Below are 45921 nucleotides of genomic sequence, written 5' to 3'. Positions count from 1 at the left end.
GAACCCGGAAGCTAAGCCTGACAGCGCCGATGGTACTGCAACCGAAGGGTTGTGGGAGAGTAGGACACCGCCGAACTCAACATGTGAAAGGCCCCGGTCGAGAACCCGAAAATGGTTCTCCCGGGGCCTTTCCGCATGTCCGCATCCACTCCCGCCACCGTGTCGACTCCCTAATCACACGTGTTGACCCTCTAATCACGCGTGCTGACCCTCCAGACACGAGCCGGCCCTATCGAAGGCGGACCACGCGTGATTGGAGGGACATCACGCGTGATTGAAAGGTCGACTCGCGTGATTGGAGGGTCAACACGGGGTTAGTCGGCTGGGCGGCGGAGGAGGTAGGTGTCCATGATCCAGCCGTGGCGTTCGCGGGCTTCGGCGCGGGTCGAGCGGATCCGGGCCGCGAGCGCGGGGGTGAGCGGGCCGGCGATCAGGATCTCGTCGGGCGTGCCCACGTAGGCGCCCCAAAAGATCTCGAGCCCCGAGGACGTGAAGCGGTCGAACGTCGTGTGGGCGTCGAGAAGCACGAAGACGTCGTCGACCCCCTCCGGCCAGCCCGAGGCGAGCCGGCGGCCCGTGGTCAGCTGGACCGCGCGGCCGATCTGGTTCATCGTCGTCCGGTGGCGGGCCACCAGTGCCGAGATACTGCTGATCCCCGGCACCACTTCGTACTCGAACTCGACGTTCCCCCGCGCCAGCACCGCCTCGATCAGCGCGATCGTGCTGTCGTACAGCGACGGGTCGCCCCACACCAGGAAGGCGCCCGTGTGGTCCGGGGAAAGCGACGAGAGGATCAGCGACTCGTACACCGACGCCCGGGCCGCATGCCAGTCGGCCACCGCCGCCCGGTAGTCCGCCGGCGTGCGGTCGCGCGGCGGGTCCTCCGCCAGGACCACCCGGTACTCCCGCGTCACGAACCGGTCGAGGATCTCCTGCCGCAGCCGCACCAGGTCGGCCTTCTCCGCGCCCTTGTCGAGCACGAAGAAGACGTCGACGCGGTTGAGACGGTCGATCGCCTGCACCGTGAGGTGCTCCGGGTCGCCCGCCCCGATCCCGATGGCGTAGATCTTCCGCATCCCGCGAGTCTGACGGGACCCGATGGAGAACCCCTACCCCCGATGGGTATAAAGAGACGGAGCGAAAGGAGCGGGAGATGGCCGAAACGACCTACACCGTCGAGGGCATGACCTGCGGACACTGCGCCACCTCGGTCCGCGAGGAGGTCTCCGAACTCGACGGCGTCCGGCAGGTCGACGTCGACGTCGAGAGCGGCCGCGTGACCGTGACCAGCGACACCCCGCTGACCACCGACGCGGTCGCCGCCGCCGTCACCGAGGCCGGCTACCGCCTGGTCGCATGAGCCCGGCCGAGGTGACCACCGCCGCCCGCGTCGAGCTCGCCATCGGCGGGATGACGTGCGCCTCCTGCGCCGCCCGCGTCGAGCGCAAGCTCAACAAGGTCGGCGGCGTCACCGCGACGGTCAACTACGCCACCGAAAAAGCGCAGGTCAGCTACCCCGGCACGCTCTCGGTCGACGACCTCAGGGCCGTCGTCGAGGCGGCCGGCTACTCCGCGCGGCTCCCCGAGCCCGAAGCGCGTGACGAGGCACGCCCGCTGCGCCACCGGTTGCTCGTCTCCGCGGTGCTCACCGTCCCGCTCATCGTCGTCGCGATGGTCCCGGCCTGGCAGTTCACGGCGTGGCCGTGGGTGGCGCTCGTGCTCGCGGCGCCGGTCGTCACCTGGGGCGCGTGGCCGTTCCACCGCGCCGCCGCGGCCAACCTCCGCCACGGCGCCGCCACGATGGACACGCTGATCTCGCTCGGCGTCGTCGCTTCCGTGACTTGGTCGCTCTACCAGCTCCTCGTCGGGATGGCCGGCCACGGCCTCTACTTCGAGGTGGCCGCGGCGGTCACCACCTTCATCCTGGCCGGCCGTCACTTCGAGACACGGTCGAAGCGGCGCGCCGGCGCCGCCCTCCGCGCGCTCATGGACCTCGGCGCGAAAGACGTCACCGTCCTCCGCGACGGCGAAGAACACCTCGTCCCGATCGCGAACCTCCAGGTCGGCGACGTCTTCGTCGCCCGGCCCGGCGAGAAGATCGCCACCGACGGTGTGGTCGCCGAAGGTGGCTCCGCGGTCGACACCAGCATGCTCACCGGCGAGTCCGTGCCGGTCGAGGTCGGCCCGGGCGACGCTGTCACCGGCGCTACCGTCAACGTCGGCGGCCGGCTGCTCGTGCGCGCCACCCGCGTCGGCGCGGACACCCGGCTCGCGCAGATGGCGCGGCTCGTCGAAGCCGCGCAGAACGGCAAGGCCGAGGTCCAGCGGCTGGCCGACCGGGTCTCGGCGGTGTTCGTCCCGGCGGTCGTCTTCGCGGCGCTGGCCACGCTGGTCGGCTGGCTGGCGACCGGCGGCACGACGGACGCCGCGTTCACCGCGGCCGTCGCCGTGCTGATCATCGCCTGCCCCTGCGCGCTCGGCCTCGCGACGCCGACGGGGCTGCTGGTCGGCACCGGCCGCGGCGCGCAGCTGGGCATCCTCATCAAGGGCCCCGAGGTGCTCGAGTCCACCCGCCGCGTCGACACCGTGGTCCTGGACAAGACCGGCACGGTCACCACCGGCCGGATGGCGCTCGTCGAGGGTGACGGCGAGGTGCTCCGGCTCGCGGGCGCCGTCGAGGCCGCTTCCGAACACCCGATCGCCCACGCCATCACCGACGCCGCCCGGGAGCGCTTCGGCGCGTTGCCCGCCGTCACGGCGTTCCGCAGCACCGCGGGCCTCGGCGTGACCGGCGTGGTGGAGGGGCGCGAGGTCACGGTCGGGCGCGCGGCGTTCGTCGGCGGCGAACTCGCCGAGGCCGAAGGCGCCACGGCGGTCGGTGTGGCCTGGGACGGCGAGGTCCGCGGGCGGCTGGTCGTCGCCGACACGATCAAGCCGACGTCCGCGCGAGCCGTCGCCGAACTGCGGGCGCTCGGCCTGACGCCGGTGCTGCTGACCGGCGACAACGCCGGCGCGGCGCGGGCGATCGCCGCCGAAGCGGGGATCGGCGAGGTCGTCGCCGAGGTGCTGCCCGAAGAGAAGGTCGCCGTCGTCAAGCGGCTGCAGGCCGAGGGACGCGTGGTGGCCATGGTCGGCGACGGCGTCAACGACGCGGCCGCGCTCGCCCAGGCCGACCTGGGCCTGGCGATGGGCACCGGCACCGACGCGGCGATCGAAGCGAGCGACCTGACGCTGGTCCGCGGCGACCTGCGCGTGGCCGCCGACGCGATCCGGCTGGCCCGTCGCACCCTCGCCACGATCAAGGGGAACTTGTTCTGGGCGTTCGCGTACAACGTGGCCGCGCTGCCGCTAGCGGCGCTCGGCCTGCTGAACCCGATGATCGCGGGAGCGGCGATGGCGTGCTCGTCGGCCTTCGTGGTCAGCAACAGCCTCCGGCTGCGGCGCTTCCGCTGACACCCCGGGAGGGTATAGTTGCCGGGAGGGAAGCCGACGACGGGGACAGGTGGGCGATGACGGGATACGGCGGCGAGCGGGAAGCCTATCTGAAGCGCCTGCGCCGGATCGAAGGACAGATCCGCGGGCTGCAGCGCATGGTCGAGCAGGACAAGTACTGCATCGACATCCTGACCCAGGTTTCCGCGGCGACGAAGGCACTGCAGTCGTTCTCCCTCGAGCTGCTCGACGAGCACCTGGCGACCTGCGTCGTCCAGGCGGCCGCGGCAGGCGGCGAGGAGGCCGATTTGAAGGTCCGGGAAGCGTCGGACGCGATCGCGCGGCTGGTGCGGTCCTAGCGGAGCAGCACGGCCAGGGTGAGGCCGCCGGCGTTCGTCACGAAGTGCACGATCACCGATGCCGGCACGCCCCGGCCGACGTGGCGCCACCAGTGCAGGAAGATCCCGGCGAGGCCCGCCGCGGCCATGGCCAGCACCTGCAGCACCAGCACCGGCGTCGAGCCGAACACCGCGTGCACGGCGGCGTTGCGGCCGATGGCCAGCGCCGGCAACGCGTGCCAGAGCCCGAACAGGGCCGCCGAGCACAGGATCGGCGGCCAGCGCCAGCGCTCGTCGGTCGCGCCGAACAGGCCCGGCAGCACGCCGCGGAACGCGATCTCCTCGATGAGCACCGTCCCGAACAGGATCCGGCCGCAGGTCAGCCACAGCAGCTGCGCCAAGTCCGGGTCGCCGACCCGGCCGTCCTGGTAGACCGTCCGCAGCGACGGCACGGCCAGCGCGATCCCGAACACGACCGCCATCAGCGCGGCGCCGGCCAGCCCGGCCAGCGCCGGGCGGCGGACGGCGTGCAGGCCCAGGTCGCGCCACGAGCATCCGGCCGCCCGGCCGAGCACCACCAAGACCACGGCCGCGACCAGGCCGCAGACCGGGTACGCCCAGCCGGGCAGCACCCGGTTGGCGAGCGTGGTCGACGCGGCGAGCGTCACGACCGCCGCGACCAGCGCGGACACCCGCCGGGGCGGGAAGGACGCGGCTTCGCTCGGGCGCTCGGTCAGGTCTTCCGAGGTCATGAACGAGTCGTCCGGAACGGCGTGGGGGCCGGCGTCAGCCGACCGCGTCGGTGAGGTCCACCGCGGGTGGGCGGCGCTGGATCGGGACTCTCTTCGCCATCGGCAGGGTGGCTTCGGGATCGAACGACGCCGGACGGTCGTCGAGGGCCACGGCCGCATCGGCCAGCAGGCCGCGGCAGCCGGACAGCGCGGCTTTGAGCTGGTCACGGACCTCGCCCAGGGCCGCGACCTCCCGCTCGGCGGCGCCGACCATGCTCTCGGCGCGTTCGGTGGCTTCGGTGACCAGCTTTTCGGACTTGGCTTCGGCGGTGGTGACGAGTGTTTCGGCGCGTTGTGTGGCTTCGGTGACCAGCTTCGCGGCCTTGGCTTCGGCGGTGGTGACCAGCGTTTCGCTGTGTCGCGTGGCTTCGGTGACCAGCTTTTCGGCCTTGGCCTCGGCCGCCGCGAGTGTGCGTTCGCCCGTCGTGACCAGCGCTTCGCTGCGCTGGGTCGCGTCGGCGACCAGCTGGTCGGCCTTCGCGCGGGCCGCCGCTTTCTGCTCGGCCAGTTCGCGCATCGCGTCGGCGCGGCGGGCCGTCATGGCCCGGCTGTGGTCCTCCTCCAGCTGGGCCCGGCGGTGGGCCGCGGCCTCGTCGAGCTCCCGGCGGCGCTGCTCGGCCGCCCGCAGGAGCTCCTCGTGCTCGGCGCGCTGCCGCTCGCGCTCGGCCTCGGCCTCGGCGACCAGGCTGCGCTCCTTCTCGGTGAGCCGGACGGCTTCCGCCTCGGCCTCCCGGCGGATCCGCTCCGCGGCTTCCGTCGCGCCCGCGGTGATTTCGGCTGCTTCTTCGCGGGTCAGCTCGATCATCCGGCGCGAACGCTCCTGCAGCGCGTCCGGCGCGATCGGGGTCCGGCAGATCCGGTCGATCTTCAGGCGGAGCTCACGGTTCTCCTCGGCGAGCGCGTCGCCACGCCGGCGCGCGGAGTCGCTCTCGGCGGCGAGTCTGCGTAGCTCGGCCTCGGCCCACGCGACGTACTCCTCGACCTGCGCGCGGTGAAAACCACGCCACGCCAGATCGAATCCGGGCTGTGTGTGCGCCACGTCCTCGCCGCCGCCGGGGGCCATGCCTCACCTCCGAATTGGATGGTTTCTCCTCGGCTGCGCGTTTTCCTTGCGCCGCCGGGGAATTTCCGTGTGCCCTCCAGTGTGCCGCAAACCGGCCTCCGCCCGCTGCCCGGGCGGGCGATCATTCGTCGAGCGGTTCCCCGGGCCCGGTGGACGTGCTCCGGACGCCGGGCGGTTCGGTGAGTCCGGCGGCCGAGCCGGCGAGGTCGCCACGCCCGTCGAGGCGCAGCGCGACGACCGAGATCCGTTGTCCCTCTTCGGAAAACCGGTTCGTGATCGGCCTCGACGCAGCTCAGCCGGACCAGCGGCGGTTCCCGGCGGTGCCGGGCGAGGCGGCACGCGGAGAGAACCGCGAGGGCCGCCACCAGGGCATACTGGGCCGAGCGAGCCGATCGTGCGTGAGTGCCAGGTGAGGGAGAGCGCGTGACAACGACCCAGCCGGCACCGGCGCCGGACTTCGTGGGTTACCCGGAGGTGCGGCGCGGGGTGCGCGCCCTGATCGGGACCCGGCCCGGCACCCACCGCCGCGCGGTCCCGGCCTGTCCGATGTGGACAGTCACCGATCTGGTCGACCACCTCCTCGAGAAGGCCGAGGTCGTGCTCGCGCGCCTCGGCGGCCCCACACCCGCCCCGGCCGGGCCGCTCGAGGTCCCCGCCCTGCTGGACCGCTGGGACGAAGCGGGCGACGAGCTCGACCGGCGGCTCGCGGCCGCGGGCGGGCGCAGCGGCGACGTCCTGGTGATGGACGCCTACACCCACGAGCTGGACCTGCGCGCCGCTCTCGGCGTCCCGCCGCCGGTGGAGCACCTCGCCTGGGCGCCGAGCTTCGAGGTGCTGGTCCGCGGCTTCTCCGGCTCGGTCGCCGGCCGCGGCCTGCCGGCCCTGCGGATCCGCACGACGGGCGGCTCGGTGTGGACGGCGGGCAAGGGCCGCCCGGCGGCGTCGGTGACCGCCCCGGCCCACGACCTCTACCGCGCGCTCGCCGGGCGCCGCTCGCTCGGGCAGCTGGCGGCGCTGGACTGGAGCGAGGCACCCGGGCCGTGGCTGCCCGCGTTCACCTGGGGTCCGTTCGCTCCGCCGCCGCACCCGGGGGTGTGAGCTCAGCCGCCCGGCGGGGTCACCGTCAGCAGGGCGGCCAAGGCCAGCACCACGGCGCTGAGCACCACCTCGGCGGCCACCGCCTGCCGCAGCCGGCGCAAGTCCGCCGTGACCGTCCGGGTGGTGCCCTCCGGTGACGTGGTCAAGCCCCGGCGCACCGCGGCCCGGGAGCGGCTCGCCACCGCCAGCAGCACGGCGAACCCGGCGATCTTGAGCAGCACCAGCAGGCCGAACCGGGTGGTCCACAGCGTCGACACCGACGGCATGATGCGCAGGGCCAGCACCGCGCCGCTGATCGCGATCGCCGTCACCGCCTTGGCGGCGATGCCGGAGAAGCGGGCCGCGGCCGGCGCCGGGTCCTCGCCCTCGGCCGGGCGGTACAGGCAAAGTGCCAGCTGGGCCAGCCCGCCCGCCCACACCGCGATGGCGCCGAAGTGCACGAGGTCGGCGGTGACGGAGACGAACAGGACCGGATCGGTGACCGGGTGCCCGGTGGCCGAGAACGTCAGCAGCACGACGAAGCCGGTCACCATGGTCAGGTTCTCGGATCGGGCCCGCAGCCGGTCGGGCAGGCCGGGTCGCAGCAGCCGGGGCAGCACCACCACCAGCACCGCGACGGCGGCCAGCCGGAGCAGCAGCAGCTTCCCGTACGCGACGCGCAGGGTGTCCGCCAGCAGCGCGGTGTCGAACACCGCGCCGAGGCCGCGGCCGGCCGCGTAGGGCCCTTGCAGCACGAAGGCCGCCGCAGTGGTCACCGCGACCAGCCCGGCGCCGGCGTGCAGCAGCCGCCGGGCCCGCCGGTCGGTGCGGCCCGCGGGGCGGCACAGGACGACGAATGCCGTCCCGCCGAGCAGCACGACGCCGAGGTAGGCCAGCCAGCGCACCGCCGTCGACACAGCGTCGACGGCGGTGTCGGTGCCGGTGGCCGCGGACACCGCGCCGGCCGAGGTGACCAGCGGCCCGGTGCCGACGACGAAGGCGAAGGTGCCGCGCACGGGGTGGGAATCGGCCGAGACGAACGCGTATTCGACCAGGTAGCTGCCGTCCGGGACGCCGGGCCGCAGGCGCACGGCGAGCTGCTGGGCGTCCTCGCCGGGCTGGAACACCGGCCCGGTGTCGACCTGGCGGCCGCCGAGGTCGACGACCTTGATCGAGCCGGGCTGGATCCCGATGTTCTCCGACAGGGTGACCGACACCAGGGACGGCGCCGCGCCGAGGCGGGCGCCGTCCCCGGGGGTCGACGAGACGACTTCGACGTGCGCCGAAGCCGGGGTGGCGCCGAGCAGCAGCCAGCCGGCGAGGAACGCCAGGACGGCCAGCGCCCGCTTCACGACGCGGCGAGCTCTGGCTGCCTCGGCACGCCGCAGGAGCAGCCGGTCGCTTCCCGCTCGGCGGCCGAGGCCCGCCGGTGCAGGACGACGGCGACGATCATCGGGATGGTGACGATCGTGTTGTAGAACAGGTGCAGCTCCACGCGCGGCACGAGCAGCTGGATGATGCTCGTGGGCACCTTCTGCCCGGCCAGCCGCCACCCGCTCTGCGCCTGGATGAACAGCAGCAGGTGCTCGATGTGGTGCCAGAACTGGATGCCCAGCGCGAGGTTCCACCACTGCCGCGACCGGCCGGCGAACCCGTGGCGCAGGACCCACAGGAAGACCAGCATCACCAGCGCGTAGCCGTAGTGCAGCCATTCCTGCGAAATCAGCCACGGGAACGGCATGCCGAGGACGCCGCGGGCCCGGGAGGTGGGCCAGCCGAGTGCGTAGATCTGGATGGCCTGGACGATGTGCTCGGTCCAGTGGGCGAGCACGACGACCATGAACACCGCGAGCGCGCGGTGGTGGTGACGGCTGTTGAGACCGCCCAGGAACCCGGCCGGCCGGGCGACTTCGGACGTGGACATGCGGACCCCAGTTCTCCCGGAAACGACGTGTGCGTCGACGATAACGGTTCCCGCGCGGTGTTCCGTTACTCCGGATTGCTGATGCGGTAAGGGAAATGGCGGAGTGCGTGCCGGCCGGGCGAGGCGGTCAGCGCGCGACGAGCCCGGTCGGGCGCTCCGGGGCGGGCGGGATGCGGAACAGCCGGGTGAACAGGTCGAGGTGCGCCGGGTCGCCCTGGACCCGGACCTTGCCGCTGGAGATGGCGTCCTGGGCGGTCAGGCTGCCGTTGAGCAGGTCGAGGACGGCCGGCCCCTGCGGCTCGATCACCAGGTCCGCCGCGGGCAGTGCGCCGGCGGAGGCCTTGAGCGCGCCGTCGTCGACCATGGCGTGCACGATCATGTCGCCGGGGTGGTGCAGCTCGTAGTTGACGTGCACGCCGGCGGCGGCCTCCTCCTGGAAGGTCGTGTAGAGCGAGATGATGGCGGTGTCGAGGGTGAAGACCTCGTCCGGCCTCGGGTAGGTCAGCGAGCGCGAGCCCCACAGGCCGAGGTCGAGCACGATGTGGTCGAGCTCGGTGCCGTACTCGGTGAGCTCGTAGACGACGCCGGCGTCCAGCTGCGACAGCACGCGGCGCCGGACCACGCCCGCCTCCTCGAGTTCGTTGAGGCGCGAGGTCAAGATGCTCACCGGGATGCGCGGCAGGGTGTGCTGCAGGTCGTCGAACCGCTTCGGGCCGAGCATGAGGTCACGGACGACGAGCAGCGACCACCGCTCACCGACGATCTCGAGCGCCCGGGCCAGGCCGCAGAACTGTCCGTAGGTGCGAGCAGAGGTAGGCATACTCGGGTCCTCACTTGTCTCGGGTGCCAGGCCGGGCGCCCCGGTTCGCGCACAGTCGCGAGTTCGGTTACGGTGCCCTGACGCGCCATGGCCGCAAACGGGCGTCGATGTCTACGGTGACGGTTCCCCACCGCGCGCGGCCAGTGAGCCGTACACCTCCGCCCGGTGCGTTTCCCACATCGGCCCATGCGTTTCGCATGACTTCCCCGTGCTCGCCGCACTGGCCCCGCCGACCCGCCGTGGAGCAGGATTCTGATTCCCTCGTCTCACTCGGCGACCGGCAGGAGAGCCATGCCCACGACAGCGGTGGACGCACGGGTACCGGACGACGGCGGCGGTGCCGCGACCCCTCAGGTGCCGGCGTTCCGGCGGCACCTGCGGGCGGAGGTCAGGGCGGGCAAGGGGGCCTACCTGTTCTCGGAACAGGGCGTGATCGCGATGCGCGGCGCGAAGATCGAGTCGCTCGCGGCGCTGCTCGACGGCACGCACGACCTCGACCGGCTGCTGCGCGGCCGTCCCGGCGGGATGCCGCCGGAGGAGGTCGCCGCGCTGCTGGCCCAGCTCGTCGACGCCGGCCTGGTGACGTTGCGCAGCCACGGCGGGGACACCCGGCCCGGCGACGAGCGCGCGCTGGCCTACTGGGACGCCTGCGGCATCGACGCGGACCTCGTCACGGCCCGGCCGGGCACCGTGCGGCTGGTGGCGGTGGGCGACAGCGCCGACGGGGTCGACGCCGGCCCGGTCGAACGGGCACTGGCCGGCGCCGGCCTCGACGTGGTGGGCGCGGACGGCGGCGCCGCCGACCTGTCGGTCGTGCTCTGCGCGGACTACCTCGACCCGCGGCTGGCCGCGATCGACCACGCGCACCGGCGGGCCGGGCGGCCGTGGCTGCTGGCGCGCCCGTCCGGGGCCCAGGTGTGGATCGGCCCGGTGCTGCGGCCGGACGGCGCGTGCTGGCACTGCCTGACCCACCGGCTGTGGGGACACCGGCACGCCGAAGCGTGCGTGCAGCAGGAGCTCGGCCACGCCGGGCCCGCGCGCCGCCCGGTGCCGGCGCTGCCGCCGCTGACCGCCGCCGCCGCGCACCTCGTCGCACTGGAGGCGGCCAAGTGGGTGGCCGGCTACCGCCACCACGGCCAGCAGTGCGTGTGGACGCTCGACACGCTCGACCTGCAGGGCAGGCTGCACGAGCTGCGCCGCCGCCCGCAGTGCCCCAGCTGCGGCGACCCGTGGCTGGTGGCGTGGCGCTCGGTGCGCCCGGTCGAGCTGAAGCCGGCGAAGAAGGCGACCACCGGGGGCGGCGGGCACCGGACCGCGACGCCGGCGCAGATGCTCGACCGGTACCGGCACCTGGTCAGCCCGGTCACCGGGATCGTCAAGGAGATCCGGCCCGACCCGGCCGCGCCGGCGTTCGCCAACGCCTACCGCTCCGGGCCCAACATCGCCCGCGGCGTCACCGGGATGGCCGCCCTGCGCGCGGGGCTGCGTTGCGAGAACGGCGGCAAGGGCGTCACCCCGCTCGACGCCGAGGTCGGCGCGCTCTGCGAAGCCGCGGAACGGTTCTCCGGCAACTTCCAGGGCGACGAGCTGCGCATCCGCGGCTCCTACCACGAACTGGGCGAGGAAGCCGTGCACCCCAACACGTGCATGCTCTTCGCCGACCGGCAGTACGCCGGCCGTGCGACCTGGAACCCCGAGCACGCGGACTTCCAGCGCGTCGGCGAGCCGTTCGACCCGGCCGCCCGCGTCGACTGGACGCCGCTGTGGTCGCTGTCCGGACGGCGGCGGCTGCTGCCGACGTCGTACCTGTACTACGGGAGCCCGTGCGACGGCGCGGCGCGTGGCGTGCGGGCCGACTCGAACGGCTCCGCGGCGGGCAGCAGCGTGGAGGACGCGATCCTGCAGGGGGCGCTCGAGCTGGTCGAACGCGACGCCGTGGCGATTTGGTGGTACAACCGCACGCCGGTGCCGGGCGTCGACCTCGCCTCCTTCGCCGACCCGTGGCTGGACGAGGTGGTCGCGGGCTACGCGGGGCTCGGGCGCGAGCTGTGGGTCCTCGACGTGACGTCGGACCTCGGCATCCCGGTGACCGTCGCGCTGTCCCGGCGGATCGACGGCCCGCACGAGGACGTCATCTTCGGCTTCGGTGCGCACCTCGACCCGCGGATCGCGGTGCGCCGCGCGGTGACCGAGCTCAACCAGATGCTGCCGGTGGTCCAGTCCGCCGGCCATGACCTCGACGACCCGGACGCCCGCCGCTGGCTGAGCTACGCCACCGTCGCGAACCAGCCGTACCTGCGGCCCGCGGCGGGTGTGCGGATGCGGACCGCCGCGGAGTTCCGGTTCGTCAACCGGCCCGACGTCCGCGACGACGTCGAGGCGCTGGACCGGCTGTTCACCCGGGCCGGCCTGGAGCTGCTGGTGCTCGACCAGACCCGGCCGGACGTCGGGATCCCGGTGGTGAAGGTCGTGGTGCCGGGGCTGCGCCCGTTCTGGGCCCGGTTCGCGCCGGGCCGGCTCTTCGACGTCCCGGTCCGCCTCGGCAGGCTGGCCGCGCCGACCCCGTACGAACGGCTCAACCCGTTCCCGATGTTCCTCTGAGCGCCTGCGGGCGCTCGGTGTTCGTAGTTCGCTTGAGGAGTTGGCCTTGTCTGCTGACCGCCCGGAAGGGGCCCCGGAGACCGTCCGGCTCTGGTCCCTCACCGAAGACACCCTGCTGGAGGCGGGGGACGACGACACGATCGTCGCGGTCACCTGGTGGGGCGAGTACGAGCTGGCCGGCATCCCCGAGCCGGTCCGCGAGTCGCTGAGCCGGATGGTGCTCGGCCCGGTTTCGATGGGCAACCTCGCCTCGTCGGCGAGCGGCGCCGCCGAAGCGTGGGCGGGCGCGCTGCGGAAGGTCCTGACCCGGCTGTCCGGCTCGGTCGTGCATTCGCTGGCGCTCAACGACGGCCAGGGACCGGTGCTCTCGGCGATCCCGGTGACGCAGTCCCCGGTCTTCCCGGCCGGCCCGGTGCCACCCGGACGGCTGATCAAGCTTTCGCGGTTCTCGGCGATGCGGCCGGACGGCTCCGGGATGCTGCTGGAGTCCCCGCGCGCCCGGTACCGGGTCGCGCTGCTGCGCCCGCCCGCGGCGCTCGTGGCGACGTCGCTGGCCGGGCCGGTCACCGTCGCGCAGGTCGCCGAGACCACCGGGGTGGCCGAGCAGATCGTGGCCGACGTCGTGGCGTTCCTGGTCGGCGCGGGTGTCGCGCTGGTGGCCGACGACTGGGCGCAGTTCGCCGAGGACACCGACACCGATCTCGCCGTCTGGACGCCGCACGACATGCTGTTCCACGCGCGCAGCCGGACGTGGCAGAAGGCCGGCTCGACGGAGCCGCGCCGGGCGGGGGCCGAGCCACCGGTGGTCAAGCCGATCACCGCCGGCCCGACGTTCCCGCTGCACCGCCCGGACCCGGCGGTGCTCAAGGCGACCGATCCGACGCTGAGCACGCTGCTCGAACAGGACCACGGGTGCCCCGAGGTCACCGAGCGCGCGCTGTCGGCCGAGCAGATCGGGGAGTTCCTCTACCGCGCCGCGCGGGTGCGCTCGATCGGGCCGGCCTACCTGCCCGGCGGGCCCGGCCACGAGGCGTCCCAGCGGCCGTACTTCAGCATCGCCTGCCTGTACGAGCTCGAGATCTACGTCGGGATCAACCGCTGCGTCGGCCTGGGGCGCGGGATCTACCACTACGACCCGCTGTGGCACACGCTGACGCTCGTCAACGACGATTCGGTCGTCCTGGACGGCCTGCTCGACCTGGCCATGGTCGGTGCGGGCAGCCACCGCAGGCCGTCGGTGCTGCTGACGATGACCGCGCGGATGTCGCGGATCGCCTGGGTGCTCGGCAGCGCCGCGTACGCGACGACCCTGCTGCACGTCGGCGCCCTGCAGCAGGTCCTCTACCTGGCGGCCAAGGCGATGGGGCTCGCGGCGCACGCCGTCCCGGTCGACGCCGGGGACCGCGTGGACCACTCGCTGAAGCTCGAGTGGCCCGCCGAAGTGAGCGTCGGCGAGTGCGTCCTGGACTTCCCGGGCGGTGCGCCGTCACCCTGACAGCCGGGCCCGCCCTGTTACCTTGGTGTTCTTGGAGTGCGGGGTGACGCGGGAGGGGCCGTGAGTTATCCGGTGCGGATTCGCGGTGTGCAGACCGGCGGCCACGCTCCGCCCTCCGGGGAGGAGCGGCGAGACTTCCGCACGCTCGTGTTCGGGGCGCAGGCGGTGGCCGCCGCCGCGGTGGCGCTGCTGGCCGCCCTGCCCGTGCTGACCGGCGTGGCGTCCTGGCCGGTGCGGCTGGCCGCGCTGGTGCTCGCCGCCGTGCTCGCGGGCGGGCACCTGGCCTGGTTCGGCACGGGCCGGTTCCGGCGTCCGGTCCTCGCTTTGGCTGTGTCAGCCGCATTCGGGCTCGTGCCGTTGCTGCCGCTGGGCGCGCCGTGGAGCCCCGCCGCCGGGTTCTTCGCCGGCGGGGTGCTGCTCGTGACCCGGTCGGTCCGTGCGGTGCCGGCGGCGCTGCTCGCGTGCGTCGCGGCGGGGCTCGGTGCGGCGTTGACCACCGGTTCGGGGGATGCCGGGGTGGGGGGTGCGGTGTCGGCCGCGGTGGCGGCGCTGACGCTGTTCGGGCTGGGCACGGCCGCGCGGCTGGTCGCCGAGCGCGAGGACGAAGTGCGCGAGCTGAAGCGCCAAGTCATCGCCGAAGAGCGCAAGCGGTTCTCCCGCGACCTGCACGACCTGCTCGGGCTGAGCCTTTCGGCGATCACCCTCAAGGGTGAACTCGTCGACCGGTTGGTGCCCGGCCGGCCCGAGCAGGCGAAGGCGGAACTGGCGGAGCTGCTGGTGATGTCCCGCCGCGCGCTGGCCGACGTCCGCAGGATCGCCGCGGGCTACCGGGAGCTGTCGCTCGACGACGAGTGCCGGGCGGCCGCGGACGTGCTGAACGCCGCCGGCACCCGCGTGACGGTGGACCGCTCCTGCCTCGGCGACCTGCCGCCGCGGGTGGCCACCGCACTGGCCACCGTGCTGCGCGAAGGGGTGACGAACGTCGTGCGCCACAGCACGGCGAGCTGGTGCGCGTTCTCGGTGAGCACGGTGGACGGCACGGCCTGGCTGGAGATCCTCAACGACGGCGCGGGCGGCGTGGACGGCAGCGGCGCGGATTCCGGTGCGGGGCTGCGCAACCTGGCCGACCGCGTCGAGGACCTGAACGGCACGTTGACGACCGAAACCGGCCCGGACGGCACCCACCGGCTCCTGGTGGCGATCCCGCTGGGCTCACTGGAGGGCCGCCGGCGGCGGGCCGGCTGACGCGGGAAACGCTTTCCGGCCCGGGCGCGGACCGGCTCGGCCGGCCGGGATTCGGTTGCGGGGTGCGGTTCGGTCGCCGCGGGGCCGTGCGCGGCGGCGGGACCGGAGCCGCTCGGCTGCGGTGATGGCGTGGCGTCCGGTCGCCGCGGCGGCAAGGTCGTGCCGTTTGCGTGATGGAAACGCCGGCTCGCGTGCCTGGAGGGTCGGCCGGCTGCGGGGGTGCCGAGGGGTCAGAGCCACTCGGCTTCGGTGGCGATGCGGATGGCGTGGACGCGGTTGCGGGCGTTCAGCTTCGTCACCACGGCGGCCAGGTAGTTGCGGACCGTGCCGGCCGAGAGGAACAGCTCGGAGGCGATGTCCGAGACCGTGCGGCCGCGCGCGGCCAGCGAAAGGATTTCGATCTCGCGCGGGGTGAGCGGGCAGTCGTCGGTCTCCCAGGCGGCCAGTGCCAGCTCGCTGTCGATGACGCGGCGGCCGATCGCGACCGAGCGGACCGCGTTCGCCAGCTTGTCCGAGGGGGCGTCCTTCAACAGGAACCCGTTCACCTTCGCGTCCAGCGCCCGGCGCACCGTGCCCGGCCGGCCGAGGCTGGTCAGGATCAGGGTGTGGACGTCCGGGAGGCTCTCGTGGATTTCGATCGCCGCCGACAGCCCGTCCTTGCCCGGTAGATCGATGTCGATGATCGCGACGTCCGGATGGGCCGCTTTGGCGGCGGGCAGGATCTGGTCGCCGGTGGAAACCTCGGCGACCACTTCGATGTCGGATTCCAGGTTCAGCAGGGCGACCAGGGCGCCGCGGACCATGTGCATGTCCTCGGCCAGCAATACCTTGATCACGACGGTACCTCGCACCCCAGTCCGGCGGCTCCCAATGGCGATTGTACGCCATTGCCGGACCGTGCCGGTCTTCGCGGAAGCGGACCCGCGATCGCCGGTCCGCGAAATACGCCGAAATCCACTTGCTTTTACCGGTACGGCCCGGTAGCGGCAATCCGGCCGCCGATGTCGGCACCTTGGGCCGAATGGCTGCGGTCGAACCGCATCGGGATTCACCCGATGTGCGTGTGTTCAGCTGGCGATCGAACGCGTAAGGGCGGCCTGCCGCAAGCTCGGGAGTGCCAGCAGGACCGGCGGATCGAAGCCGTGCCGCGGACGCAGGCGGACGTCGGCCAGGCTCGCGGTGACGCCGCGGTGCACCGTCACCGGACCGGTGAGGCCGGTGAACGGCCGCAGGCCCTGCGTGCCGTCGTGCGGGCAGGTCCCGAAGGCGTGCGTCAGCACGTACCAGGAGCCCAGCGGGACGTCGGTCAGCGCATACGGCCCGGGACCGGGCAGGATCGCGTGCCGGGCCGGCGCGCCTTCGGTGATCCGGGCGGCGAAGAGCCCGACGAAGACCGGCCCCACCTCGGCGGGAACGGACACGCGCAGCTGCCCGCGCACGGTCGCCCCCGAGCCCGGCTGGGCCTGCCGGTCGGCGATCCGCGGGGCCATGCCGTGCAGCTGGCGGTAACCTGACGGCGAGACGCCCACGCTGCCGCTGAATCGCGCGCTGAACGTCCCGACACTGTTGTAGCCGACCTGGTGGCTGATGTCGGCCACCGAGATGGCGGTGGTCGCGAGCAGGTGCTTCGCCTCCGCCAGCCGCAGGGCCGACAGGAACCGGCCCGGCGACAGCCCGGTGACCCGCAGGAACACCCGCGTGAAGTGGAACTTGCTGAACATGGCCGCGCGGGCGAGGTCGTCGATCGTGAGGCGTTCGCCCAGGTTGTCTCGCATCGTCACGATGGCGCGTGCCACGGCTTGCCGGACGATCTCGTCCATGATGGGCCGTCCCTGTCGGTCGTGGAGTTGCCGCCCGATCGCCTTCCGGCGAAGGCACCCGGAGCGGGAATTGATTCCAGGAAACTGTAGATCCGCGGCGGTCTACTTCTTAAGTGCTCTGTGCACCGGCCGGGATGGATTTTGCCGGTGGCCGACATGCGTTTTGCACATGTGGGGTTTGGCCGCGGCGGCGTCGGGTACCTCGTTCGTGCGGACCGTGCGTTTCTCACGGTGCTCGCGCCTGCCCGCATCCGGTCGACCGCGAATAGTGACGAAAATGCGGCGTTCCGGCCTGTTTCCGGGGTTTGCTAGCCCATTCGGAGGCTATTGCGCCAACCGGGCGGACCATGTGTAAGCCACATCGCCCCGGTGATGCGGGCACTGGCTGCCGTCCCATTCATGGGCGACTATTTGAGACACGTGAAGCACTCATCTTCGCCACTGGGAGCAAAAAATGGCCGCACAGGTTTCCGCCAATGTTCGTGTGCTTTTCGCCGAACTGGGTGTCGAGTTCGACCAGTCCGCCGCCGATCTGGTGATCGAGCGGTTCGGCCAGTGGGGCGACAGCCTCACCGCGGCGGGGCCGGTTCGCGCCACCATCTGCCGTGCGGATGTCCTCGAAGCGGCCTGAGCAGGTTTTCGCAGGTCGTGCCCCGGCCAGCCGGTCACCGCGAGTGTTCGCGGTGGCCGGCTCGCCGCGTGTGGAGCATCGGAAAATTTGTAACTGACCCCGCGGTAAACCCGCGGCCGCCGGCGTAGGGGGATCGTCACGGCTCGTAGTCGCTTCGTCGCGAAGAGGGGATTTTTTACCGCGTACTCACCTATGCATGTGCATTTCGAGGGATTCACCGCGAGTGGCGCCCGAACGGTGCAACCGATTCGGCAAGCAAAATGTTTAACTGGGCTTCTGGGGAATCGTGAGTGCGGAGGCACCCGTGATCAAAGTACTGGTTGCCGAGGACATGCACATCGTACGGGGGGCGCTGGTCGCGTTGCTCCGGCTGGAACCCGACATCGACGTGGTTGCGGAGGTCGCGTCGGGGCCCGAAATCCTGCCCATGGCGCGCGCGAGGCAGGCCCAGGTCGCGGTCATCGACATCGACCTGCCGGGCATGGACGGTCTCACCGCGGCCGGTGAGCTGCACGAGCAGCTCCCGGAGTGCCGGACGCTGATCCTGACCAGCCTGGGCCGGCCGGGCACGCTGCGGCGCGCGCTGGACGCCAAGGTGGGCGGGTTCCTGCTGAAGGACGCGCCACCCGACAAGCTGGCCAGCGCGGTCCGCGGGGTCCTCGCCGGCCGCCGCATGGTCGACGGCGACCTGGCGCTCGCCGCCTGGGACACCGTCGACTGCCCGCTCACCGCCCGCGAGCTGGACGTATTGCGGATGGTCGCGCAGGGCTACGGGACGGTGGAGGTCGCCGCGCGGCTGTACCTGTCCGCCGGCACGGTCCGGAACTACCTCACGACCGTCGTCGCGAAGCTCAACGCCCGCAACCGGGTCGACGCCATCCGCATCGCCGAGGAGTCCGGCTGGCTGTGAGGCGGGAAGGCCCGGACCCCCGGCCGGTCAGACCGGGACCGCCGCGCGGAGCCGGAAGCGGCCGTCCGGCTCGACGCCCGCGGTGAGCTCGCCGCCCAGGTCGGCGAGCCGGTGCGAGAGGTTGCCGATCCCGCTGCCGGGCGAGGTGTCGCGCGGCCCGGGTGGTTCCGGGACGTCGGCGTCCGCCGGGCGGCCGGAGCGCGGCCGGTCGCCGTTCCGCTCGACGCCGTCGTTGACGATTTCGAGGACGACCCCGCCGTCCGTGCGGCGCATCGCGATCTCGCAGGTTTCCACCCGGCTGTGTCGCAGCACGTTCGTGACGCCTTCGCGCAGGACGACGGCCAGCACCGTGCGCACCGACGTGGGGAGGTCGTCCGCCAGCATCTCCATGCGCACCCGGACGTCCGCGGCGGCCAGCACGGACTTCGCCGTGCGGGACTCGCTGTCCAGCGACAGCTCCCGGTAGCCGCTGGCCACCGACCGGACGTCGGACAGGGCTTGCCGGGTCAGGCCGAGCACCTCGGTCAGCTCCTCGGCCGCGCGGTCGCGGTCCAGCGGCAGCACCCGCGCGGTCAGCTCGCTCTTCAGCGCGATCGCCGAGAGGCTCATGCCGAGCAGGTCGTGCAGGTCGCGGGCGAACCGGAGGCGTTCCTCGGCGAGCGCCATCTCGGCCAGCCGCCGCCGGGTGTTGTCCAGCTCGGTCACCAGCCGGACCAGCCACAACAGCCCGAACACCGCCAGGCCCGTCATCACCGTCGCGGCGGTGTAGAACAGCGCGGTGGTGGTGTCCGCTCCCGAAGCGTGCTGGATCGCCGCGTACGCGGCGATGTTGAGGGCGAAGAACGCCCAGCCCGCCACCGGCGGCAGGACCAGCAGCGCGCTGCCGATGAGCAGCCCGGGCACGCTGACCCAGTGCGGGCCCAGCGGCAGCAGGGGCAGGTAGATCAGGCAGACCTGGACGAACAGCATGCCGTAGCTCTGCGCCGAGCGCAGGGGGGTCGACGGCCGGTTGAAGTACGAGAACTGCAGGGCGAGCAGGGCCGCGATCGAGCCGACGACCAGGGCCACCTCCCACGCCCGGGTGGTCACCTGGAGCAGGTGCACCGTCGCGCCGGACCCCATGAGTCCCATCACGACCGGCAGCAGCCCGCGGATCCGCTTCGACTCCGTGTCCGACCGCTGCTCGGCGTCGGAGGAAGCGGCCGTGTCCAGCCGCTCGGGGACGGGAAGCTCGACGCGCAGCCGGAAGCGGCCGTCCGCGCCGGATTTCGCCGTCGCCGTGCCGCCGAGCGCGGAGATCTCGCCGGACAGGGTGGTCAGCCCGCTGTCCGGGTCGCCCGGCGGCACGCCGTCGCTGACGATCTCCAGGGTGACGCGGCCGTCCCGGTGCCGGACGTCGATCTCGCAGTGCTCGACGTCGTCGAGGCGCAGGACGTCGGTGACCCCTTCGCGCAGTGCCTTGGCCAGCAGCGTGCGCGCCTGGACCGGCAGGTCACCCTGGTCGAGGTGGACCCGCACGGCGATCTCGGACGCCGACAGCAGCGTTTCGGCCGTCCGGGACTCCTTCTCCAGCGAAAGCTCGCGGTAGCCGTGCGAAACCGCGCGGACGTCCGACAGCGTGCGCTGGGCGGTCGCGGTGATGTCGGCGAGTTCGGCCTTGGCCTGCTCGACCGACTTCCGCATCAGCCGGTGCACCAGCTCGCCCTTGAGCGCGATCGCGGACAGGCTCAGCCCGAGCAGGTCGTTCAGGTCGCGGGCGAAGGCGAGCCGCTGCTCGGCGACCGCGCGCTGCGCCAGCTCCGTGCGGGCCTCGTGCAGCCGGTGCACCATCCGCGCGAGCCGCGCGAGCAGGTAGAAGAGCAGGCTGTAGAACAGCGCGCCGAAGGCGCCGTAGATCGTGATCAGCGGAGAAGCGCCGAACACGTGGTAGATCCAGCCGATGCTGACGACGACCCCGGCCAGCGCGGTCCAGGCGTACCGGGACGGCAGGACCAGCAGCACCGCGCCGCCGACGAAGTCGGGCATGTCGGCCCAGTTCAGGCCGAAGGTGAGGATCGGGACGTAGGCGAGCACGACCATCACGGCGAGCAGCACCCGGCTGGTGACCGAGTCGAGCCGGACGGTCGGACGGCTGAACCACAGCAGCTGGATCGTGAGGAGCGCGGCGATGCCGAACAACGCGTAAGCTGCGCCCAGGACACCGACCGACGTCGGCAGCAGGCTGACCAACCCGATCACGCTGAAGCCCGCGACGACGACGACGATGATGGCCGAGGCCAGGTACGTGGCCAGCCGCGGCCGCCGGTCCGCCGCGGTGGTGCCGCGGGGCTCGGCGGTCGCTGAGCGCGCTGGTGACGGCTCGAGTGCGGCTGCCGGAGTCATCGATGCGGGCCCTCCGGAATCTGCGCGGCGACCGGGCCGCCCGGGAGGCCGGGTCCGGGCGATGTGTGCATGGTGACAAATCGATCCTAGCTCACGGGAGTGCCTCGACAGCGGAGCGAAAAGCACGCGCGGAACCGCCCCGGTGGCGTAACCGCACATCGGGGCGGGGCGAAAGGTGAGGTCAGCGGGGGTCCGGTGCCGGCGGGAAGCCGCCCGGCGGACCGAGCAGGCCCAGGAACTCCAGGCGCGGCACGGCGACCGATCCGGTGTGCAGCACGGTGTCGTCGGCGAGCCGGAAGAAGCTCAGCCCGCACTCGTCGTCCCAGAAGTCGCCCGGCACGTGCCGGGTCGCGGGGAAGTCTTCGGTGAACGTGGTGCCGACGGCCGAGTACGCGGCCAGGTCCCAGCCGAGGTGCCGCCGGTACTGCTCGAGCTTCGCGTAGGGGGCGCGGGAGACGAGGACCAGCCGCAGGCCGGGGTCGTTCAGCGCGGCGGCGAGATCGGCGGTCGGCACGACGTCCGCGGGCCCGCTGTGGTCGGCCATCGGGTGGTGCACGGCCAGCCGCGGGTGGCCGGCGAACAACTCGGTCAACGAGACGCGTCCCTGCGGACCCTCGAACAGGTACTCGGCCCCGGCGACGACACGGGGGCGGTCCAACTCCGGCACGGTCAGCTCCGTCATTTCGCCCTCCTGGCAGTGGTCTCCGACGGATTGTGGGCCGGTTCCGGTGGAAGCACCCAGCGTTCGACCGGGAATCCGCAAGCTGGGAGACGCCCGGCCCGCCGTGCCGGGCCGGGCGCGGCGACTCTAGGCTCGGACCATGGCACGCTATTTCGACCTGCACCCGGAGAACCCGCAGCGCCGGGCCCTCGGCCAGGTCGTCGAGATCCTCCGCGCCGACGGGCTGATCGCCTACCCGACCGATTCGTGCTTCGCGCTCGGGTGCCGTCCGGGCAACCGGGACGGGCTGGACCGGATCCGCGCCATCCGCAAGCTCGACCACCGGCACCACTTCACGCTGGTGTGCCAGGACTTCGCCCAGCTGGGGCAGTTCGTCCACATCGACAACGCGGTGTTCCGCGCGATCAAGGCGGCGACCCCGGGCAGCTACACCTTCATCCTGCCGGCGACCAAGGAAGTGCCGCGGCGGTTGATGCACGAGAAGAAGAAGACGGTCGGCGTGCGCATTCCGGACCACCGCGTCACCCAGGCGCTGCTGGCCGAGCTGGGCGAGCCGCTGCTGTCGAGCACGCTGCTGCTGCCCGGGTCGGGCGAGCCGATGACCCAGGGCTGGGAGATCAAGGAAGAACTGGACCACCAGCTGGAAGCGGTGCTCGACTCCGGCGACTGCGGGGTCGAGCCGACGACCGTCGTCGACTTCTCTTCCGGCGAGGCCGAGATCCTGCGCGTCGGCGCGGGCGACCCTGCGCCGTTCGAGTGACGCTCAGCGCTCCAGCAGCTCCAGCCACCGGGCGGTGCGCCGGCCGGCGAAGTCCAGCGCGAGGTCTTCGGCGAAGCGGCGGCCGGTCACCAGGAGGCAGAAGTCCTCGGCCGGGCCGGTGACGCGATCGGTGGCGTCCTCCGGCCCGAAGTCCCACCGCGTCCCCGAGGGGGCGACCAGTTCGAACCGGAACGGCGCGGCCGGCGGCTTCTCCTGCTGCCGCAGGTAGGCGCGGTCCCGCGTGCGGACGCCGTAGTAGGCGACGTGCCCGATCGAGTCGTCGCGCCGCGGGCGGACGCCGAACGTGTCGGCGATGTCCTGTCCGGCGGCGAAGATCTCGGTCAGCACCGCCGCGGCGAGCACGGACGGGCGAAGCGGGCCGTCGCTCCACGGCAGCTGCGGCTCCGGCGGCGCCGTGGCGAGCAGGGCGTTGGCCTTCCGCTGCTCGATCAGCCAGAACAGGATCGCCTCGTCGAGCGAGTCGTAGGAGATCTGCGGGATCACGCCGAACACGTCCGGGTTCTCGACGCTGAGCCGGGCCAGCCGCGCGGTCGACGTCAGCCGGGCGAAGTGCCCGGTGAGGTCGGGGCCGGAGCCGTAGCCGTGCCGCTCGGCCAGCTCGGCCAGCGCCTCGGTCTCGGCCTGCAAGTCCGTGAACACGTCGGCCATCGGTACCAACCTCCTGGTCCGGGTAACCCGGGACTGCCCGCGTCCAGGCTGGCAGGCGCGCCCGTGCCCGCTCCACTCCACGGTTGCGGCCGGCGCTATGTTCGTGATGTTCGTGCCGCGCGCCCGGCGAGGGCGGCCGAAGGGAGACCGGACGTGAAGTACCTGCTGGCGATGTACCTGAACCCCGACGTGATGGCGAAGCTGTCCGAGCAGGACATGGACGCGATCATGACCGGGCACCAGGAGTTCATCCGGACGATCCGGGAGTCCGGCGAGATGATCAGCACGCAGGCGCTGGGCGCGGTCGCCGACAGCAGCGTCGTGCGGGTGCGCGGCGGCCTGCCGGCGGTCACCGACGGGCCGTTCCTGGAGTCGAAGGAGTTCCTCGCCGGCTACTACCTCGTCGAGTGCGCGAGCAAGGAGCGCGCGGTCGAGCTCGCCGCGATGATCCCGGACGCCGCCGTCGAAGGTCTCGGCATCGAGGTGCGCGAGGTCGTCTTCTTCGCCGACGCCGAAACCGAAGTCCCCATGGCGTGACCGGCGTCGCCGAGGTCCTGCGCCCGCTCGTGCCGCAGGTGCTGGGCGCGCTGGTGCGCCGGTACGGCCAGTTCGACGCGTGCGAAGACGCGGTCGCCGACGCCCTGCTCGCCGCGAGCGAGCAGTGGCCGGCCGAGGGCGTCCCGGACAACCCGCGCGGCTGGCTGATCACCGTCGCCACCCGGCGGCTCACCGACCACTGGCGCAGCGAAAGCGCGCGACGGCGGCGGGAGGAGTCGGTCACCCTGCGGGAGCCGCCGCCGGTCGCGCCCGGGCCCGGCGAGGACCAGGCCCCGGACTCCGACGACACGCTGTCGCTGCTGTTCCTGTGCTGCCACCCCGCCGTCTCGCCGCCTTCGCAGGTCGCGCTGACGCTGCGCGCGGTCGGCGGCCTGACCACGGCGGAGATCGCGCGCGCCTTCCTGGTGCCCGAGGCGACCATGACGCGGCGCATCACCCGCGCGAAGGAGAGCATCGCCGCCGCCGGCTCGACCTTCAGCGAGCCCTCGGCGGCGGACTTCCCGGAGCGGCTGCGCGTGGTGCTGCAGGTGCTCTACCTGATCTTCAACGAGGGGTACACCGCCACTTCCGGCCAGGACCTCCAGCGCTTGGAGCTGACCGCGGAGGCCATCCGGCTGGCGCGCGCCGTGCACGCGCTCCTGCCCGGGGACGGCGAGGTCACCGGGTTGCTCGCCCTGATGCTGCTGACCGAGGCGCGCCGTGACGCGCGGATCGGCGACCGCGGCGAACTCGTCCCCCTGCCGGAGCAGGACCGCGGCCGCTGGGACGCCGCCCTGATCGACGAGGGCGAGGGGCTGATCGACGCGGTGGTCGGCCGCACCGCGCTCGGGCCGTACCAGGTGCAGGCCGCGATCGCCGCGCTGCACGACCGGGCGCCGAGCGCCGAGGCCACCGACTGGCCGCAGATCGTCGAGCTGTACGAGCTGCTCCGGACGTTCATGCCGGGGCCGGTGGTCACGCTGAACCAGGCGGTCGCCGTCGCCCAGGTCGCCGGCCCCGACCAGGCGCTGGCCCTGCTGGACACGGTCGACGCCGACCTCGACGTCGGCCGGCGGGCGGACGCGGTCCGGGCCCACCTGCTGGAGCTGCGCGGTGACCGGGCCGCGGCCCGGGACCACTACCTCCGCGCGGCGGAGCGGACGCCGAGCCTGCCCGAACGCCGCTACCTCGTGGAACGGGCCGGGCGGCTCGTCCCCGAGGAGGACGGCGCCCGGCCCTGAGCCGGCGCGATCACCGCACCACGATGCCCTCCGGCGGCTCCGGCGCCGCGGGAACGTGGAACAGCTGCGCGAACAGCTGGAGGTCGGCGACCTCGCCCTCGATCGCCAGCCGGCCGCCGCGCACGGCCTCGTCCGCCGCGACCGTGCCGCTCATCAGGTCCAGCAGCGCGGCGGCGTGGTCGGCCTTGATGATCAGGTCCGCACCCGGCAGGCGGCCTTCGCCGACCTTGGCCACGCCGTCCTCGATCAGCGCGTGGACGATCATCTGGTCGCCGTAGCGGATCTCGTAGGTCACCTGGACGCCTTCGGCCACGTCGGGCCGGAAGGTGGTGTACAGCGAGAGGATCGCCGAGTCCAGGGTCAGGATGTCGCCGGGCTTCGGCTGGTGCAGGGACCGCGCGCCCCACAGGCCGAGGTCGAGCAGGACCTGGTCGAGTTCGCTGCCGTACTGGGTCAGCTCGTAGACGACACCGGCGTTCAGTTCCCCGCGCACGCGGCGGCGGATCACGCCGGCCGCCTCGAGCTCGTTGAGCCGCGCGGAAAGGATGCTCGACGGGATCTTCGGCAGGCCGGCCTGCAGTTCGTCGTAGCGCTTCGGCCCGAGCACGAGGTCACGCACGACGAGCAGCGACCAGCGCTCCCCGACGATCTCGAGCGCGCGGGCGAGCCCGCAGAACTGGCCGTAGGCGCGGGTGTGGGTCGTGGGCATGAGCGGTCCTCTTCCTTCGTGCGGTGGAACTGTCGGATCAGCGGTGGTCGCCTTCGGAAATCAGGTCGCGGTGCAGGAGCTGCAGCTCGTCGCAGGGTTCGACGCCGAGCTCACCGGCGAGCCGGGAGCGCAGGCCGCGGTACACCGTCATCGCGTCGGAGCGCCGTCCGCTGCGGCCGAGCGCGCGCATCAGCTGGCCGTGCAGGGCTTCGTCGAGCGGGCTGTGCGTCGCGAGGCCGCGCAGTTCGCCGATCAGTTCGCGGTGGTGGCCACCGGCGATCTCGGCTTCGATGCGCAGGTGCAGGACGTTCCGCTGCTGCTCGACCAGCTCGGTGCGGTAGGCCGAAAGGACCGGGCCGCACTGCAGGTTGGCCAGCGGCGCGCCGGACCACAGGTCGAGGGCGCTGCGGTAGCTGTCGGCCGCGCCGGCGTGGTCGCCGGCCGCGCGCCGGCTGTTGCCGAGGTGCTGGAACAGCCCGAAGTCGTGCACGTCCACCTGGGTGGGCTCGATGTGCAGGGCGTACCCGGACTGGCGCGTGGTCAGCATCTTGTCCGCGTCTTCGGCGAGCTGGTGATCGGCGATGCACCGCCGGAGGTGGTAGACGTAGGTGTGCAACGTCGTGCGGACGGTGCGCGGCGGGTTGTCCGACCACAGCTCCTGGATCAGCGTGTCGATGTGCACCATCCGGCCGGGCCGGGTCACCAGCACCGCGAGCAGCTGCAGGACCTTCGGCGTCTTGGGCGCGTGATCGACGCCGTCGCGCAGGACCTCCAGCGGGCCGAGGACAGTGAACCGCACGTCGTCTTCGCCGCTGCCGCGCGATCCTTCCCCTCGCCGTTCGTCGGAGTACATGGCAGGCCTCCTGCATCTCAAGGTTCCCTCGCGTCCCCAGTTCACGCGATCCCCAATTCACGCCTCGCGGGTCGGTGGAAGGCCGAACTCCGGGCTCCTATCCGAATGTGACAGACGAGGCCGGGCACAGCCAGTGACCTGCCCACCGGAGTCGCGGGAGCTTTTCCCCGTGGAGCCGGGTGTTCCGCACGTCCTCCGGGTGCGAAACGCACCCCGGCGCCCACGGCCGGCCAGGACGTCGCCGCCGGGACGGTTCCCCGCAACGGCCCAGAACCGAACACGGAGGGACCAATGGACCCCTTCGTGTGATGCGGTGCGCACGGACGGCGGCGTGCGTTCCGCACCCCGGGCCCGGGTGTTCCGCCGGGATCGGACGGGCCCGGCGTCCGTGGCCGGGGAATTTCCGGCGAGATCCCTCAAGGGCTCGTCGATCGTCCCGCAATCCGGTTCATCTTCGCTGCAGCGAGGAGAACCAGACGACGGGGAATTCGAGATTGGACTGATGATGTTGCGTTCGATTGCGGCTGTCGGCCACGACAGCGGGTCCGATGAGCCTGGGCGGCGGCCACCGGCCTGGGACCGTACCGAACCGGTGATCCGCCCGGCCGTGCTCACGGCGATCAAGCTCATCCAGGACCGGTACTTCGAGCCCCTCACGCTCGACGAGCTGGCGTCCGAGGTGTTCATCAGCAGGTTCCACTTCTCCCGGATGTTCGCCGAAACCACCGGGGTCACCCCGGGCCGGTTCCTGACCGCGGTCCGGCTCTTCGAAGCGAAGCGGTTGCTCCTGACGACCTCGCTCAACGTGTCCGACATCGTCTGCAGCGTCGGCTACAGCAGCGTCGGCACCTTCACCAGCCGGTTCTCCCGCGCGGTCGGGATGACGCCGACGCAATACCGCGAGCCGCAGGTGGCCGAGCTGCTCGTGGCGATTTCCCCGCACTACCAACGGGTTCCGCCGCTGAGCGCGCTGCGGGGCGCCGGCCGCAACTGCGCTTCCCTGCGCGCCGGTACCGGAACGCTGGCGCTGCAGCTGGACCTGCCGGCCGGCCTGCCCGCCGCCGACGTGCTCGTCGGCCTCTTCGCCGATCCGGTGCCGCAGTGCGGTCCGGTCGCGTTCAGCGGTGCGGGCGCCATGTACTCCGGCGAGCTCCGCCTGACCGGGGTCCCGGCCGGCTCCTGGACCGCGATCGCCGTGGCCCGGCACCGGGTGGTCGGCGCCGCCGGTTCGTGGTTCTCCATCGGGTACTCGACCGCCCAGGTCGCCGCCCACGGACTGTCCACCGGCCGGGTCGAGCTGCGTCCGCCGGCGCCGACCGACGCACCGATCGCGATCACCCTGGCCTCGCGCCAGTCCCCGTTCAGCCAGCGGATGCTGGCGATGCAGCGCCCTGCCCTGCGCGCCGTGGCCTGACCGAACCCCATCCGAGCAAAGGATTCTCCTCATGTCCTCTTTCATCGGCGTCCTGCGGAAGCAGGTGCTCGCGCCGTCGTTCGCGTCGGTCGGGTTCGCCGGCCGGAACTTCCCGGTGACCCACACCGACGCGACGGCCCGGCTGGAGGCGGTGCCGCAGGCGGTGGTGTGCGGGTTCGAATGGGCCATCGAAGGCGCATCCCTGTGGGAAATCGAGCGGCGGCTCGCGCTCATCGAGCCCGAGCAACGCGGCTTCGCCTACGAAGGCGCCACGATGGGCTACACGATCCTCGACGCCATGCCCGGCGGCGGCCGCGACCGCACCCGCGCACTGCTGGAAGGGCCGGGGCGCCCGCACATCTTCCTGACCTACATCGGGATCGGCTTCGCGATGGCGCGGCTGCCGCGTCCACTGTGGAAGAACATCCTGCCCGAACTGACCGGGGTGCCCTACCACCCGGTGATGAGCTGGCTGGCCGTCGACGGCTACGGCTTCGACCGCGCCTACTTCGACACCCGGCGCTGGGTGGACGAGCAGGCCGAGCCGGAGCCCTACCCGTGGGCGGGGCGGCCGGAGTACTTCGCGCGGGCGTTCGACCAGGGCGTCGGGCGGGCGCTGTGGTTCATCAACGGCGGCGTGCCGTCGGCGGTGGCCGAGGCCGTCGGCCGGTTCGCCGAGCCGCGGCGGGCGGACCTCTGGAGCGGCGTGGGGCTGGCGTCGACCTTCGCCGGCGGCACCGACCAAGCCGGGTACGGGCAGCTGCGCCGGGCGGCGGGCGAGTACTTCGCCGAGCTGGCGCTCGGGGTCGTGTTCGCCGTCAAGGCCCGGACCTATTCGGGTCACGTGCCGGCGCACACGCACCTGGCCGCCGGCGTGCTCGTCAACCTGTCGGTGCAGGGCGCGCAGACCATCGCGGACCGCACCGAGGCCGCCGACGGCGACGACGGTCCCGAGCCGCCCTACGAGCTGTGGCGCGAACGGATCCGGCGGGATTTCCGCGACGCGCTGGGCCGGCTGGCCGGCTGATCATCCCGGCGCACGCCCGGAGTAGAGCGCTGAACAGCGGATCTGTGACCGTAGAACGAAGAAGTGAACCGTCCTATCCGACCCTAAGGGGGAGAGTGCGTTGGGCAATGGTTGGCGCACGCTGAGACGTCGCATCCTGACTCCGAACGTCTCGGAAACCTTGCTGGAGAAGCGGGGCTTCCACCGGAAGAGCCCAGCCGCTCAGGAACGGCTCGAGACGGTCGGGGAGAAGTTCCTCCTCGGGTACGCCCACGCCGTCGAAGCGAAGTCGGTCGAGCAGGCCGAAGAATGGCTCGAGCGCATTCCGGCGCAGTTCCGCGGCTTCGCCTACGAAGGCGCGGGAATGGGGTACGGCGTCCTCGACGGGCTGCCGTTCGGCAAGAGCACGAACATCGCCGAGTTCCTGGCCGGCCCCGGCGAGAAGCACGACTACATCATCTACGTCGGGGTCGGCTGGGCCATGTGCCGGCTCCCGCGGTTCGCGTGGCCGAAAGCGTCGGCGTTCGACCCGCTGCTGCGCTGGCTCGTGCTCGACGGCTACGGCTTCCACCAGGCTTACTTCAAGACCGACTCCTACATCCGGAACCAGTACCAGGAGCAGGGATTCTCCTGGCCGGACCGGCGCTACGACGGTTACGCGCTGCGGGCCATCGACCAGGGCATCGGCCGGGCGCTGTGGTTCATCTGCGGCACCGACGTCGAGCTGGTGGCCAAGACGATCGAGGAGTTCCCCGAATCGCGCCACGGCGACCTGTACGCCGGGGTGGGACTCGCCTCGACCTACGCGTGCGGGGTCACCGCCGACGAGCTGGCGGAACTGGTCGACCGCGCCGGGATCCACCACGGGCAGCTGGCGCAGGGGAGTGCTTTCGCCGCCGAGTGCCGGGTGCGCTCGGGCCTGATGATCCCGGAAACCGAGATGGCGGCCCGGGCGATCTGCGGCGTGTCCGCCGAACGCGCCGCGGCCATCACCCAAGAGGTCCGGCCGGCCGTGGTCGTCGACGGCGACGACGTCCCGGCCTTCGAAACCTGGCGGCAGCGGATCGCCGAAGAAGTGCTGACCCACGGAGGGAAGAACAAATGACCGCGACCTTCGGCTGGCTGCGCAGGCAGCTGGCGGGCATCGTGGCGCTGGCGCTGATCCTCGGCCTGTTCCTGGTCGCGCGGTTGCCCAGTGTTTCGGCCGCCGAACAGGACCAGATGGCGGACAAGTTCCACTTCACCCCGATGACGATCGCGCTGCCCGCGGCGGCGAAGTCGCAGTCGATCCGGACGGTGAACAAGGAATACGAGAAGATCGCCGCCTGGATCTCCTCGGTCGGCGCCGCGATCGCCATCAACGACATCAGCGGCAGTGGCAAGCCGAACGACCTCTGCCTCGTCGACCCGCGCAGCGACCAGGTCGTCATCACGCCGGCGCCGGACTCCGGCCCGCGCTACGCGCCCTTCGCGCTCGACCCGGCGCCGGCGCTGCCGACGTGGGACTACATGGCGCCGATGGGCTGCGTCCCCGGTGACTACAACGAGGACGGCCGCACCGACGTCCTGGCCTACTACTGGGGCCGCACCCCGGTGCTGTTCCTGCAGAAGGCCACCGCGACCAAGTTCGACGCCTCCGCGTTCCAGCCGACCGAACTGGTGCCGGGCAACAACCGGGGCCCGGACGGCAAGTACACCGGCCCGCTGTGGAACACCGACTCCGTCACCATCGGCGACTTCGACGGCGACGGCCACGTCGACGTCTTCGTCGGCAACTACTTCCCGGACAGCAAGGTCCTGGACCCGAACGCCGACGGCGGCATCACGCTGAACCAGTCGATGTCGCACGCGACGAACTCGGGCGCCAAGTACATCTACCGCTGGACCGGGGCCACGGCCGGGGCGAACCCGAGCGCCCGGTACGCCGACGCTTCCCAGGGCATCCCGGAGAGCGCGCGCCTCGGCTGGACGCTGGCCTCCAGCGCCACCGACGTCGACGGCGACAACCTGCCGGAGCTCTACATCGCCAACGACTTCGGGCACGACCACTTCCTGTACAACAAGTCCACGCCGGGCCACATCGAGCTGGCCGAGGTCACCGGCGTCCGCGGGATCACCGACCCGAAGTCGAAGGTGCTGGGCCACGACTCGTTCAAGGGGATGGGCGTCGACTTCGGCGACCTGAACCACGACGGTCTCTACGACCTGTTCGTCAGCAACATCGCGACGTCGTGGGGCATCGAAGAGTCGAACTTCCAGTTCATGAACGAGGCCAAGGACAACGCGGACCTGACCAAGCAGTTCAAGGACGGCGTCGCACCGTTCCACGACGACAGCGCCGAGGGCCGCACGGCGTGGTCCGGCTGGGGCTGGGACGTCAAGATCCAGGACTTCAACAACAGCGGTGACAACCAGATCGCGCAGGCGACCGGGTTCGTCAAGGGCCAGGTCAACCGCTGGCCGAACCTGCAGGAGATCGCCACCGCCCACGACGGCCTGCTGTCCAACCCGTTCTGGTGGCCGAACGCGCGCGCCGGTGACGACATCGGCGGTGACCAGACGCTGCACTTCTACGTGAAGGGTTCGGACGGCCGGTACGCCGACCTCGCGCCGAAGCTCGGCCTGGCGGTTCCGGTCCCGACCCGCGGCATCGCCGTCGGTGACACGAACGGCGACGGCCTGCCCGAGTTCGCCGTGGCGCGGCAGTGGGAGGAGCCGATCTTCTACCACAACGACAGCCCGAACTCCGGCAAGTACCTGCAGCTGAAGCTGACCACCGACGCCCCGGTGGCGCCCGGCCCGCTGCCCGCGGCCGGCGTGCCGGCGATCGGCGCCCAGGTCACGGTGACCACCTCGGACGGCAAGAAGTACCTCGGCCGGGTCGACGGCAGCAGCGGGGAGGCCGGCCGGCGCAGCTTCGACGTCCAGATCGGCCTCGGGCACGACGTCACCGGCCCGCTCGACGTGCACCTGCAGTGGCGGGACCGGACCGGGCAGCTGCGGACGCAGAATCTGAAGCTCGAACCCGGTTGCCACATGTACCAGCTCGGCTCCACGGCGAAGGAAGCGATGTGACATGGCCACCCCGACCCTGACCAAGGTGGACAGTGCGCCACCGAAGCGGACCAACAAGGTCATCACCGCGCTGCGGCGGTTCGCGATCTCGATCACGATCTTCAACATCGTCGGCTACACCGTGCTCGGCTTCGAGCAGCCGTGGCTGTACCCGTTCGTCGCGCTGGCGACCGCGTACACCACGGAGATCGTCCTCGAGATCATCAACGCCCGGGTGACCCAGCGCGACGTCCGGTTCCGGGGCGGCGGGTTCAAGGGGCTGGCGGAGTTCCTCCTGCCCGCGCACATCACCGGCCTCGCGCTCAACATGCTGACCTACGTCAACGACCAGATCCTCGTGATGATGTTCGGGGTCGCCGTCGCGGTCGGCACCAAGTGGATCCTGCAGGCGCCGGTGTACGGCCGGATGCGGCACTACATGAACCCGTCGAACTTCGGCATCACGATCATCCTGCTCGTGTTCCCGTGGGCCAGCATCGCCCCGCCGTACCACTTCACCGAGCAGATCCCCACCTGGGGCGGCTGGCTGATCGTCGGCATCATCATCGTGTCGGGCACGGTGCTCAACGCGCTGCTGACCGGCCGGATGTGGCTGATCGCGGGCTGGCTGAGCTTCTTCGTCGTCCAGGCGTTCGTCCGCGGCTGGCTCTTCGACACGTCGATCTCCGGCGCGCTGGCGATGGGCACCGGCGTCGCGTTCGTGCTCTACACCAACTACATGGTGACCGACCCGGGCACGTCGCCGTCGAAGCCGGCCTCGCAGTTCGCCTTCGGGGCCGGCGTGGCGCTCGCGTACGGCTTCTTCATCGCCGTGCACGTGGCCTACGGGCTGTTCCTGGCCACCGCGGCCGTCTGCCTGATCCGGGGCATGTTCCTGTGGGGCCTGCACTTCTCGAACAAGGCGCGGATCAAGTTCGAGGCCGACCAGGCCGCGCAGAAGGCCAAGCTGGAGATCGCGTCGCCGGTGGAGACCGGTGACGAGCAGCCAGGGGCCATTGCGGCATGACCGGTTCCCAGCACCGAGCCCGGGCGGCGCGCACCGCGCCGCCCGGGCCGCCGCGCCGGGCGACCCTCCGGTTGCTGAAGCAGCTCTTCACCGACCGGCTCGCCCTCATGGGCGACAACGCCGAGACCTACGGCGACGTCGTCCGCATCGCCATCGGACCGAAGGCGATGTACCTGGTGAACCACCCCGACCTGGCCAAGCACGTCCTGGCGGACAACGCCGGGAACTACCACAAGGGCATCGGCCTGCAGGAGGCCCGCCGGGCCCTCGGCGACGGCCTGCTCACCAGCGACGGGGAGACCTGGCGCAAGCAGCGCCGGACCATCCAGCCGGTGTTCCAGCCCAAGCGCATCTCGCGGCAGGCCGCCGTCGTCGCGTCCGAAGTGGACGCCCTGATCAAGCGGCTGGCCGCGCACGACGGCCCGGTCGAGATCCTGCACGAGATGACCGGCCTGACCCTCGGCGTGCTCGGCAAGACGCTGCTCGACGCGGAACTCGGCGGCTACGAAACGCTCGGCCACTCGTTCGAGGCCGTGCAGGACCAGGCCATGTTCGAGGCGGTCACGCTGAGCGCGGTCCCGCAGTGGGTGCCGCTGAAGAAGCAGCTGGAGTTCCGCACCGCGCGCGACGACCTGCGCCGGATCGCCGACGAACTGGTCGACCAGCGGCTCGCGAACCCGATCGAGGGCGGCGAGGACGTGCTGTCGCGGCTCATCCAGTCGGGGTCCGGGGACGGCGCGTCGCGTGAACGCATGCGCGACGAGCTGATCACCCTGCTGCTGGCCGGGCACGAGACGACGGCGAGCACGCTCGGCTGGGCGTTCCACCTGATCGACGAGCACCCGGAGGTCGGCGAGCGGCTGCACGCCGAAGCCGTCGAGGTGCTCGGCGACCGGCTGCCCGAGCACGAAGACCTGCGTCGCCTGACCTACACGGTCGCCGTCGTCGAAGAGGTCATGCGGCTCTACCCGCCGGTGTGGCTGCTGCCGCGGATCGCGCAGGCCGACGACGAGATCGGCGGGTACCACGTGCCGGCCGGGTCCGACGTCGTCGTCGTGCCCTACACGCTGCACCGGCACCCGGAGTTCTGGACCGACCCGGAGCGCTTCGACCCGGGGCGGTTCACCGCCGCGGAGCGGCCGCCGCGGTACGCGTACCTGCCCTTCGGGGCCGGGCCGAGGTTCTGCATCGGCAACAGCCTCGGGGTGATGGAGGCGGTGTTCGTGCTGGCGCTGGCCGCGCGCGACCTGGAACTGCACAAGGTGCCGGGCAAGGTCGTCGAACCCGAGGCGATGCTCTCGCTGCGGGTGCGCGGCGGGCTGCCGATGACCGTGCACCCGCGGGCGGGAGCCACGCGCAAGGCGGCGTAATTCTATTGTGGACATTCGACGAGGAGGTAGGCCGGTGCAACCCGAGGCCACCGAAGAAGAACGCTTCAAGAACATGACCCTCGAGGCCTACGCGGACACGATCGTCCCGGGGGAGAAGCGGTTCCCCGAAGACCGGGCGGTCGCCGGGGCCGCGCCCGGCCCCGGCTCGGTCGCGGCGGGTGCGCTCGACCTGCTGAACTTCGACGCGACCGGCGTCACGGCCGGCCTGCCTTACCTCGCGCAGTCGCTGAACGACCACGCGAAGTCCTACGCGGGCGAGGTGGAGCTGGAACTCGACCACGACGTCCCGCCGTTCGTCGCGCTGCCCTACGCGCATCGCCGCGAGCTGGTCAACCGGCTGACCACGCCGGGGCACCCGGAGAAGGACGGCTGGGTCAGCCTCGCGCTGTTCTGCAACATGGCCTTCGACAGCGCCGCGCACCTGCACACCGCCGAGGCCATCCGCAACGGCCACCCCGGCCTGCTGGCCCTGGGGTACACCGCCCCGGACGCCGACGGCTTCTGGCGGTTCCCGAAGTACGGCTACGGCCGCAAGCTGGCCGAGATCCACCCGGACACGACGCCCTCGGGGAGCCCCGCATGACTGCCATCGACCAGACCGACGTCGTCATCGTCGGCAGCGGATTCGGCGGGTCCATCCCCGCCTACCACCTCGCAGCCGGTGGGGCCAAGGTGACCGTGCTGGAGCGCGGGCCGTGGCTGGCGGCCGACGACTTCGAGCACGACTACCTGCTCGGCTCGTCCTACACGCGGGCGTTCGACTTCGTCGTCGGCGACGGGATGAGCGTGCTGGGCGGCAACTGCGTCGGCGGCGGCAGCGTGGTGTACTTCGCCGCGATGCCGCGGGCGCCGCGGTTCGTCTTCGAACGGCACGGCAGCATCGGGCGCCGGATGTGGCCGCAAGCCATCTCCCGCGACAGCCTGGAGCCGTGGTACGACCGCGTCGACGAGTCGCTCCCGGTGTCCACTCAGGACTGGAGCGACGTCTCCTACGCCGGCGGGCTGTGGGCCGCGGCCTGCAACCACTCCGGCCGGACCGCGAACCCGGCGCCGGTGGCCGTGGACAACAAGACCTGCGTCAACTGCAACTTCATGATGGCCGGCTGCAAGTTCGACGCCAAGCGGTCGATGCTGACGAACTACCTGCCCGCCGCGCTCGCGCACGGCGCCCAGATCCGGCCGCTGCACGAGGTCCAGCGCCTCGAGCGGACCGAGGACGGCGGCTACCGCGTCTACTTCGACCTGATCGACGAAGAGGACTACCGGGTCCACACCGGCAGCGGCGTGATCGAGGCGAAGGTCGTCATCATCGCCGCCGGTGCCGGTGCGACCCCGGTGATCCTGCAGCGCTCGGAGGCCGCGCTCGGCACCATGCCGCACGGCGTCGGCCGGTACTTCTCCGGCAACGGCGAGCGGCTCAACACCGCGATCATCGACGAGGACCGCGTCCGCGAGGTGCTCGGACTGTCCCGTGAGGACGGTCCGGTGTACTCGGCCAACCACATCGGCAAGGGCCCGACCGTCGCGAACTGGGACAAGCTCGACGGGTCGCTGCCGGAGTACGAGCGGTACTCGCTGGAGCAGCTGTACTTCCCGCCGGGCTTGGGCACGATCCTCGCCCAGGCGCCGGGCGGCGAGGAGCCGCGCTGGTACGGGGCGGAGAAGAAGGAGATCCTCAAGCAGTGGGCCAACTGGCTGACGATCTTCCTGATGACCGAGGACGACAACGAAGGCGTCTTCGGCACCCCGCCGCCCACCGGCAACGCCTACCGCATCTCGCAGCAGATGCTCGGCCGCGGCCCGCTGCGCTACGACCCCACGCCGAACACCCGCCACGGCTGGGCGCTCGCGGACGCCGACTGCAAGGCGATCATCGAGAAGGACGGCCTGGCGAAGGTCTCGCCGTGGACCAACGACGTCGTCGGGGCGTACACGGTGCACCCGCTGGCGTCCTGCCGGATCGGTGACGACGAGGCGACGTCCGCGCTGCACCCGAACCACGAGCTGCGCAACCACCCGGGCATCTTCGTCACCGACAGCGCGTCGGTGCCGGGCGCGCTCACGGTGAACCCGGCGATGACCATCGCCGCGCTCGCCGAGCGCTCGATCCCGGGCATCGTCCGGGAGCTGCAGTCGCGCGGCGTCGACGTCAAGTACGGCGCGCCGTCCCCCGACGGCTCGATCACCGGCCGCCGGGCGGTGTCCAAACTGGACCTGGTCGCCGGGAACTGACGAAACTCGTGATGCCCGTCTGAGCACGCTCTTTGGGAGGGAACATGGCACCGGGAGTGGTTCGGGTTGCGCTGCGGCGGACCTTGCGGGACGTGAAGTACGTCGATGTGGTGCCGCCGCGGCAGGCGCGGGGGCTCGTGCGGGAGGTCTACCGGCAGGTGGAGCGGGACTTCGGGATGCTCGCGCCGCCGGTCGCGCTGCACTCGGCCGCCCCGGACGTGCTCGCCGCCGCGTGGCTGATGCTGCGGGAGTCGCTGATCGCGGGCGGGACGGCGAGCCGGGCGGACAAGGAGGTCGTCGCGGCCGCGGTGTCGGCGGCGAACTCGTGCCCGTACTGCGTCGAGGTGCACGGGATGGCGCTCGGCTCGCTGGGTGAACCGGACGCCGCCGCGGCCATCGCGGCCGGCGACACCGGGGGCATCGCGGACCGGGACACCCGGGAGCTGGCGGCCTGGGCGCGGGGTGCGGGACAGTTGCCGGCGGACGTGCCCGCCGGCGCCGTCGCCGAGTTCACCGGCGTGGCCGTGACGTTCCACTACCTGAACCGGATGGTGAGCGTCTTCCTCGGCCCCTCGCCGCTGCCGGACGCCGTTCCGGCGTCGGCGCGGGCGAAAGCCAAGGCGGTCCTGGGCTTCCTGCTGAAGCCGGGGGCCGCGCCGCCCCCCGGCGAGGCGCTGGGCCTGCTGCAGGCCTCGCCGGTTGCGGGCCCGGACTGGGCCCCGCCGGGTGGCCCGCTCGCCGGTGCGTTCTCCCGGGCCGCGGCCGCGATCGAGGCGGCCGGGGAACGCTCGGCAGCGCCGCGCGTGCGCGACCTCGTCCGCCGGGAACTCAAGGCGTGGGACGGGAAATCGCCGGGGCTGAGCCGGGCGTGGGCCGAGCTGCCGGCCGCCGAGCTGCCGGGCAGCGAGCGGGCCGAGGGCCGGCTCGCGCTGCTGGTGGCCAAGGCGCCCTACCAGGTCACCTCGGCCGACGTCGTCGCGTTCGGCCCGGAACGCACGGGCGATCGCGGCCTGCTGGAACTGGTGTCGTGGGCGAGTCACGCCGCGGCCCTGGAGCTGGGCGGGCGCATGCCGGTCCGCCCGAGAAGAGAAGACCCGCCGCGCCGCGGCGGGCGATGATCGCAGAGTCGGATCGACCGCCGGGAGGCGCAGAACCGGGCACACCGAAGATCCGCCGGTCGTGCCGCCACCCCGGGCGGGAACCGATCCGCTCAGGCGCCGCCGCGGAAGGTGGCTCACCCCCAGACCCGCCTTCCGCGTCGGCCGTCCGACCCAGCAGCACACGTCGCACCGGTGAGAGGACAGACAGGTGACAGACACCACGGGCGTGATCGACGACCTGACCGCCGAGGGCGCCGCAGTGGACGCCCTCGTCGCCGACCTGCCGGAGGCCGGGTGGGACGCCCCCAGCCCGGCGCCGGGCTGGACGGTGCGCCACCAGATCGCGCACCTCGCGTTCATCTTCCGGATCGCCGGCCTCGCGGCCGCGCAGCCGGAAGCCTTCATCGAGATGACCAAGGCCGTCGCGAACGTCGGCTTCGACAACGCGGTCGAAGCCGCGCTGCAGGAGTTCATCCACGACCCCACCGAGGTGCTGCTGAGTCGCTGGCGCGCCGAGCGCGACGCCGCCATCAAGGCCCTCGCGGCGGTGCCCGGCGACAAGCTGGTGCCGTGGCTGGTCAACCCGCTGCCGCCGTACGTGCTGGCCTGCGCCGGGATGATGGAGCTGTTCGCGCACGGCCAGGACGTCGCCGACGCGCTGGGCGTGCGCATCGAACGCACCGACCGGATCAAGCACCTGGCCGGGTTCGCCGTGCGGGTGCGGGACTTCGGCTACGAGGCGCGGAACCTGACGCCGCCGGCGGAGGAGTTCCGGTTCGAGCTCACCGCGCCCTCGGGCGCGCTCTGGACGTTCGGGCCCGCGGACGCGCAGCAGCGGGTGACCGGCAGCGCCGAGGACTTCTGCCTGCTCGCCACCCGGCGGCGGCACCGCTTCGACCTCGACGTACGGGCGAAGGGCACGCTGGCGGACCAGTGGCTCGACATCGCCCAGGCTTACCGCGGGGCGGCGGGCGAGGGGCGCCGCCCCGGCCAGTTCGGCCCGCGACCGTCCTGAGCAGACAGTGCGGATCCCTTGTCCGAGCGTGCTGACGTGCGGGCGGGGGCAGGGAGAAAGAAGACGGTCCGCGCCACCGGAGGAGATGCTGGACTCCGGTGGCCCGGCGGACCGGGTGAACCGGGCCGCGGCGCCGCCGCGGCCCGAAGGCGGAGACGGCGGCGGGACCGGTGTCCCGCCCGCAGGACAGCGGGGACCTGATGGTTCCGGTGATACGGGGCTCGAGAGCCAGTGGGAGTGCGGTGGCATGAGCGTAGAGCGGATTTCGATCGTCGGTATCGGTCTCCGATACCCCGACGCGAGTTCTCCGGAGGAGCTCTGGGAAAACGTGCTGGCCGGGCGCCGGGCGTTCCGGAGGCTGCCGGACGAACGGATGAACCGGGCGGACTACTACTCGCCGGACCCGAAGGCGCCGGACCGCTTCTACGCGCAGAAGGCGGCCGTGCTGCGGGACTACGAATTCGACCGGGTCGCGCACAAGGTGGCCGGCAGCACCTTCCGGGCGACCGACACGACGCACTGGCTGGCGCTCGAGGTGGCCGCCCAGGCGCTCGCGGACGCCGGCTTCCCAGCGGCCGACGGCGCGCCCAAGGCCAACACCGGCGTCGTCATCGGCAACAGCCTGACCGGTGAGTTCTCCCGGGCCAACATCATGCGGCTGCGCTGGCCGTACGTGCGCCGCACGGTCGCGGCGGCGCTGACCGCCCGCGGCTGGGCGGACGACGAGACCGCGGACTTCCTCCGCGCGCTCGAAATCCAGTACAAGGAGCCGTTCCCGGAGATCAACGAGGACACCCTCGCCGGTGGCCTGGCGAACACGATCGCCGGCCGGGTGTGCAACTACTTCGACTTCGCCGGCGGCGGCTACACCGTCGACGGTGCCTGCTCGTCCTCGCTGCTTTCGGTGGTGACCGCGGCCAACGCGCTCGTCCAGGGCGACCTCGACCTGGCCATCGCCGGCGGTGTCGACCTGTCGATCGACCCGTTCGAGGTCATCGGCTTCGCGAAGACCGGCGCGCTGGCCAAGCGCGAGATGAAGGTCTACGACGCCGACTCCAACGGCTTCTGGCCCGGTGAGGGCTCGGGCATGCTGGTCCTGATGCGCGAGAGCGACGCGCTGGAGCAGGGCCGGCGGATCTACGCGTCGATCGGCGGCTGGGGCGTTTCCTCCGACGGCAAGGGCGGCATCACCCGGCCCGAGGCGGCCGGGCACCGGCTGGCCCTCAAGCGCGCCTACGCCCGCGCCGGCTACGGCGTGGAGACCGTCTCCTACTTCGAGGGCCACGGCACCGGCACCGCGCTGGGCGACGCCACCGAGATCGAGGCGCTGTCCACCGCCCGCCGCGACGCCGACCCGCTGGCCAAGCAGGCCGCGCTGTCGACGATCAAGGGCAACATCGGGCACACCAAGGCCGCGGCCGGGGTGGCCGGCCTGATCAAGGCGACGCTGGCGGTCTACCACCAGGTCATCCCGCCGGCCACCGGCCACTACGAGCCGCACGAGTCGTTGACCGGCACCTCGGCACGCATGTTCGTCCCGAGCGACGCGCTGCTCTGGCCCGAGGACCAGCCGGTCCGCGCCGGGGTGTCCGCGATGGGCTTCGGCGGCATCAACTCCCACGTCACGGTGACCGAGGCGCCGACCGCGCCCCGCCGCCGCGAGCTCGACGAGCGGGCCCGCACGCTGGTCGCCGGCCGGCAGGACGCCGAGCTGCTGCTGTTCGAAGCCGACGACGTCGCCACCCTGCGCGGCGACATCGCCGCGGCGCTGGAGGTCGTGCCGAAGCTGTCGTTCGCCGAGCTGACCGACTTCGCCGGCGAGCTGGCGAAGAAGCTGTCGGGCAAGCCGGTGCGCGCCGCGGTCGTCGCGGCGAACCCGGAGCACGCCGAGCGGAAGCTGACGAAGCTGCTCGAAAAGCTCGAATCCGGCGACTCGGTCTTCGACGCCGGCGACGGCATCTTCGCGAGCAGCCGCGGCACCGCCCCGAAGATCGGCTACCTGTTCCCCGGCCAGGGATCCGGGCGCGGCGGCGACAGCGCGCTGCGCCGCCGGTTCACCCTCGCCGAGGAGATCTTCCAGGCCGCGGCGCTGCCGGTGGCCGGCGACCAGGTCGCCACCGAGGTGGCGCAGCCGCGGATCGTCACCGGTTCGCTGGCCGCGCTGCGGGTGCTGCGCTCGTTCGGCATCGAGGCCTCGACCGCCACCGGGCACAGCCTCGGCGAGCTGACCGCCCTGCACTGGGGCGGCGCGCTCGACGAGCGCGGGCTGCTCGAGCTGGCCAAGGTGCGCGGCAAGGTGATGGCCACGACGACCGGGGACGGTACCGGCGCGATGGCCGGGATCGCCGCGTCGCCGGGCCGCGTCGAGGAACTCGGCCTGGGCACCGACGTCGTCATCGCCGGCTACAACGCGCCGGAGCAGACGGTGATCTCCGGGCCGGCCGAGGCGATCGACCGCATCGTCGCCCGGGCCAAGGCCCAGGGGGTCGGCGCGACCCGCATCAAGGTCTCGCACGCCTTCCACTCGCCGGCCGTCGAGCCGGCCGCGAACGCCATGACCGAGCGGCTGGGCGAGTTCCGCTTCGCCCGGCTGGAGCGGCCGGTCGTCTCGACCGTCAGCGGTGACGTGCTGCACGCCGCGGAGAACCTGCCCGAGCTGCTGCGCGACCAGATCGTGCTGCCCGTCCGCTTCCGCGAGGCCGCCGCCAAGGTGGCCGAGCGCAGCGACCTGGTGGTCGAGGTCGGCCCCGGCCGGGTGCTGACCGGGCTGTTCGAGGAGATCGCGCCGGAGACCCCGGTGCTGGCGATCGACACCGACAACGCGTCGCTGCAGGCCCTGCTGCGGGTCGTCGGCGCGGCGTTCGCGCTCGGCGCGCAGATCACGGTGGACGCGCTGTTCGAGGGCCGCGTCGTGCGCGCCCTGCCCGCCGACGGTGTGTACAACTTCCTGTCCAGCCCGTGCGAAGCGGCGCCGTCGATCGACAGCGAGCTGGCCGCCGAGCTGGCCGCGGAGCAGGCACAGGCCGCCGAGACCGACGCCGCCACCGGCGACGGTGGCACCGGTTCGACGCTGGACCTGCTGCGCAAGCTCGCCGCCGAGCGCGTCGAGCTGCCGCTGGAATCCGTCACCGCCGACACCCACCCGCTCGACGACCTGCACCTGTCGTCGATCACCGTCGGCCAGCTGGTCAACGACGTCACCCGGGCGCTCGGCCGGCCGGCGCTGGAGGGCATGCCGAACTTCGCGACGGTGTGCCTCGGTGAGCTCGCCGAGATGATCGACGAGCTGGCGCAGACGGCGAAGCCGTCCGACTCGGGGGCCGGCGAAGCCCCGGGTGTCGGCCCGTGGGTCCGGCCGTTCGCGGTCGAGTACGTGCCGGCCCCGCGGCCGCCCGCGGACATCCCGCCGGGCACCGGGCAGGCCGACTGGCGGGTCTTCGCGACCGCGAGGCACCCGCTGGCCGAACCGCTGCGGGCCGCGCTCGCCGCGTCCGGGGTGGGTGACGGCGTGCTGCTCTGCCTGCCGGCGGACTGCGACTCCAGCCACGTCGGGCTGTTCCTCGACGCCGGCCGCGCGGTCATGGCCGCCCCGAACGGCACGCGCTTCGTGGTGGTGCACCACGGCTACGGCGCCGCCGGCCTGGCCAGGACCCTGCGCCTGGAGGACCCCTCGGCGAAGACGACGATCATCGACCTCGCCGACCCCACCCCCGCGGGTGCGGACGCCATCACCGAAGCCGTGCACACCGTGGTGGCCGAGGTCGCCGGGACCACGGACTTCACCGAAGCCCGCTACGGCGCCGACGGCGGGCGCACGGTGCCGCGGCTGTCCGCGCTGCCGGCCCCCAAGGCCGGCCCGATCCGCGAGTCGCTGGACTCCTCCGACGTCCTGCTGGTCACCGGCGGCGGCAAGGGCATCACGGCGGAAAGCGCGCTGGCGCTGGCCAAGGACTCCGGTGCGAAGCTGGGCCTGCTGGGCCGCAGCGACCCGGAGACCGACACCGAGCTGGCGGAGAACCTCGACCGCATGGAGGCCGCGGGCATCCGCTACCGCTACGAGCGCGCCGACGTCACCAGCGCGCCGCAGATCGCGGACGCGGTCGCCCGGATCCAGGCCGACCTCGGCCCGGTTACCGCGGTGCTGCACGGTGCCGGCCGCAACGAGCCTGCCGCTCTGTTCAGCCTGACCGAGGACAGCTTCCGCAAGACCCTCGCGCCGAAGATCGGCGGTCTCAACGCGGTGCTCGCCGCGGTGGACCAGGACAAGATCAAGCTCCTGGTCACCTTCGGCAGCATCATCGGCCGGGCGGGCCTGCGCGGGGAAGCGCACTACGCCACGGCCAACGACTGGATGACCGAGCTGACCCTGCGCTTCGGCCAGGAGCACCCGAAGGCGCGGGCGATCGCGCTGGAGTGGTCGGTCTGGTCCGGTACCGGCATGGGCGAGAAACTCGGCGTGGTCAGCGCCCTGATGCGCGACGGCATCACGCCGATCCCCACCGAGGAGGGCATCACCATCCTCCGCCAGGTGCTGGCCGACCCGGCCGCGCCGCCGGTGCTGGTGGTCTGCGGCCGCACGTCGGGACTGGCCACGCTGCCGATCCAGAAGCGGGAGCTGCCGCTGACCCGGTTCGTCGACCGTGCCATCGTGCACTACCCGGGGGTCGAGCTGATCACCGAGGCCGACCTGTCCGACGGGGCGGACCCGTACCTGACCGACCACCTGCTGGACGGGCAGCTGCTGTTCCCCGCGGTCATCGGCATGGAGGCCATGACCCAAGCCGCGGCCGCGACGCTGGACCGCACCGGCACCCCGGTGCTGTCGGACGTCGAGTTCCTCCGGCCGATCATCGTCTCGCCGGGCGGCTCGACCACGGTCCGGCTGGCCACGCTGGCCCGCGACGCCGACACCGTCGACGTCGTGATCCGCAGCGAGGAGACCGGCTTCAGCGCCGACCACTTCAAGGCGCGGCTGAGCTTCGCCCGGCCGGCGGAGATCGGCGAGCAGGTGACGCGCGACGTCGCGCTGCCGCCGGTCCCGGTGGAGCCGATCAGCGAGCTGTACGGCTCGGTCCTGTTCCAGGGCAAGCGGTTCCAGCGGGTCCTCGGTTACCGGCGGGCGAGCGCCCGGCACGCGGTCGCCGAGATCGCGACGAGCGCGGACCACTCCTGGTTCGCCCCGTTCCTCCCGCAGGAGCGGCTGCTGGCCGACCCGGGCACCCGCGACGCGATGATGCACGCGATCCAGTGCTGCGTCCCCGACGCGACGCTGCTGCCCCAGGGCATCGAGAAGCTGTACCTGGCCGAGCCGGGCCGCCAGCACGACGAGTACGTCCTGCTGGACGCGAAGGAACGGTCACAGGACGGCGACAGCTACGTCTACGACCTCGACGTGCGCAACCCGGACGGGACGCTGGTCGAGCGCTGGGAAGGCCTGAAGCTGCGCGCGGTCCGCAAGCGCGACGGCGCCGGGCCGTGGGTCCCGTCGATGCTCGGGTCCTATGTGGAGCGTGCGTGCGAGCGGCTGCTCGGCGGGACGCGGGCGGTCGTGCTGGAGCCGGACCCGGCCGGGCACCCGGCCGAGGGCGTCGCCGAGCGGCGGGCGCAGACCGCGCTGGCCGCGGGCCGGGCGCTCGACCGGCCGGTCGAGGTCCGGTACCGCCCGGACGGCAAGCCGGAGTGCGACGGCGGTGTGCACGTCACCGCGTCGCACACCTCGGAGCTGACCCTCGTGGCCGCCGGCCCCGACCAGGTCGCCTGCGACATCGAGACGGCGATCGAACGCACCGACGAGGACTGGGCCGGGCTGCTGGGCGAGGAACTGCTCGCCCTCGGCCGCCTGCTGGCCGCGGACACCGGGGAACCGATCAGCGTGGCCAACACGCGGGTCTGGAGCGCTCTGGAGTGCGTCCGCAAGACCGGCTCGATGACCCAGGCGCTGACCGTGCGCCAGGTCGACGCCGACGGGTGGGCGCTGCTCGCCTCCGGCAACGCCCGGATCGCCACGTGGTCGACGACGGTCAACGACCGGACCGACCCGATCGTCTTCGCCGTGCTGCACGCAGAGGGGAACTGAGAATGTCCGACTACTACGAGATCCGCCACACGGTCGGCTTCGAGGAGACCAACCTGGTGGGCAACGTCTACTACGTGAACTACGTGCGCTGGCAGGGCCGCTGCCGCGAGATGTTCCTCAAGGAGAAGGCCCCGGCGGTGCTCGAGGAGGTCCGGCACGACCTCAAGCTGTTCACCCTCAAGGTGGAGTGCGAGTTCTTCGCCGAGATCACCGCGTTCGACGAGCTGTCCATCCGGCTGCGGCTGGAGGAGCTCACCTCGACGCAGATCCAGTTCGCCTTCGACTACGTCCACCTCACCGAGGGCGGCGACGAGCGGCTGGTGGCGCGGGGACGGCAGCGGATCGCCTGCATGCGCGGGCCCAACACGGCCACCGTGCCGTCGCGGGTCCCCGAGCAGCTGCGCGAGGCGCTGGTGCCGTACTCGACGGCCGCGGTCAACGGCAAGGGAGCCTGAGGTGGGTGACGAGCGAGAGTCCTCCGAGACGACCGTGCTCAAGCGCCTCCGGCCGTCGCCGGCGCGCCGCGGTTTCTCGCCCCAGCCGGGGCTGCGCCAGGTGATGGCGCAGTTCGCCACCGGCGTGACGGTCCTGACGGCGGGCGGGGAGGACGCGCACGGGATGACCGCGAACGCGTTCTCGTCCGTCTCGCTGGAACCCCCGATGGTGCTGTGCTGCGTGTCGAAGGCGGCTCGCATGCACAGCTCCATCATCACGGCGGGGGCGTTCGGCGTGAACATCCTCGCCGCCGGGCAGCAGGACCTGTCGAAGTACTTCGCCGACTGGCGCCGGCCCGACGGGCTGGCCCAGTTCGACGCCGTGGGCTGGACGCCGGGGGCGCACACCGGTGCCCCCCTGCTCAACGGGACGCTGGCCTGGCTGGAGTGCGAGCTGGCCGAGACGCTCGAGGGTGGTGACCACTCGATCTTCCTCGGCCGGGTGGTCGCCACCAGCCGCGGCACCGGGGACCACGCCCTGGTCTTCTACGGCGGCGGCTACCACGAGGTCGACGGGCGCGCCCGCGCGGCGTGAGGGGAGCGGAGTCATGGTGATCGCGGTGACCGGCGGGACCGGGTTCCTCGGTGCCCACACGGTCGCGCTGCTGGTGGCGGCCGGAGCCCGGGTGCGTGTGCTCGCCCGGGTCCCGGCCGCTGGGAGCGTGCCGGACGGCGTCGAGGTCGTGCCGGGCGACGTCACCGACGAGGCGGCGGTCGCCCGGCTGGTCGCGGGCGCGGACGCCGTCCTGCACGCGGCCGGCGTCTACTCGTTCGACAGCCGCCGCCGGGCCGAGCTGGCCCGGGTGAACGTGGCCGGCACGGAGACGGTGCTGGCGGCCGCGCGGGCCGCCGGCGCCGGGCGGATCGTGCACGTCTCGACCGTGGGTGCGCTGTACCCGGCGGACGGCAGCATCGGGCCGGAGACGCCGGTGGGCACGTCGCGGGAGCCGTACCTGGCGGCGAAGGCCGCCGCGGAGCGGATCGCGCGGCGCCACCGCGACGAGGGTGTCCCGGTGACGATCGTCTACCCGCCGGCGCTGCTCGGGCCGGCGGACCCGCGGCTGGGCGACCAGAACGCCCGCCTGCGCGACCTGCTGCGCGGGCTGATGCCGTTCTGGCCGTCCGGCGGGCT

General features: G+C 72.3%; 39 protein-coding genes (1 of these 39 running past the window's edge). 26 read left to right on the top strand and 13 right to left on the bottom strand.

Annotated features, from left to right (window positions below):
• Positions 1-314 precede the first annotated feature (314 nt).
• Positions 315-1076 (bottom strand): precorrin-6A synthase (deacetylating), encoded by a 762-nt coding sequence (gene cobF, locus ISP_RS35425; protein ID WP_013228664.1) that lies wholly within the window; start codon positions 1074-1076, stop codon positions 315-317.
• Positions 1077-1153: 77 nt separating this feature from the next.
• On the opposite strand from cobF, the gene ISP_RS35420 reads away from it, so the two are divergent.
• Genes ISP_RS35420 through ISP_RS35410 form a run of 3 tightly spaced genes read left to right on the top strand, consistent with a single transcriptional unit; the run spans position 1154 to position 3791 of the window.
• On the top strand, positions 1154-1360 hold the full coding sequence (locus tag ISP_RS35420) for a heavy-metal-associated domain-containing protein (RefSeq protein WP_013228663.1): 207 nt from the start codon (positions 1154-1156) through the stop codon (positions 1358-1360).
• On the top strand, positions 1357-3453 hold the full coding sequence (locus ISP_RS35415; RefSeq protein WP_013228662.1) for a heavy metal translocating P-type ATPase: 2097 nt from the start codon (positions 1357-1359) through the stop codon (positions 3451-3453). The genes ISP_RS35420 and ISP_RS35415 overlap by 4 nt, the downstream gene beginning before the upstream one ends.
• A gap of 56 nt (positions 3454-3509) precedes the next feature.
• Positions 3510-3791, top strand: coding sequence for a metal-sensitive transcriptional regulator (locus ISP_RS35410; protein ID WP_013228661.1), 282 nt, complete (start codon positions 3510-3512; stop codon positions 3789-3791).
• Here ISP_RS35410 and ISP_RS35405 read toward each other — a convergent pair.
• Together ISP_RS35405 and ISP_RS35400 are read right to left on the bottom strand one after the other, a co-directional pair.
• The gene (locus ISP_RS35405) at positions 3788-4522 is read right to left on the bottom strand and encodes a CPBP family intramembrane glutamic endopeptidase (protein WP_013228660.1); all 735 of its coding nucleotides are present in this window, start codon (positions 4520-4522) and stop codon (positions 3788-3790) included. The two genes, ISP_RS35410 and ISP_RS35405, sit on opposite strands and share 4 nt — an antisense overlap.
• Positions 4523-4556: 34 nt before the next feature.
• Positions 4557-5624 (bottom strand): coiled-coil domain-containing protein, encoded by a 1068-nt coding sequence (locus ISP_RS35400; protein WP_013228659.1) that lies wholly within the window; start codon positions 5622-5624, stop codon positions 4557-4559.
• Between the two features lie 423 nt (positions 5625-6047).
• Here ISP_RS35400 and ISP_RS35395 point away from each other — a divergent pair, with 423 nt between their 5' ends.
• Positions 6048-6722, top strand: a complete 675-nt coding sequence (locus tag ISP_RS35395; protein ID WP_013228658.1) for a maleylpyruvate isomerase family mycothiol-dependent enzyme — start codon at positions 6048-6050, stop codon at positions 6720-6722.
• Positions 6723-6724: 2 nt separating this feature from the next.
• Here ISP_RS35395 and ISP_RS35390 read toward each other — a convergent pair whose 3' ends face one another.
• From ISP_RS35390 to ISP_RS35380, 3 genes are all read right to left on the bottom strand, one after another.
• On the bottom strand, positions 6725-8053 hold the full coding sequence (locus tag ISP_RS35390; RefSeq protein WP_013228657.1) for a copper resistance CopC/CopD family protein: 1329 nt from the start codon (positions 8051-8053) through the stop codon (positions 6725-6727).
• Positions 8050-8625, bottom strand: a complete 576-nt coding sequence (locus ISP_RS35385) for a hypothetical protein (RefSeq protein WP_013228656.1) — start codon at positions 8623-8625, stop codon at positions 8050-8052. The genes ISP_RS35390 and ISP_RS35385 overlap by 4 nt, the downstream gene beginning before the upstream one ends.
• A 127-nt stretch (positions 8626-8752) precedes the next feature.
• A complete protein-coding gene (locus ISP_RS35380; protein ID WP_013228655.1) occupies positions 8753-9445 on the bottom strand; it encodes a winged helix-turn-helix transcriptional regulator in 693 nt (230 codons plus the stop codon).
• A 291-nt stretch (positions 9446-9736) separates the two neighbouring features.
• Here ISP_RS35380 and ISP_RS35375 point away from each other — a divergent pair, with 291 nt between their 5' ends.
• Genes ISP_RS35375 through ISP_RS35365 form a run of 3 tightly spaced genes read left to right on the top strand, consistent with a single transcriptional unit; the run spans position 9737 to position 14786 of the window.
• A complete protein-coding gene (locus ISP_RS35375) occupies positions 9737-12046 on the top strand; it encodes a TOMM precursor leader peptide-binding protein (RefSeq protein WP_230468502.1) in 2310 nt (769 codons plus the stop codon).
• Between the two features lie 46 nt (positions 12047-12092).
• Positions 12093-13541, top strand: a complete 1449-nt coding sequence (locus ISP_RS35370) for a SagB/ThcOx family dehydrogenase (RefSeq protein ID WP_013228653.1) — start codon at positions 12093-12095, stop codon at positions 13539-13541.
• Positions 13542-13601: 60 nt separating this feature from the next.
• Positions 13602-14786, top strand: a complete 1185-nt coding sequence (locus tag ISP_RS35365; protein WP_230468501.1) for a sensor histidine kinase — start codon at positions 13602-13604, stop codon at positions 14784-14786.
• A gap of 230 nt (positions 14787-15016) precedes the next feature.
• On the opposite strand, the gene ISP_RS35360 is transcribed toward ISP_RS35365, so the two are convergent.
• Together ISP_RS35360 and ISP_RS35355 are read right to left on the bottom strand one after the other, a co-directional pair.
• Positions 15017-15622, bottom strand: coding sequence for a response regulator transcription factor (locus ISP_RS35360; RefSeq protein WP_013228651.1), 606 nt, complete (start codon positions 15620-15622; stop codon positions 15017-15019).
• Between the two features lie 231 nt (positions 15623-15853).
• Complete coding sequence (locus tag ISP_RS35355) at positions 15854-16606, bottom strand: helix-turn-helix domain-containing protein (RefSeq protein ID WP_013228650.1); 753 nt, start codon at positions 16604-16606, stop codon at positions 15854-15856.
• 454 nt (positions 16607-17060) lie between these two features.
• Between ISP_RS35355 and ISP_RS35350 the strand changes: the two genes are divergently transcribed.
• Both ISP_RS35350 and ISP_RS35345 read left to right on the top strand, forming a co-directional pair.
• Positions 17061-17237, top strand: coding sequence for a hypothetical protein (locus ISP_RS35350; RefSeq protein WP_165476101.1), 177 nt, complete (start codon positions 17061-17063; stop codon positions 17235-17237).
• 304 nt (positions 17238-17541) lie between these two features.
• Positions 17542-18147, top strand: a complete 606-nt coding sequence (locus tag ISP_RS35345; protein ID WP_013228649.1) for a response regulator transcription factor — start codon at positions 17542-17544, stop codon at positions 18145-18147.
• A 27-nt stretch (positions 18148-18174) separates the two neighbouring features.
• On the opposite strand, the gene ISP_RS35340 is transcribed toward ISP_RS35345, so the two are convergent.
• A complete protein-coding gene (locus ISP_RS35340) occupies positions 18175-20529 on the bottom strand; it encodes a sensor histidine kinase (RefSeq protein ID WP_013228648.1) in 2355 nt (784 codons plus the stop codon).
• Between the two features lie 181 nt (positions 20530-20710).
• On the bottom strand, positions 20711-21211 hold the full coding sequence (locus ISP_RS35335) for a DUF899 family protein (protein ID WP_013228647.1): 501 nt from the start codon (positions 21209-21211) through the stop codon (positions 20711-20713).
• Between the two features lie 139 nt (positions 21212-21350).
• Between ISP_RS35335 and ISP_RS35330 the strand changes: the two genes are divergently transcribed.
• The gene (locus ISP_RS35330) at positions 21351-21971 is read left to right on the top strand and encodes an L-threonylcarbamoyladenylate synthase (RefSeq protein WP_013228646.1); all 621 of its coding nucleotides are present in this window, start codon (positions 21351-21353) and stop codon (positions 21969-21971) included.
• Positions 21972-21974: 3 nt separating this feature from the next.
• On the opposite strand, the gene ISP_RS35325 is transcribed toward ISP_RS35330, so the two are convergent.
• A complete protein-coding gene (locus tag ISP_RS35325) occupies positions 21975-22640 on the bottom strand; it encodes a maleylpyruvate isomerase family mycothiol-dependent enzyme (RefSeq protein ID WP_013228645.1) in 666 nt (221 codons plus the stop codon).
• 153 nt (positions 22641-22793) lie between these two features.
• Between ISP_RS35325 and ISP_RS35320 the strand changes: the two genes are divergently transcribed.
• Positions 22794-23177: a YciI family protein gene (locus tag ISP_RS35320; protein WP_013228644.1), complete on the top strand. Its 384-nt coding sequence runs from the start codon at positions 22794-22796 to the stop codon at positions 23175-23177.
• Positions 23174-24418, top strand: a complete 1245-nt coding sequence (locus ISP_RS35315) for an RNA polymerase sigma factor (RefSeq protein WP_013228643.1) — start codon at positions 23174-23176, stop codon at positions 24416-24418. The genes ISP_RS35320 and ISP_RS35315 overlap by 4 nt, the downstream gene beginning before the upstream one ends.
• A 10-nt stretch (positions 24419-24428) precedes the next feature.
• Here ISP_RS35315 and ISP_RS35310 read toward each other — a convergent pair whose 3' ends face one another.
• Positions 24429-25127, bottom strand: a complete 699-nt coding sequence (locus ISP_RS35310) for a winged helix-turn-helix transcriptional regulator (protein ID WP_013228642.1) — start codon at positions 25125-25127, stop codon at positions 24429-24431.
• Between the two features lie 37 nt (positions 25128-25164).
• On the bottom strand, positions 25165-25980 hold the full coding sequence (locus tag ISP_RS35305; RefSeq protein ID WP_013228641.1) for an AfsR/SARP family transcriptional regulator: 816 nt from the start codon (positions 25978-25980) through the stop codon (positions 25165-25167).
• 592 nt (positions 25981-26572) lie between these two features.
• On the opposite strand from ISP_RS35305, the gene ISP_RS35300 reads away from it, so the two are divergent.
• From ISP_RS35300 to ISP_RS35235, 14 genes are all read left to right on the top strand, one after another.
• Positions 26573-27394 carry a helix-turn-helix domain-containing protein gene (locus ISP_RS35300; RefSeq protein ID WP_013228640.1) on the top strand — a complete coding sequence of 274 codons (822 nt, stop codon included), beginning with the start codon at positions 26573-26575 and terminating at the stop codon, positions 27392-27394.
• 31 nt (positions 27395-27425) lie between these two features.
• A complete protein-coding gene (locus tag ISP_RS35295; RefSeq protein WP_013228639.1) occupies positions 27426-28421 on the top strand; it encodes a DUF1702 family protein in 996 nt (331 codons plus the stop codon).
• Between the two features lie 100 nt (positions 28422-28521).
• On the top strand, positions 28522-29505 hold the full coding sequence (locus tag ISP_RS35290) for a DUF1702 family protein (protein ID WP_071831508.1): 984 nt from the start codon (positions 28522-28524) through the stop codon (positions 29503-29505).
• The gene (locus ISP_RS35285; protein ID WP_013228637.1) at positions 29502-31475 is read left to right on the top strand and encodes a CRTAC1 family protein; all 1974 of its coding nucleotides are present in this window, start codon (positions 29502-29504) and stop codon (positions 31473-31475) included. The genes ISP_RS35290 and ISP_RS35285 overlap by 4 nt, the downstream gene beginning before the upstream one ends.
• A 1-nt stretch (position 31476) precedes the next feature.
• Complete coding sequence (locus ISP_RS35280; RefSeq protein ID WP_013228636.1) at positions 31477-32481, top strand: hypothetical protein; 1005 nt, start codon at positions 31477-31479, stop codon at positions 32479-32481.
• Entirely contained in the window at positions 32478-33851 is a 1374-nt protein-coding gene (locus ISP_RS35275) for a cytochrome P450 (protein ID WP_013228635.1), read from the top strand. Before ISP_RS35280 ends, ISP_RS35275 begins: the two co-directional genes overlap by 4 nt.
• Positions 33852-33885: 34 nt before the next feature.
• Positions 33886-34455: a DUF5987 family protein gene (locus ISP_RS35270; RefSeq protein WP_013228634.1), complete on the top strand. Its 570-nt coding sequence runs from the start codon at positions 33886-33888 to the stop codon at positions 34453-34455.
• Positions 34452-36104, top strand: coding sequence for a GMC family oxidoreductase (locus ISP_RS35265; protein ID WP_013228633.1), 1653 nt, complete (start codon positions 34452-34454; stop codon positions 36102-36104). The genes ISP_RS35270 and ISP_RS35265 overlap by 4 nt, the downstream gene beginning before the upstream one ends.
• 44 nt (positions 36105-36148) lie before the next feature.
• Positions 36149-37222: a carboxymuconolactone decarboxylase family protein gene (locus ISP_RS35260; RefSeq protein WP_176742109.1), complete on the top strand. Its 1074-nt coding sequence runs from the start codon at positions 36149-36151 to the stop codon at positions 37220-37222.
• A 190-nt stretch (positions 37223-37412) separates the two neighbouring features.
• Positions 37413-38219: a TIGR03084 family metal-binding protein gene (locus ISP_RS35255; RefSeq protein WP_013228631.1), complete on the top strand. Its 807-nt coding sequence runs from the start codon at positions 37413-37415 to the stop codon at positions 38217-38219.
• 247 nt (positions 38220-38466) lie between these two features.
• Positions 38467-44295, top strand: a complete 5829-nt coding sequence (locus ISP_RS35250) for a type I polyketide synthase (protein WP_071831510.1) — start codon at positions 38467-38469, stop codon at positions 44293-44295.
• Between the two features lie 2 nt (positions 44296-44297).
• Entirely contained in the window at positions 44298-44750 is a 453-nt protein-coding gene (locus ISP_RS35245; RefSeq protein WP_013228629.1) for an acyl-CoA thioesterase, read from the top strand.
• Between the two features lies 1 nt (position 44751).
• The gene (locus ISP_RS35240; RefSeq protein ID WP_013228628.1) at positions 44752-45324 is read left to right on the top strand and encodes a flavin reductase family protein; all 573 of its coding nucleotides are present in this window, start codon (positions 44752-44754) and stop codon (positions 45322-45324) included.
• A 13-nt stretch (positions 45325-45337) separates the two neighbouring features.
• A protein-coding gene (locus tag ISP_RS35235) for an SDR family NAD(P)-dependent oxidoreductase (RefSeq protein ID WP_013228627.1) crosses the window boundary here: on the top strand, positions 45338-45921 show its 5' portion. 448 nt of this gene lie beyond the right edge of the window; only the first 584 of its 1032 coding nucleotides appear in the window; it begins with the start codon at positions 45338-45340; its stop codon lies off the right edge, out of view.

The sequence above is a fragment of the Amycolatopsis mediterranei genome (assembly GCF_026017845.1).
Classification (GTDB): domain Bacteria; phylum Actinomycetota; class Actinomycetes; order Mycobacteriales; family Pseudonocardiaceae; genus Amycolatopsis; species Amycolatopsis mediterranei.
This window is presented reverse-complemented; position numbering and strand designations above follow the sequence as displayed.

What these genes read in the sequence shown, in the direction of transcription:
- cobF (WP_013228664.1), bottom strand. Translation starts at nt 1,076, where the DNA reads ATGCGGAAGATCTACGCCATCGGGATCGGGGCGGGCGACCCGGAGCAC.
- ISP_RS35420 (WP_013228663.1), top strand. Translation starts at nt 1,154, where the DNA reads ATGGCCGAAACGACCTACACCGTCGAGGGCATGACCTGCGGACACTGC.
- ISP_RS35415 (WP_013228662.1), top strand. Translation starts at nt 1,357, where the DNA reads ATGAGCCCGGCCGAGGTGACCACCGCCGCCCGCGTCGAGCTCGCCATC.
- ISP_RS35410 (WP_013228661.1), top strand. Translation starts at nt 3,510, where the DNA reads ATGACGGGATACGGCGGCGAGCGGGAAGCCTATCTGAAGCGCCTGCGC.
- ISP_RS35405 (WP_013228660.1), bottom strand. Translation starts at nt 4,522, where the DNA reads ATGACCTCGGAAGACCTGACCGAGCGCCCGAGCGAAGCCGCGTCCTTC.
- ISP_RS35400 (WP_013228659.1), bottom strand. Translation starts at nt 5,624, where the DNA reads ATGGCCCCCGGCGGCGGCGAGGACGTGGCGCACACACAGCCCGGATTC.
- ISP_RS35385 (WP_013228656.1), bottom strand. Translation starts at nt 8,625, where the DNA reads ATGTCCACGTCCGAAGTCGCCCGGCCGGCCGGGTTCCTGGGCGGTCTC.
- ISP_RS35380 (WP_013228655.1), bottom strand. Translation starts at nt 9,445, where the DNA reads ATGCCTACCTCTGCTCGCACCTACGGACAGTTCTGCGGCCTGGCCCGG.
- ISP_RS35375 (WP_230468502.1), top strand. Translation starts at nt 9,737, where the DNA reads ATGCCCACGACAGCGGTGGACGCACGGGTACCGGACGACGGCGGCGGT.
- ISP_RS35355 (WP_013228650.1), bottom strand. Translation starts at nt 16,606, where the DNA reads ATGGACGAGATCGTCCGGCAAGCCGTGGCACGCGCCATCGTGACGATG.
- ISP_RS35350 (WP_165476101.1), top strand. Translation starts at nt 17,061, where the DNA reads ATGGCCGCACAGGTTTCCGCCAATGTTCGTGTGCTTTTCGCCGAACTG.
- ISP_RS35340 (WP_013228648.1), bottom strand. Translation starts at nt 20,529, where the DNA reads ATGACTCCGGCAGCCGCACTCGAGCCGTCACCAGCGCGCTCAGCGACC.
- ISP_RS35335 (WP_013228647.1), bottom strand. Translation starts at nt 21,211, where the DNA reads ATGACGGAGCTGACCGTGCCGGAGTTGGACCGCCCCCGTGTCGTCGCC.
- ISP_RS35330 (WP_013228646.1), top strand. Translation starts at nt 21,351, where the DNA reads ATGGCACGCTATTTCGACCTGCACCCGGAGAACCCGCAGCGCCGGGCC.
- ISP_RS35325 (WP_013228645.1), bottom strand. Translation starts at nt 22,640, where the DNA reads ATGGCCGACGTGTTCACGGACTTGCAGGCCGAGACCGAGGCGCTGGCC.
- ISP_RS35310 (WP_013228642.1), bottom strand. Translation starts at nt 25,127, where the DNA reads ATGCCCACGACCCACACCCGCGCCTACGGCCAGTTCTGCGGGCTCGCC.
- ISP_RS35305 (WP_013228641.1), bottom strand. Translation starts at nt 25,980, where the DNA reads ATGTACTCCGACGAACGGCGAGGGGAAGGATCGCGCGGCAGCGGCGAA.
- ISP_RS35295 (WP_013228639.1), top strand. Translation starts at nt 27,426, where the DNA reads ATGTCCTCTTTCATCGGCGTCCTGCGGAAGCAGGTGCTCGCGCCGTCG.
- ISP_RS35285 (WP_013228637.1), top strand. Translation starts at nt 29,502, where the DNA reads ATGACCGCGACCTTCGGCTGGCTGCGCAGGCAGCTGGCGGGCATCGTG.
- ISP_RS35280 (WP_013228636.1), top strand. Translation starts at nt 31,477, where the DNA reads ATGGCCACCCCGACCCTGACCAAGGTGGACAGTGCGCCACCGAAGCGG.
- ISP_RS35275 (WP_013228635.1), top strand. Translation starts at nt 32,478, where the DNA reads ATGACCGGTTCCCAGCACCGAGCCCGGGCGGCGCGCACCGCGCCGCCC.
- ISP_RS35265 (WP_013228633.1), top strand. Translation starts at nt 34,452, where the DNA reads ATGACTGCCATCGACCAGACCGACGTCGTCATCGTCGGCAGCGGATTC.
- ISP_RS35260 (WP_176742109.1), top strand. Translation starts at nt 36,149, where the DNA reads ATGGCACCGGGAGTGGTTCGGGTTGCGCTGCGGCGGACCTTGCGGGAC.
- ISP_RS35250 (WP_071831510.1), top strand. Translation starts at nt 38,467, where the DNA reads ATGAGCGTAGAGCGGATTTCGATCGTCGGTATCGGTCTCCGATACCCC.
- ISP_RS35245 (WP_013228629.1), top strand. Translation starts at nt 44,298, where the DNA reads ATGTCCGACTACTACGAGATCCGCCACACGGTCGGCTTCGAGGAGACC.